Raw genomic sequence first — 55,876 nt, 5'->3', positions numbered from 1 at the left:
CTCTTGCATCCGTCGATGGACGGAAGCGTGCGATTACTCGCCGACTTCTTCCGCAACGGCGACCGGACGGTCAACCAGTTCAACGTAAGCCATCGGAGCGTTGTCGCCAGCGCGGAAGCCGCACTTCAGCAGACGCAGGTAGCCGCCCGGACGGTTGGCGTAGCGCGGGCCCAGGATGGTGAACAGGACGCCTACGGCTTCCTTGTCACGCAGGCGGGCGAACGCCAGACGACGGTTGGCAACCGAATCAACCTTGGCCAGGGTGATCAGCGGCTCGGCAACGCGGCGCAGTTCCTTGGCCTTCGGCAGGGTGGTCTTGATCAGCTGGTGCTTGAACAGCGACGCAGCCATGTTCTTGAACATTGCTTCGCGGTGGGCGCTGGTACGGTTGAACTTGCGGCCCGACTTCATGTGACGCATGGGTATATTCCTTGGTTAATGGTGAGACGTTGGACTTCGTTGTCGCCATCCTGGCGTTGAAAGTGGACTGCGGGTGGTCCTGGTCGCCCGTCCTGGACGACCGGCATTGCGGCGTTGTTTAACCGTCAATGCGGGTACTGCTGAAACAATATTCCCCCGCATGGTCGCCCATGCGGGGGAACAGGTATTGCTTATCAGCCGAGCATGCCGTGAGCGGCGACACCGGCCGGCGGCCAGTTCTCCAGCTTCATGCCGAGCGACAGACCGCGCTGGGCCAGCACTTCCTTGATCTCGGTCAGCGACTTCTTGCCGAGGTTCGGGGTCTTGAGCAGTTCAACTTCGGTCTTCTGGATCAGATCGCCGATGTAATAGATGCTCTCAGCCTTGAGGCAGTTGGCCGAACGCACGGTCAGCTCCAGGTCGTCGATCGGGCGCAGCAGCACCGGATCCACGCCGTTGTTGGCCGGCTTGGCTGCACCGCGGTCGCGGTGGGTGAAATCACCGAACACCGACAGCTGATCACTGAGGATGTCGGCCGCAGTGCGGACAGCTTCCTCGGCATCGATCGTGCCGTTGGTTTCGATATCAATGACCAGCTTGTCCAGATCGGTACGCTGTTCGACGCGAGCGGCTTCCACCGCATAAGCGACGCGGCGGACCGGCGAGAACGAAGCGTCCAGCACCAGACGACCAATCGCACGCGATTCTTCGTCCGGACGACGACGTGCGGCAGCCGGCTGGTAGCCGAAGCCACGCTCGACCTTCAGACGCATGTTGATCGCAGTGTCCTTGGTCAGGTTGCAGATCACATGGTCGCCGTTGATCACTTCGACGTTGTGGTCAACCTTGATGTCGGCAGCGGTGACAACACCCGGACCCTGCTTGGACAGGGAAACGGTGGCGCTGTCGCCGGTGTGCATACGGATCGCCACGTCTTTCAGGTTCAGCAGGACGTCAAGCACGTCTTCCTGCAGGCCTTCCAGAGTGGTGTACTCGTGCAACACGCCGTCGATCTCGACTTCGGTAATGGCGAAGCCCGGGATGGACGACAGCAGCACGCGACGCAGGGCGTTGCCCAGCGTATGCCCGTAACCACGCTCCAAGGGTTCGATCACGACCTTGGCGCGGGTCTCGGTAAGGCGTTCGATCTGCGGACCGCGAGGACGCAGAACCTGGTTTGCGGTAACCGTCATGTTGCGGGTTCTCCTGCGAACCTCCGGTGCAACCCGGAGGTTCTCCATTGTGAATTACTTCGAATACAACTCGACGATCAGCGCTTCGTTGATATCCGCAGGCAGGTCCGCACGATCCGGCACAGCCTTGAAGACGCCGCTGAACTTCTTCGAATCGACTTCGACCCACGACGGGCTGAGGTCGTGCTGCTCGGCAACGACCAGGGCTTCCTGGACGCGCAGCTGCTTGGCAGCCTTTTCAGACAGCGCAATCGCGTCGCCGGCCTTGATCTGGTACGAAGCCAGGTTGACCGACTTGCCATTGACCGTGACGCCGCGGTGCGAGACCAGCTGACGAGCAGCCGGACGGGTCACTGCGAAGCCCATGCGGTAGACGACGTTGTCCAGACGGGTTTCCAACAACTGCAGCAGGTTCTCGCCGGTGTTGCCCTTCTTGGTCGAGGCCTTCTTGTAGTAGTTGCGGAACTGACGCTCCAGCAGACCGTAGATACGCTTGACCTTCTGCTTTTCGCGCAGCTGGGTAGCGTAGTCGGACAGCTTGCCCTTACGGGCAGTGGCGCCGTGCTGGCCGGGCTTTTGCTCCAGCTTGCACTTGGAATCCAACGCGCGGGCCGGGCTCTTCAGGGAGAGGTCGGCGCCTTCGCGGCGGGCGAGCTTACAGGTAGGACCGATATAACGAGCCATTTCTTATCGCTCCTTTAGACGCGACGCTTCTTCGGCGGACGGCACCCGTTGTGCGGGATTGGCGTCACGTCGATGATGTTGGTGATCTTATAGCCGACGTTGTTCAACGAACGTACGGCCGACTCACGGCCCGGACCCGGACCCTTGATGCGGACTTCCAGCGACTTCAGGCCGTAATCCAGCGCAGCCTTGCCAGCCTTTTCGGCGGCAACCTGAGCGGCGAACGGAGTCGACTTACGCGAACCACGGAAGCCAGCGCCACCGGAGGTCGCCCAGGACAGTGCATTGCCCTGACGGTCGGTGATGGTCACGATGGTGTTGTTGAACGAAGCGTGGACGTGGGCAACGCCATCAGTGATGACGCGCTTGATCTTCTTCTTGGTTTTTGCAGCAGCGGGCTTAGCCATTATCTAGGTCCCTTACTTCTTCAGAGCCTTGCGCGGACCCTTACGGGTACGTGCATTGGTCTTGGTGCGCTGACCACGCAGCGGGAGACCACGACGGTGACGCAGGCCGCGGTAGCAGCCCAGGTCCATCAGGCGCTTGATGGCAATGCCGATTTCGCGACGCAGATCGCCTTCAACGATGTACTTGCCCACTTCCAGGCGCAGACGATCGATTTCCGGTTCCGACAGATCGCGGATCTTGGTGGTCGAAGCAACGCCTGCGACTTCGCAGACCTTCTTCGAACGGGTACGGCCGATGCCGTAAATGCTTTGCAACCCGACCCAGACGTGCTTCTGGGCTGGCAGGTTGACGCCTGCAATACGCGCCATGACGCGGTTCTCCAGCTGAGTGATGGCCGACTGCGCACCAAAAGGCGCGCCAATCCGGCAGGATGGATCAAAAAAGTGAACTAGCGATACTAACAAGGCTTCGGTTTGCTTGGAAGTCGTGGAACATAACGTTCCACAGACCCGGCGTGGGGAGTGTGCCCATGCTCCGGCGCCGGATGTGCCTGGCAAGGAGAGTCATCTCCGAGCCGCCCGCGCTACTCCCGCGCGGAACAACCACATCACACCCCCACCCGAAACCGCTGCAGGGGCCGCCCTTCTGTTTGGAAAGCCGCCCGGTTGACCAGGGCGGGTTTCGCGTAATTAAGCAACAAGTATAACCGGTGAATCAGCCGCGTGCAAAGCCGCCGCGGTTGCCACCCTTCAGGTTGGCCTTCTTCAACAGGCTCTCGTACTGGTGCGACATCAGATGTGCCTGGACCTGCGCAATGAAGTCCATCACCACCACCACCACGATCAGCAGCGAGGTGCCGCCGAAGTAGAAGGAGGCATTGAGCTGGGTACGCATGATTTCCGGCAGCAGACAGACGATCACCAGGTACAGCGAACCAGCAGCGGTCAGACGGGTCAGCACGGCATCGATGTAATCAGCAGTTGCCTTGCCCGGACGGATGCCTGGAATCAGCGCGCCCGACTTCTTCAGGTTGTCAGCGGTTTCCTGCGAATTGAACACCAGCGCGGTGTAGAAGAACGCAAAACCACTGATCAGCGCAGCGAACACGATCATGTGCAGCGGCTCGCCCGGGCCCAGCGCATTTGCCACCTTCTGCAGCCACGTGGCCGAGCTGGCCTGGCCGGACCACATCGCCAGCGTTGCCGGGAAGGCAAGGATGCTGGAAGCAAAGATGGCCGGGATCACACCCGCCATGTTGAGCTTCAACGGCAGGAACGAGGTCTGGTTCATGTAAGCATTACGACCACCCTGACGGCGGGCGTAATTGACCGTGATGCGGCGCTGACCGCGCTCGACGAACACCACGAAGTAGGTGAAAGCCAGCACCACCAGCACGATGATCAGCAACGAGATGAAGCTCATGTTGCCGTCACGGTAGGCTTCGACGGTATGGATCACGGCAGCCGGCAGGCCAGCCACGATACCGGCGAAGATGATCAGCGATACACCGTTGCCGATGCCCCGCTCCGTCACCTGCTCACCCACCCACATCAGGAAGATGGTGCCTGCGGTGAGCGCGATGATCGCGGTCAACACGAAGCCCATGCCCGGCGCATAAACCACCGGTGCACCGCCCGGCGACACCTGGTTCTGCAGTGCCAGCGCAATACTGCCGCCCTGCACCACCGCCAGGAGCACCGCGCCAATGCGCGAATACTGCGTGATCTTGCGACGGCCAGACTCACCTTCCTTCTGCATGGCCTTCAGGGCCGGGAAGATGTGGACCGCCAGCTGCATCACGATGGATGCCGAGATATACGGCATCACATTCAACGCGAAGATACTGAAACGGTGCAGGGCGCCGCCCGAGAACATGTTGAACATGTCCACGATACCGCCGCCCTGCGCCTGCATCAGCGCAAGCATGGCATCGGGATTGACGCCCGGCACCGGCACATAACAGCCGATGCGATAGACGAGCAATGCCCCAAGTACGAACAGGAGGCGCTGGCGAAGTTCCGTGAACTTACCTGCCCCTGCCGCGAGTTTACCGATGCCAGCTTGCGCCATGTTCCAGTTACTCCTGTACGCTGCCGCCGGCAGCTTCAATCGCGGCCTTGGCGCCAGCAGTGGCGGAAACACCCTTCAGGGTGAACGCCTTGCTCAGCTCGCCCTTCAGGACGATCTTGACCTTCTTTGCTGCCGTCGGGATCAGCTTGGCAGCACGCAGTGCGGCCACGTCGATCTCACCAGCTTCCAGGCGATCAAGGTGGTAGGACAGCACTTCAGCAGTGTCCTTGGCCTTGTGCGAGAAGAAGCCGATCTTCGGCAGACGACGCTGCATCGGGGTCTGGCCGCCTTCGAAGCCAGCCTTGATCTTGCCGCCGCCCTTGCGAGCGAACGAACCCTTGTGGCCGCGGCCGCAGGTCTTGCCCAGGCCGGAGCCGATACCGCGGCCGACGCGGGTGCGCTCGGTGCGGGCGCCCGGTGCCGGGCTCAGTTCATTGAGACGCATAGTCATGGTCGATTACTCCTCAACCTGGACGAGGTACTGAACCTTGTTGATCAGACCGCGAACCTGCGGGCTGTCCTTCAGTTCACGCACATCATTGAGCTTGTTCAGGCCCAGGGCACGCACCGACAGGCGGTGACGCGACTGGGTGCCACGCAGGCCACGCACCAGGCGGACCTTCACGGTCTTGACGGTTTCATTAGCCATGGTTCAGATCCTCCAACTTCTTGCCGCGCTTGGCAGCAATACGGGCCGGGGACTGTGCGCCGGCCAGACCCTTCAGGGTGGCACGGACCAGGTTGATCGGGTTACGCGAACCGGTTGCCTTGGCCAGGACGTTCTTCACGCCAACGGCTTCCAGCACGGCGCGCATGGCACCACCGGCGATGACGCCAGTACCTTCCGAAGCCGGCTGCATGAACACGCGAGCAGCGCCGTGACCATCCTTGATGGTGTGCCACAACGTGCCGTTGTTCAGATCAACGCTGACCTGGTTCTTGCGGGCCTGCTCCATCGACTTCTGGATGGCGACCGGCACTTCGCGCGCCTTGCCATAACCGAAGCCGACCTTGCCTTCGCCATCACCGACCACGGTCAGTGCGGTGAAGGTGAACTGGCGACCACCCTTGACGGTCTTGCTGACGCGGTTGACCGCGACCAGCTTCTCGATCATGCCGTCGTCGATTTTCTCTTCGCGGTTACGGTCGCGATCGCGACCCCGCTGCTGACGCTCTTCTGCCATTTCGATTCCTTGATTGATTGGGTATGTACGGCTCGATGCCGCTTATGGTTGTGAGTTGAAGCGATGTTTCGCCAGACGCTGCAGAAGAACGAAAGGCGCCCGGTACAAACCCGTACCGGCAGGCAGGCGGAAAGGGGCCAAAGGCCCCTTTCCTGTATTGCTTAGAACTGCAGGCCGCCTTCGCGGGCAGCATCAGCAAGAGCCTTGATGCGACCGTGGTAGCGGTAGCCCGAGCGGTCGAAAGCGACCTTCTCGATACCAGCAGCCTTGGCGCGCTCTGCAATCAGCTTGCCAACCTTGGTGGCGGCTTCCATGTTCTTGCCGCTCTTCAGGCCTTCCTTGACGTCGGCCTGTGCGGTGTTGGCAGCAGCCAGCACCAGCGAGCCGTCGGCGGTGAAGATCTGTGCGTACAGGTGCTGACCGGTGCGCAGGACCGACAGGCGCGCAACACCCAGGGTACGGATGTGCGAACGGGTCGACTTGGCGCGACGCAGACGGGCGATGTTCTTGTTCATTTTCTTTATCCTCGAAAGCTGAAAACCTAAGAATTAGGCCTTCTTGGCTTCCTTGCGAATGATGACTTCACCGGCGTACTTCACACCCTTGCCCTTATAGGGCTCCGGCGGACGGAAACCACGGATCTTGGCGGCGACTTCACCGACAACCTGCTTGTCCACGCCCTGCACGACGATTTCCGTCTGCGTCGGGGTCGACAGGGTGATGCCTTCCGGCGCCACGAACAGGACAGGGTGGGAGAAGCCCAGCGACAGGTTCAGGTCCTTGCCCTGCATGGCAGCGCGGTAACCCACGCCGACCAGCTCCAGCTTGCGCTCGAAGCCTTCGGACACGCCCTGCACCATGTTGGCCAGGATCGCACGCACGGTGCCAGCCAGTGCGTCGAAGGACAGGTCCTTCGGGCTCAGCGTGGCAACGCCGTTGTCGAGAGTGATTTCAACGCCAGCGGTCTTGTTCAGCGACAGGGTGCCCTTCGGGCCCTTCACGCTCACAACTTCCGGCTGGATGGTCAGTTCAACGCCCTTGGGCAGGTTGATCGGCTTCTTGGCTACGCGGGACATAGTGGACTCCTTCCCTTAGGCCACGAAGCACAGGACTTCGCCGCCGACGCCCAACTGGCGCGCCTGCGCATCAGTCATGATGCCCTTGGAGGTGGAAATGATGGCGATACCCAGGCCGTTCAGGACCTTCGGCAGTTCAGACTTGCCACGGTACTGGCGCAGACCCGAACGCGAGAAGCGCTTCAGGGTCGCGATGACCGGCTTGCCTTCGAAATACTTCAGGACGATTTCAAGCTCGGCCTTGTTGTTTTCGATGTTGTTGACGCGCAGGTCGCTGATGTAACCCTCGTCCTTCAGGACCTGGGCAATAGCCACCTTGACCTTGGACGACGGGGCTTTCACCGTCTGCTTGCCAACCGCGGCCGCATTTTTAATGCGGACCAGCAGGTCGGCGATGGGATCAGTCATGCTCATGTAGATACCTTTGAGTGCACCGATATCCGCTTTCGCGAAAATCTTGTGTTTTCCTGGGATGGGCCAGGGCCCTTGACGCACTTGCCACCCTTTTCGGGCAGGCAAGAAGCGGGATTGTACAACAAAAAGTCCGACTTGCGTCGGACTATTTGCTTTACCTTCAGGTTGCCCTGCCGGTGACCTGGCCGGGCCTTGCGGCCCGGCAGGGTTATTGCTTACCAGCTTGCCTTGCGCAGGCCCGGCACGTCACCGCGCATGGTGGCTTCGCGCAGCTTGTTACGGCCGAGGCCGAACTTGCTGTACACGCCACGCGGACGGCCCGACAGCTCGCAACGGTTGCGATGGCGGCTCGGCGACGAATCGCGCGGCAGCTTCGACAACTTGATCACGGCTTCAGCCTTCTCTTCGTAGCTCGCGTCCACCGAGGACACGATCTTCTTCAGAGCTGCACGCTTGTCGGCGTACTTCAGAGCCAGCTTCTTCCGCTTGATGTCGCGGTTGACCATTGAGGTCTTTGCCATTTCTGTATCCTCGACGAATCAGTTACGGAACGGGAACTTGAACGCTGCGAGCAGCGCCTTCGCTTCCGCGTCGGTCTTGGCGGTGGTGGTGATGGCGATATCCATACCGCGGATCGCGTCGACGGCGTCGAAGTCGATTTCCGGGAAGATGATCTGTTCCTTCACACCCATGTTGTAGTTGCCACGACCGTCGAACGAACGACCCGACACGCCGCGGAAGTCACGCACGCGCGGCAGCGAGATGTTGATCAGGCGATCCAGGAACTCAAACATGGTGTCACGACGCAGCGTGACCTTGCAGCCGATCGGCCAACCGTCACGGATCTTGAACGAAGCCACCGAGACGCGCGACTTGGTGACCACCGGCTTCTGGCCGGTGATCTTGGTCATGTCGGCAACGGCGTTCTCAAGAACCTTCTTGTTGGTCGCAGCTTCGCCCACACCCATGTTCAGGGTGACCTTGACCAGGCGCGGCACTTCCATCGGATTGGTGTAACCGAACTGCTTGGTCAGCGCCGGTACCACTTCTTCCTTGTAAAACTTTTCGAGACGTGAATTCATCGGTCAGTCCTTAGGCGTCGAGCGCCTCACCGCTGGAGCGGAACACACGCAGTTTGCGTCCATCCTCCAGCACCTTGAAGCCAACGCGTTCGCCCTTGCCCGAAGCCGGGTTCAGCACATTCACGTTGGAGATATGGATCGACGCTTCACGCTCGACCACGCCGCCGGCAACGCCTGCCTGCGGGTTCGGCTTGGTGTGGCGCTTGACGATGTTCACGTTGGCGACGATCACACGATCGCCGTCGACGCGGACGACTTCGCCCTGCTTGCCCTTGTCCTTGCCGGTGTTGACGACGACTTGGTCGCCCTTCTTGATACGGTTAGCCATGATTATCTCCTGGCGCTCACAGAACTTCGGGAGCGAGCGAGACGATCTTCATGAACTTCTCGGAACGAAGTTCACGGGTCACCGGTCCGAAGATGCGGGTGCCGATCGGCTCTTGCTTGTTGTTGAGCAGGACCGCAGCGTTGCCGTCGAAACGGATCAGCGAGCCATCGGCGCGACGCACACCCTTGCGGGTACGCACCACGACGGCGTCATACACTTCACCCTTCTTGACTTTGCCGCGCGGGATTGCGTCCTTCACGGTGACCTTGATGATGTCGCCGATGTGGGCATAACGGCGCTTGGAACCACCAAGCACCTTGATGCACATCAGTTCCTTGGCACCGGAATTGTCCGCAGCATCAAGGTAGCTCTGCATCTGGATCATGAGTCAGATCTCCTTATTCAGCCGCACGCGTGATGACTTCCACCACACGCCAGTTCTTGGTCTTGGACATCGGAGCAATCTCGGTCACACGAACGACATCACCTTCTTTACAGGCGTTGTCGGCGTCGTGTGCGTGCAGCTTGGACGAGCGCTTGATGTACTTGCCGTACAACGGGTGCTTGACCTGGCGCTCCACCAACACGGTGACCGTCTTGTCCATCTTGTTGCTGACGACACGGCCTTCGACCGTGCGCAGCGTCTTCTTTTCAGTATTTTCGCTCATAGCAGCCATCCTTACTTCGTGCTGCCGATCAGGTGCTTGACGCGAGCAATCTCGCGACGCACCCGGCGGGTTTCGTGGGTCTTCGGCAGCTGGCCGGTGACCTGCTGCATACGGAGCGAGAACTGCTCCTTACGCAGGTCGGTCAGGTGGGCCTTGAGTTCGTCAGCCGACTTCTCGCGGAGTTGTTTGATGTCCATCAGCGCACCGTCCGGGTTACGAAAGTGGTGGTCACCGAGAGCTTGGCAGCGGCCAGGCGGAACGCCTCGCGTGCCACTTCCTCGGTCACACCCTCGACTTCATAAATCATGCGGCCCGGCTGGATCTGAGCGACCCAGTATTCCACGCCACCCTTACCAGCACCCATTCGGACTTCGATGGGCTTCTTGGTGATCGGCTTGTCGGGGAACACACGGATCCACATCTTGCCGCCGCGCTTGACGTAGCGGCTGATCGAGCGGCGAGCCGCTTCGATCTGACGCGCAGTCAGCTGACCGTGGGCAGTTGCCTTCAGACCGTACTCGCCGAAGCTGACGGCATTCGCGCTCCAGCTCAGACCGTCATTGCGGCCTTTGAACATCTTGCGGTATTTGGTTCGCTTGGGTTGCAACATTGCCGTTACCTCGCTTCACGAGCCGGGCGCGACGGACGGTCACCGCGGTCGCCGCGATCGTTACGATCGTTGCGCGGGCTGTCGTCCTGCTTTTCCTGGCCAACCTGGGAGAAATCAAAGACTTCACCCTTGTAGATCCAAACCTTGATGCCGATGATGCCGTAGGTGGTGCTGGCTTCAGCGAAACCGTAGTCGATATCTGCACGCAGGGTGTGCAACGGCACGCGGCCTTCGCGGTACCACTCCGAACGGGCGATTTCAGCGCCGTTCAAGCGGCCGCCGACGTTGACCTTGATGCCCAGGGCACCCAGGCGCATCGCGTTGCCGACCGAGCGCTTCATTGCACGGCGGAACATGATGCGGCGCTCCAGCTGCTGCGCGATCGACTCGGCAACCAGCTGTGCGTCCAACTCCGGCTTGCGCACTTCGGTGACGTTGATGTGCGCCGGGACGCCCATCATTTCGCTCACTTCCTTACGCAGCTTTTCGATGTCCTCACCACGCTTGCCGATCACCACGCCCGGACGGGCGGTGTGGATCGTCACGCGAGCCGTCTTTGCCGGACGCTCGATGAGGATCTTGGAGATGCCAGCCTGAGCAAGCTTCTTGCGCAGCATCTCGCGAACTTTCAGGTCGGCTGCCAGGTAACCAGCAAACTCGGCCTTGTTGGCGTACCACTTGGAGTTCCAGTCCTTGGAAATACCGAGGCGGATACCAACCGGATGAACTTTATGACCCATGGTCTTTATCCTTTCCGCTTACTTGCCGGCGCCCACAACCACAGTGATGTGGCTGGTGCGCTTGAGGATGCGGGTACCGCGGCCTTTCGCCCGCGCCATGAAACGCTTCAGGGTCGGACCTTCATCAACCATGATGGTCTGGACCTTCAGCTCGTCGACGTCAGCGCCCTGGTTGTTTTCGGCATTTGCGATAGCCGACTCCACCACCTTCTTGATCAGGTGGGCAGCCTTCTTATCCGAAAACTTCAGCAGGTTGACCGCACGCTCGGCCGGCAGACCGCGCACCTGGTCAGCGACCAGACGGGCTTTCTGCGCAGAGATGCGCGCGGAGCGCAGGATTGCTTTCGCTTCCATTGTCATCTCTCCTTACTTGCCCGACTTCTTGTCGCCACCGTGACCCTTGAAGGTCCGGGTGACGGCAAATTCGCCGAGCTTGTGGCCGACCATGTTCTCGTTAACGAGCACTGGAACGTGGTTCTTACCGTTATGAACGGCGATGGTGACGCCTACCATTTCCGGCAGGATCATCGAACGGCGCGACCAGGTCTTGATCGGCTTCTTGCTACCCGCAGCGGCCTCCACCTTCTTGACGAGGTGGTGATCGACGAACGGGCCCTTCTTAAGTGAACGTGCCATGGTCGATTAGCCCCTACGATCGCGGACGATGAACTGCTGAGTGCGCTTGTTATGACGCGTCTTGTAACCCTTGGTCGGAACACCCCACGGGGTGACCGGATGCGGATTACCCTGGCCGGCCTTGGCTTCACCACCACCGTGCGGGTGATCCACCGGGTTCATGGCTGCACCGCGGACGGTCGGCTTGACGCCGCGCCAGCGCTTGGCACCAGCCTTGCCCAGCTTTTCCAGGTTGTGCTCATCGTTACCGACTTCACCGATGGTGGCGCGGCATTCGATCGGCACCTTACGCATTTCACCCGAGCGCAGACGCAGGGTGGCGTAGATACCTTCACGAGCGACCAGCTGCACGCCTGCACCAGCAGCACGAGCGATCTGAGCGCCCTTGCCCGGCTTCAGCTCGATCCCGTGGACGGTGGTACCGACCGGGATGTTGCGCAGCGGCAAGGTGTTACCGGTCTTGATCGGGGCATGAGCGCCCGAGATGACCTGGTCACCAGCCTTCAGACCCTTCGGGGCGATGATGTAGCGACGCTCGCCGTCGACGTAGCACAGCAGGGCGATATGGGCAGTGCGGTTCGGATCGTATTCGATACGTTCCACGCGTGCCGGAATGCCTTCCTTGTTGCGCTTGAAGTCGATCAGACGGTAGTGCTGCTTGTGACCACCACCCACGTGACGGGTGGTGATGCGGCCGTGGTGGTTACGACCGCCGGACTTGCTCTGCGGCTCCAGCAACGCAGCATGCGGCGCGCCTTTGTGCAGATCAGGAGTGACCACGCGCACGGCCGAACGACGGCCGGGAGAAGTGGGTTTGAATTTCATCAATGGCATGGGATGTACCTCAGGCCTTGGCCGTTACATCGATGGACTGGCCATCGGCGAGACGCACATACGCCTTGCGCCAATCGCCGCGGCGGCCTGCACGGTTACGGAAGGACTTGTTCTTGCCCTTCACGTTCAGCACATTGACCGACTCGACCTTGACGTCGAACAGCTGCTCAACCGCGGCCTTTACATCGGCCTTGGTGGCTTCGTTCGAAACTTCGAAGACGTATTGGTTGGAGATTTCCTGCAGGCGCGCGGTCTTTTCAGAGACTCGCGGTGCACGCAGCACGCTGAAGATTTTTTCGTTGGCGCTCATGCCAGCCACTCCTCGACCTTCTTGACCGCGTCAGCGGTGATGACGACCGTGTCGGCACCGACCAGCGAAACCGGGTCCAGACCCTGCACGTCACGCACTTCCACGTAGGGAATGTTGCGAGCCGACAGGTACAGGTGCTCGGAAGCTTCTTCGGTGACGATCAGCGGGCGCTTGCCCACTTCCAGGCCAGCCAGCTTGGTGATCAGAGCCTTGGTGCTGGTCGCTTCGACATCGAACGACTCAACGATGGTCAGGCGGCCCTGGCGGTTCAGCTCGGACAGGATGGCGCACATGGCGGCGCGATACTGCTTGCGATTGACCTTCTGTTCGAAGCTACGCGGCTTGGCCGCGAAGGTGACACCACCGCCGACGAAGATCGGAGCGGTCAGGGCACCGTGACGAGCGCCACCACCCTTCTGCTTCTTCGACTTCTTGGTGGTACCAGCCACTTCAGAACGCGTCTTCTGTGCCTTGGTGCCCGAACGTGCGGCATTGCGGTAAGCAACGACGACCTGGTGAACCAGATCTTCGCTGAAATCGCGACCGAACACGGCTTCGGAGACCGAGACCTTGTTGTTGCTACCCGTGATAACGAGTTCCATCGTCATCTCTCCTTATGCCTTGCTAGCCGGACGCACGATCACGTCACCACCGGCTGCGCCAGGCACGGCGCCGCGGATGGCAATCAGACCACGCTCGACATCGACCTTGACCACTTCCAGGTTCTGCGTGCTCTGCTGCACCGAACCCATGTGGCCGGACATCTTCTTGCCCGGGAAAACGCGACCCGGGGTCTGGCGCTGGCCCAAGGAACCCGGCGCGCGATGCGACAGCGAGTTACCGTGGGTTGCATCGCCCATACGGAAGTTGTAGCGCTTGATGGTGCCCTGGAAGCCCTTACCCTTGGTGACGCCCTGGACGTCAACCGTCTGGCCGACTTCAAAGATGTCTGCCTTGATTTCGCCACCGACGGCGAAATCGCCGATCTGTGCGTCTTCAACGCGGAATTCCCACAGGCCACGGCCGGCTTCAACCTTCGCCTTGGCGAGGTGACCAGCTTCCGGCTTGTTGACCAGTGCAGCGCGACGCGCGCCGACAGTCACCTGCACTGCGCTGTAGCCGTCGGTTTCAACGGTCTTGATCTGCGCGATGCGGTTCGGGGTGGCTTCAATCAGGGTCACTGGGATGGACTGGCCATCTTCAGTGAAAACGCGGCTCATGCCAGCCTTGCGGCCCACGAAGCCCAACGAATATTTCTTCGTCATGGTCGTAGTCCTCAGGTCAGCTTGATCTGAACGTCGACGCCGGCAGCCAGTTCGAGCTTCATCAGCGCGTCCACGGTCTTGTCGTTGGGGTCGACGATATCGAGCACGCGCTTGTGCGTGCGGGTCTCGTACTGGTCACGCGCGTCTTTGTCGACGTGCGGGGAGACGAGGATGGTGTAACGCTCGATCTTGGTGGGCAGAGGGATCGGGCCACGCACTTGCGCGCCGGTCCGCTTTGCCGTTTCAACGATCTCGCTGGCCGAACGGTCGATCAAACGATGATCAAACGCCTTCAACCGAATTCGGATCTTTTGGTCCGCCATGACGGTATTCCTATGGGTCTAAAGAGCGACAGGTTCGGCCCCTATGTGTGCCGAACCCCATGAAAACGACGTTTAGCGCCGAAGCACTGCCCGTCGCGCGAATCCTTTCATAACAGCAGGGCGGCCCGGTTTCCCGGCCCGCCCCAGACTCGTTCAAACGCACAAAAAACACCCCGTTGAACGGAGTGCCTCCCATGCGACCTGTCCTTGTCTGGCGAATACGAGGCGCGTCCTGCTCCTCTTTTCGCTGGTTGCGGAATTCTCGTAAACGAGCCCTTCCGCGAGTGGTCGTGCATTCTGTCAGTATTCTTTTCCTATTGCAACTCACCCCTCTACCGAGGTATGGGGTACTTCAGCTGACAGCCGGATTTGCGGGGTTTCCCGCGTATAAGCGGGTTTTGGCCTTGGCACCTGCGCGGCTGATCTGCGCGGATGCTGGCATCCCGGCTAACTGCGGGATGAATGGCCAGATGGCAGGCGCGGGAGCGGGAAGGCCGGGGAATTCGCGTAACGGTACTGCGCCAAGCGCCCTACCCCGCCCCAGGCGCAACAACTGCGTCGGCCAGAGCCAGGCAAGCCCTGAACAGGCCCGAATGTGAATACGCCGCCCCGCCACTTCCGCCGGGAGCGGCATTATCCACGCCGGCGAAGCGGAAGTACAAATCCATCCTGGCCGCAATCTCAGCCTATTCAGATTCTCCAAACTTCCCGCGAAAAGCTGCCCTCACCCCACCCCCTCTCCCGTAAACGGGAGAGGGGCTCGCAATGCGTCGGTCGCTAGCGAACTGCGGGCTGACGGTGTACTAGCCCCTCTCCCGCGCGCGGGAGAGGGGTTGGGGTGAGGGGAAGCTTTTGACTTTTAGCTTTTGACTTTTAGCTTTTGGCATTTGACTCCCGGCTTCTGGCTTCTTCAGCCAATTGAAGCCGCGAGCCTTCAAAACTCATGACCCTTGAAGCTTTTGGCGCCAAAACCTCCCAGCCCCCTGAAGCGCCAGGTTCTCCAAACCACAAGCGTCAAACACGCACGCCACACGAAGCCCCAGCCCCTCACCACCCCACCCACAAAACAAAAAAAAGGGCGGCCCGGAGGCCGCCCTTCTTCAACACCTTGCTTCGCGAGGAAGCACAGCGCTATTAGGCGATGATCTTTGCAACCACGCCGGCGCCGACGGTACGGCCACCTTCGCGGATTGCGAAGCGCAGGCCTTCGTCCATTGCCACCGGGTTGATCAGGGTGACCGACATCTTGACGTTGTCACCCGGCATCACCATCTCGACGCCTTCCGGCAGTTCGCAAGCGCCGGTGATGTCGGTGGTACGGAAGTAGAACTGCGGACGGTAGCCCTTGAAGAACGGGGTATGACGGCCACCCTCGTCCTTCGACAGCACGTACACCTCAGCTTCGAACTGGGTGTGCGGCTTGATCGAGCCCGGCTTGGCCAGAACCTGGCCACGCTCAACGTCGTCACGCTTGGTGCCGCGCAGCAGCAGACCGGCGTTGTCGCCTGCCTGACCCTGGTCGAGCAGCTTGCGGAACATTTCCACACCGGTGACGGTGGTCTTCTGGACCGGACGGATACCGACGATTTCGATTTCTTCGCCGACCTTGATCACGCCGCGCTCGATACGACCGGTCACCACGGTGCCGCGGCCCGAGATCGAGAACACGTCTTCCACCGGCATCAGGAACGGCTTGTCGACGTCACGCTCCGGGGTCGGGATCCAGCTGTCCAGTGCATCGACCAGCTTCAGGATGGCCGGCACGCCGATGTCGCTCTGGTCGCCTTCCAGCGCCATACGAGCCGAACCGTGCACGATCGGGGTGTCGTCGCCCGGGAAGTCGTACTTGCTCAGCAGCTCGCGGACTTCCATTTCGACCAGTTCCAGCAGCTCGGCATCGTCAACCATGTCGGCCTTGTTCAGGAACACGACGATGTACGGCACGCCGACCTGACGCGACAGCAGGATGTGCTCGCGGGTCTGCGGCATCGGGCCGTCAGCAGCCGAGCAGACCAGGATCGCGCCGTCCATCTGGGCAGCACCGGTGATCATGTTCTTGACGTAGTCAGCATGGCCCGGGCAATCGACGTGGGCGTAGTGACGGTTGGCGGATTCGTACTCAACGTGCGCGGTCGAGATCGTGATGCCACGAGCCTTCTCTTCCGGCGCGGCGTCGATGGCCGAGTAATCCTTGAATTCGCCACCGAAGCGCTCAGCACCGATCTTGGTCAGTGCAGCGGTCAGCGTGGTCTTGCCATGATCGACGTGGCCGATGGTGCCGACGTTGACGTGCGGCTTGGTACGTTCGAACTTACCCTTGGACATATGTAATTCCTTGATTAGCTAAAACTTGGAGGGAGAGGCTGAGTCTAAGACTCAGCCCTTCTTGATAACGGTTTCGGCGATGTTGTTCGGCGCCGGCTCGTAATGGTCGAATTCCATCGTGAAGGTTGCGCGACCCTGGGTCTGCGAACGCAGCGCGGTGGCGTAACCGAACATTTCGCCCAGCGGGATCATCGCATTGATGATGCTGGCCGAACCGTCACCGGTGGTGCCCGAGCCCTGCAGAACGCCACGACGACGGCTGACGTCGCCCATCACGTCACCCTGGTATTCCTCCGGGGTCACGATCTCGACCTTCATGATCGGCTCCAGCAGCACCGGCTTGGCCTTGGCGAAGCCCTGCTTGAAGGCCATCGACGAAGCGAGCTTGAACGCCATTTCCGAGGAGTCAACGTCATGGTACGAGCCGAACACCAGCTTGACCTTGACGTCCACCACCGGGAAGCCAGCCAGCGGACCGCTGGTGATGGTTTCGCGCAAGCCCTTTTCCACGGAAGGAATGAATTCCTTCGGGATCACGCCGCCGGTGATGTCGTTGATGAACAGGAAGTCGTCCTTGATGGAACCGGCCAGCTTCGGATCGGCACGATCTTCAGCGGTGATCGGCGACAGCTCGATCACGACGTGACCGTACTGACCCTTACCACCGGACTGCTTGGCGTGCTTGTAATCCGACTTGACGTCAGCCAGCTGGATGGTTTCGCGGTACGCAACCTGCGGCTTGCCGACGTTGGCTTCAACGTTGAACTCGCGCTTCATGCGGTCAACGATGATGTCCAGGTGCAGCTCGCCCATGCCGGAGATGATGGTCTGGCCGGATTCTTCGTCGGTCTTGACGCGGAACGACGGATCTTCCTGTGCCAGACGGCCCAGTGCCAGACCCATCTTTTCCTGGTCCGACTTGGTCTTCGGCTCGACAGCCATCGAGATCACCGGCTCCGGGAACACCATGCGCTCGAGCACGATCGGCGACTCAAGCGAGCACAGCGTGTCACCAGTGGTGGTGTCCTTCAGGCCCACAGCAGCCGCGATGTCACCCGCCAACACTTCCTTGATTTCTTCGCGGTTGTTGGAGTGCATCTGCAGGATGCGGCCGATGCGCTCCTTCTTGTTCTTCACCGAGTTCAGAACGGTGTCGCCACCGCTCAAGGTGCCCGAGTAGACGCGGAAGAAGGTCAGCGCGCCGACGAACGGATCGGTGATGATCTTGAACGCCAGCGACGAGAACGGCGCCTTGTCGTCCGACTTGCGGGTCATCTCGATGGTGTCGTCGTCAACGTCGGTGCCCTTCACGTCCGGCACGTCGATCGGCGACGGCAGCAGCTGGATCACGCCGTCAAGCATGGCCTGCACGCCCTTGTTCTTGAACGCGGAACCGCAGAACATCGGCACGATCTCAACGGCCAGCGTACGGGTACGCAGCGCCTGGATGATCTCGGCCTCGGCCAGCTCTTCGCCGCCCAGGTACTTCTCCATCAGCTCTTCGCTGGCTTCAGCCGCGGTTTCGATCATGAAGGTGCGGGCTTCTTCAGCCGCTGCCTGCAGATCAGCCGGGATTTCGCCGTACTCGAACTTCATGCCCTGCGAAGCCTCATCCCAATGGATGGCCTTCATCTTGAGCAGATCGACCACGCCCTTGAAGCCTTCTTCAGCACCGATCGGCAGCTGCATCGGCACGGCGACGGCGCCGAGCTTTGCCTTCAGCTGATCACGGACCTTCAGGAAGTTGGCACCGGTACGGTCCATCTTGTTGACGAACGCGATGCGCGGCACCTGGTAACGATTGGCCTGGCGCCACACGGTCTCGGACTGCGGCTGCACGCCACCAACGGCGCACAGCACGAACACCGCACCGTCGAGCACGCGCAGGGAGCGTTCGACTTCGATGGTGAAGTCAACGTGCCCGGGGGTGTCGATGATGTTGAAACGGTGCTCCGGCAGGGACTTGTCCATGCCCTTCCAGAACGCGGTGGTAGCAGCGGACTGGATCGTGATGCCACGTTCCTGCTCCTGCTCCATCCAGTCCATGGTGGCGGCGCCGTCATGCACTTCACCGAGCTTGTGGCTCTTGCCGGTGTAGAACAGGATGCGCTCGGACGTGGTGGTCTTGCCGGCATCGATGTGAGCCATGATGCCGAAGTTACGGTAACGCTCGATAGGAGTGGTGCGGGCCACGGGAGCCTCTCAATTTCTTGGAATTCGGATGGCCGAACGCCGCCTTGCGGCGGCCTTCGGATTTAAGCAGCGCTCAAAGCGCTACAAACAGCACCTATGTGGGTGCCAGGGGCCCTGTTTCCAAGGCCCCAACAACTCACCAGCGGTAGTGAGCGAAGGCCTTGTTCGCTTCCGCCATACGGTGGGTCTCTTCACGCTTCTTGATGGCGCCGCCACGGTTTTCCGAGGCGTCCAGCAGTTCAGCGGCCAGCTTGCGCGGCATGGTGTTCTCGCCACGCTTACGTGCCGAGTCGATCAGCCAACGCATGGCCAGGGCCATCTTGCGCGATGCACGCACTTCGACCGGCACCTGATAGGTGGCACCACCGACGCGACGCGACTTCACTTCCACGCCCGGAGCAACGTTGTCCAGTGCCTTCTGCACCAGCTCGATTGCGTTCGGGTTCTTTTCGCCGATCACGTCCATGGCGCCATAGACGATCTTTTCAGCAACGGACTTCTTGCCGCTCAACATGACCATGTTGATGAAGCGGGCAATGGTTTCGCTCTTGTGCTTCGGATCCGGCAGGACCGAACGCTGGGGAGTATTACCTTTACGTGACATGTCTTATTCCTCAGGCCTTCGGACGCTTTGCGCCGTACTTGGAACGCGCCTGACGACGCTTGGCAACGCCGGCGGCATCGAGCGAGCCACGGACGGTGTGGTAACGCACACCCGGCAGATCCTTGACGCGACCGCCACGGATCAGGACCACGGAGTGCTCCTGCAGGTTGTGGCCTTCACCACCGATGTAGGAAATCACTTCTTCCTGGTTGGTCAGGCGAACCTTTGCAACCTTGCGCAGAGCCGAGTTCGGCTTCTTCGGAGTGGTGGTGTAAACGCGCGTGCAGACGCCACGGCGCTGCGGGCACTTGTCGAGTGCCGGCGAGGCACTCTTATAGGTGGTAGCTTGACGCGGCTTGCGTACCAGCTGGTTGATCGTCGCCATCAGTAGGTTCTTCTGATTGGGGCCGCAAAAACGGCCAGGATGCGGAAATTGTAAAGCAGGCCAAAATTTTGGCCTGCTGAGACAGACGATTGTAGCAACTTGTCAAGAGCCCAGTCAAACAAGCCCATGCCAAGCCAGCCCTGATCCAGAGCTGTTACAGGGGGATCTCCATATACCCCGTTCAGGTCGAACTGCCGACCCGCAAGCGGGTCGGCCGATCAAACTACTTACTCTTCACCAGCAGCCTGTTCAGCTTCCGGTGCAACAACTTCGGGTTCCGCGACCACGACCGGACCGGCCAGGGTTGCGATTTCCGAATCGGTCAGGCCCGACGCGTTACGGCGGCGCTGCGCATGATACGCAAGACCGGTACCGGCCGGAATCAGGCGACCGACGATCACGTTTTCCTTCAGGCCGCGCAGGCCATCGGAGGTACCGCGCACGGCAGCCTCGGTCAGCACGCGGGTGGTTTCCTGGAAGGAAGCCGCCGAGATGAACGATTCGGTTGCCAGCGATGCCTTGGTGATACCCAGCAGCACCGGCTCGAAACGGGCCGGCAGCTCGTTGCGGGCAGCCAGCTTCACGTTCTCTTCGATCACGCGCTGGCGCTCGGCCTGCTCGCCATTGAGGAACTTGCTGCTGCCCTGGTCAACGATTTCCACCTTGCGCAGCATCTGACGCGAGATCACTTCAATGTGCTTGTCGTTGATCTTCACGCCCTGCAGGCGGTAAACGTCCTGGATTTCCTTGACCAGGTAACGGGCCAGTTCTTCCACACCCTTCAGGCGCAGGATGTCCTGCGGGCTCGGCTCGCCGTCCACCACGGTTTCACCGCGGGTCACGTGTTCACCTTCGAACACGATGATCTGACGGTACTTCGGAATCAGCTCTTCGTGCTCCGAACCATCGGTGTCCTTGATGATCAGGCGCTGCTTGCCCTTGGTGTCCTTGCCGAAGCTGATGATACCCGAACGCTCGGCCAGGATCGCCGGGTCCTTCGGCTTGCGGGCTTCGAACAAGTCGGCAACGCGCGGCAGACCACCGGTGATGTCGCGGGTCTTCGAGGCTTCCTGCGGGATCTTGGCAACCACGTCGCCCACGCCTACCGGCGCGCCATCCTGCAGGTTGACGATCGAGCGCGGCGGCAGCAGGTACTGCGCCGGCAGGTCGGTGCCCGGGATGGTCAGGTCATTGCCCTTGCCATCGACGATGCGGACCAGCGGACGCAGATCCTTGGCCTGCGAGCCACGACGCTTCGGATCGGTGATTTCGCGCGAGGCCAGACCGGTCAATTCGTCGGTCTTCTCGATCACGGTCACGCCATCGATGAAGTCGATGAAGCGCACGAAACCAGCCACTTCCGACACGATCGGGTGGTTATGCGGATCCCAGTTGGCCACGGTCTGGCCAGCCTTGATTTCCGCACCGTCCTTGACGCCAATGCTGGCACCGTACGGCAGCTTGTAGCGCTCACGCTCACGACCATGCGGGTCGAGCACGGAGATTTCACCCGAACGCGAGACCGCAACCAGCGAACCGCTGGCCTGCTCGACGTGCTTCAGGTTGGAGAACTTCACCGAACCGGTGGTCTTGACGGTGATGTTGTCGACCGCAGCCGCACGCGATGCCGCACCACCGATGTGGAACGTACGCATGGTCAGCTGGGTACCCGGCTCACCGATCGACTGTGCGGCGATGACGCCGACCGCTTCACCGATGTTGACGATATGGCCGCGGGCCAGATCGCGGCCGTAGCACAGGCCACAGACGCCGAAGGAGGAGGCGCAGGTGATCGTCGAGCGGACCTTGATGGTCTGCACGCCGGCTTCTTCCAGCTTGTTCACCCACTGCTCGTCGAGCACGGTGTTGCGGGTCACGATCGGATCTTCGTCGTTGCCCGGCAGGAACACATCCTCGGCCACAACGCGACCCAGCACGCGGTCCTTCAACGGCTCAACCACGTCGCCGCCTTCCACGATCGGGGTCATGGTCAGGCCTTCGGAGGTACCGCAATCCACCTCGGTGATCACCACGTCCTGCGCCACGTCGACCAGACGACGGGTCAGGTAACCCGAGTTCGCCGTCTTCAACGCGGTATCGGCCAGACCCTTACGGGCACCGTGGGTGGAGTTGAAGTACTCCTGCACGTTCAGGCCTTCACGGAAGTTCGCCTTGATGGGCGTCTCGATGATCGAGCCGTCCGGACGCGCCATCAGGCCACGCATACCGGCCAGCTGACGGATCTGCGCCTGGCTACCACGGGCACCGGAGTCGGCCATGATGTACAGCGAGTTCATCGACTTCTGGTCGACCAGCTCACCGTCGCTACCGACGACCTTTTCGGTACCAATGGTTTCCATCATCGCCTTGGCGATGCGCTCATTGGTGCGCGACCAGATGTCGACCACCTTGTTGTAGCGCTCGCCAGCGGTGACCAGACCGGACTGGTACTGCTCCTGGATTTCCAGCACTTCGGCTTCGGCTTCGCCGAGGATGCCCTTCTTCTCGTCCGGGATCAGCATGTCGTCGATGCCGATCGACACGCCAGCGCGGGTTGCGTAGGCATAGCCGGTGTACATCAGCTTGTCGGCGAACACCACGGTGTCCTTCAGACCCAGCAGACGGTAGCTCTGGTTGATCAGGCGCGAGATGTTCTTCTTGGTCATCTCGGTGTTGCACAGCTCGAACGGCAGGCCTTCCGGCATGATCTCGCTCAGCAGCGCACGGCCGACGGTGGTGTCGACGATCGAGGTCTTCTTGACCTTGTTGCCGTCTTCGTCACGCTCGACCTGCACGATGCGCACCTTGACGCGGGCGTGCAGTTCAACCAGACGGTTGTCGTAGGCACGCTTCACTTCGTCGGTGTTCGCGAACACCATGCCCTCGCCCTGCTTGTTCACCAGCGAGCGCGCCATGTAGTACAGGCCCAACACGACGTCCTGCGACGGCACGATGATCGGCTCGCCGTTGGCCGGCGACAGGATGTTGTTGGTGGACATCATCAGCGCACGCGCTTCCAGCTGGGCTTCCAGCGAGAGCGGCACGTGGACGGCCATCTGGTCACCGTCGAAGTCGGCGTTGAATGCGGTACAGACCAGCGGATGCAGCTGGATGGCCTTGCCTTCGATCAACAGCGGTTCGAACGCCTGGATGCCCAGACGGTGCAGGGTCGGCGCACGGTTCAGCAGCACCGGATGTTCACGGATGACTTCTTCCAGGACGTCCCAGACTTCGCCTTCTTCGCGCTCGACCAGCTTCTTGGCTGCCTTGATGGTGGTGGCCAGGCCACGACGCTGCAGCTTGGCGAACACGAACGGCTTGAACAGCTCAAGCGCCATCTTCTTCGGCAGGCCGCACTGGTGCAGCTTCAGGTACGGACCCACGGTGATCACCGAACGGCCCGAGTAATCGACGCGCTTGCCCAGCAGGTTCTGACGGAAACGACCCTGCTTGCCCTTGATCATGTCGGCCAGCGACTTGAGCGGGCGCTTGTTGGTGCCGGTGATGGCACGGCCGCGACGGCCGTTGTCCAACAGGGCGTCAACCGATTCCTGCAGCATGCGCTTTTCGTTGCGCACGATGATGTCCGGAGCGTTGAGCTCCAGCAGGCGACGCAGACGGTTGTTACGGTTGATGACGCGGCGGTACAGATCGTTCAGATCCGAGGTCGCGAAGCGGCCACCGTCCAGCGGCACCAGCGGGCGCAGATCCGGCGGCAGCACCGGCAGCACGGTCATCACCATCCACTCCGGGCGGTTGCCCGACTCGAGGAAGGCTTCGACCAGCTTGATGCGCTTGGTCAGACGCTTGAGCTTGGTTTCCGAACCGGTTGCGGCGATTTCTTCGCGCAGGCGGACCATCTCGGCCTGCAGGTCGATGGTGCGCAGCAGCTCGTAGACGGCCTCGGCGCCCATGGCGGCGTCGAAGTCATCGCCGTGTTCCTGGCGAGCCTGCAGGTACTGTTCTTCGGTCAGCAGCTGGCGGCGCTCCAGGGCGGTCAGGCCCGGCTCGGTCACCACGTAGGCTTCGAAGTACAGCACGCGCTCGATGTCACGCAGGGTCATGTCCAGCATCAGGCCAATGCGCGACGGCAGCGACTTGAGGAACCAGATGTGCGCGACCGGCGATGCCAGGTCGATGTGGCCCATGCGCTCGCGGCGCACCTTGGCCAGGGTGACTTCGGTGCCGCACTTTTCGCAGACGACGCCGCGGTGCTTCATGCGCTTGTACTTGCCGCACAGGCACTCGTAGTCCTTGACCGGTCCGAAGATGGCGGCGCAGAACAGGCCGTCACGCTCCGGCTTGAAGGTACGGTAGTTGATGGTTTCCGGCTTCTTCACTTCGCCGAAGGACCACGAACGGATCAGGTCCGGCGAGGCCAGCGCGATCTTGATCGCGTCGAAGTCCAGCGTCTGGCGCTGCTGGTTGAAGAGGTTGAGCAGGTCTTTCATGGTGTTCTCCGAAAGGAGGAAATCTGTGTCGATGGGCTGTCAGTCAGTGCTGGCGGCGCGGCTGCATCACTGCAGCAGCGCCTGCGCAATCAACCGCCTTCCAGTTCCATGTTGATGGCCAGCGAGCGGATTTCCTTCACCAAAACGTTGAAGGATTCCGGCATGCCCGCAACCATCTCGTGCTCACCGTCGACGATGTTCTTGTACATCTGGTTACGGCCCTGTACGTCATCGGACTTCACCGTCAGCATTTCCTGCAGGGTGTAGGCCGCGCCGTAGGCTTCCAGTGCCCAGACTTCCATTTCACCGAAGCGCTGACCACCGAACTGCGCCTTGCCGCCCAGCGGCTGCTGGGTAACGAGCGAGTACGGACCAGTCGAACGGGCATGCATCTTGTCGTCGACCAAGTGGTTCAACTTCAGGTAATGCATGTAGCCGACCGTGGTCTTGCGGTCGAAGGCTTCGCCGGTGCGGCCGTCATACAGCTGCATCTGCGTCTTGCTGGCGTTGAAGCCCAGACGAGCGGTTTCCGCTGCTTCATCCGGGTAGGCCAGATTCAGCATTTCGCGGATTTCATCTTCCGCCGCACCGTCGAACACCGGGGTTGCCATCGGCACGCCGTCGGTCAGGTTCTTGGCCAGGTTGATCAGCTCTTCATCGCTGAACTGGGTCAGGTCAACGCGCTGCTCGGACACGGCCGAGTCGTGGTTGTAGATCTTGCCCAGGAATTCACGCAGTTCACTGACCGCACGCTGCTGTTCCAGCATGCCCTGGATGCGCTTGCCCAGACCCTTTGCGGCCCAGCCCAAATGCACTTCCAGAATCTGGCCGATGTTCATACGCGACGGCACGCCCAGCGGGTTCAAGCAGATGTCCACGGTGTTGCCGTCAGCCATGTACGGCATGTCTTCGACCGGCACCACGTTGGAGACCACACCCTTGTTACCGTGGCGGCCTGCCATCTTGTCACCCGGCTGGATGCGACGCTTCACGGCCAGGAACACCTTGACCATCTTCAGCACGCCCGGTGCCAGATCGTCACCCTGGGTGATCTTGCCGCGCTTGTCAGCGAAGCGACGCTCGAATTCCTTCTCGTGTGCCTGGATCTGCATCTGGGCACGCTCGATGGCTTCGGAGGCGTCCTCGTCCTTCATGCGCAGGGTGAACCAGTCGGACTTCTTCAGGCCGTCCAGCAGTGCGTCGGAAACAACGTCACCCTTCTTCAGGTTGGCGCCGCCGTTGGCAACCTTACCCACGATCTGCGAACGCAGACGTGCATAGATGGCGCCTTCCAGGATGCGGAACTGGTCGTCGAAGTCCTTCTTGACGCGCTTGATCTCGTTCTCTTCGATCTGGCGTGCGCGCTTGTCCTTCTCGATGCCGTCGCGGGTGAAGACCTGCACGTCGATGACGGTGCCGTCCATGCCCGGCGGAACGCGCAGCGAGCTGTCCTTAACGTCGGAAGCCTTCTCGCCGAAGATCGCGCGCAACAGCTTCTCTTCCGGAGTCAGCTGGCTCTCGCCCTTCGGCGTGACCTTGCCAACCATGATGTCGCCGGCGCGCACTTCGGCACCGATGTACACCACGCCGGATTCGTCCAGACGGTTCAGCGCCTGCTCGGACACGTTCGGGATGTCGGCGGAAATTTCCTCCGGCCCCAGCTTGGTGTCACGTGCAACGCAGGTCAGTTCTTCGATGTGGATCGTGGTGTAACGATCTTCCTCGACCACACGCTCGGACAGCAGGATGGAGTCTTCGAAGTTGTAGCCGTTCCACGGCATGAAGGCGATCAGCATGTTCTGACCCAGCGCCAGTTCACCGATATCGGTGGACGGACCATCGGCCAGCACGTCGCCGCGCGCGATCACGTCACCCACGTTCACCAGCGGACGCTGGTTGATACAGGTGTTCTGGTTCGAACGGGTGTACTTGATCAGGTTGTAGATATCCACGCCGGCATCTGCCGGATCGGTGATCTCGTTCTCGTTGGCCTTGACCACGATGCGGCCGGCGTCGATCTGCACGATCTGGCCGCCACGCAGGGCGTTCACGGTCACACCCGAGTCACGCGCAACAGCGCGTTCGATACCGGTACCCACCAACGGCTTCTGCGCACGCAGGGTCGGCACGGCCTGACGCTGCATGTTGGCGCCCATCAGTGCGCGGTTTGCGTCATCGTGTTCCAGGAACGGAACCAGCGCTGCTGCGACCGACACGGTCTGCATCGGCGAGACGTCCATGAAGTGGACTTCTGCCGGCGGCTTGAGCAGCGACTCGCCCTGGAAGCGGCACGGCACGAACTGCTCGGTGAGCAGGTTCTTGGAATCGACCAGCGCGTTGGCCTGGGCGATCACGTACTCGTTTTCTTCGATGGCAGACAGGAACTCGATCTCGTCGGAGACCTTGCCGTCATGCACCTTGCGGTACGGGGTTTCCAGGAAGCCGTACTTGTTGGTGCGTGCGAACACGGCCAGCGAGTTGATCAGGCCGATGTTCGGGCCTTCCGGCGTTTCGATGGTGCAGACGCGGCCGTAATGGGTCGGGTGCACGTCGCGCACTTCGAAGCCAGCGCGTTCGCGGGTCAGGCCGCCCGGGCCCAGCGCCGAGACGCGACGCTTGTGCGTCACTTCCGACAGCGGGTTGTTCTGATCCATGAACTGCGACAGCTGCGAGGAGCCGAAGAATTCCTTGATCGCGGCAGCAACCGGCTTGGCGTTGATCAGTTCCTGCGGGGTCAAGCCTTCCGACTCGGCCATCGACAGGCGCTCCTTGACCGCGCGCTCGACGCGGACCAGGCCCACGCGGAACACGTTCTCGGCCATTTCACCGACCGAACGCACGCGACGGTTGCCCAGGTGATCGATGTCATCGACCACGCCGCGACCGTTGCGGATCTCGGTCAGCACCTTGATCACGTCGAGGATGTCGGAGCCTTCGCCGTGTGCGGCGACCAGGCGCTTGGATTCCTCGTCGTTACGCTCGCCGAAGTACTTGCGGTCGTACAGCACCGACTCACCGGTGACTTCCTTGCGGCCGACACGACGGTTGAACTTCATGCGGCCAACCGTGGACAGGTCGTAGCGCTCGAAGGTGAAGAACAGGTTGTGGAACAGGTTCTGTGCGGCGTCCTTGGTCGGCGGCTCGCCCGGACGCATCATGCGATAGATTTCGACCAGCGCTTCGAGCTGGGTCTTGGTGCCATCGATGCGCAGGGTGTTGGACAGGTACGGGCCACGATCCAGATCGTTCACCCACAGCGTGCCCACTGCATCAACGCCCGCCTTGCGGAAGTTCTGCAGCTGCTCGTCGCTGATTTCGTCGTTGGCCTGGGCCAGCAGCTCACCGGTGTTGGCATCAACCACGTCGTGCGACAGGATGCGGCCGACCAGGTAGTCGTCCGGCACGGCCAGCGCTGCGATGCCAGAAGCCTGCAGCTGCTTGATGTGGCGGGCGGTGATGCGCTTGCCGGCTTCCACGATGACCTTGTCGCCATCGGCCAGGTCGAAGCCCAGCGTTTCACCACGCAGACGCTCCGGCACCAGCTCCAGCTGCACGCCTTCGTCCGGGTTGATGTGGAAGGTGTTGACCTCGAAGAACTCGGCCAGCATCTCTTCGTTGTTGTAACCCAGCGCACGCAGCAGCACCGACACCGGCAACTTGCGGCGGCGATCGATACGGGTGAACAGTGCGTCCTTCGGGTCGAACTCGAAGTCCAGCCAGGAACCGCGGTACGGAATGATGCGGGCGCTGTACAGCAGCTTGCCCGAGCTGTGGGTCTTGCCACGGTCGTGGTCGAAGAACACGCCCGGCGAACGGTGCAGCTGCGACACGATGACGCGCTCGGTACCGTTGACGATGAAGGTGCCGTTGTCGGTCATCAACGGGATTTCGCCCAGATAGACCTCCTGCTCCTTCACGTACTTGATCGCCTTGGTGGACGACTCGCGGTCGTAGATGACCAGGCGCACGGTGACGCGCAGCGGCGCGCCGTAGCTCATGCCACGCTGACGGCACTCGCGCTCGTCAAACACCGGGTCGCCGAGCTTGTAGCCGACGTATTCCAGGGCAGCATTGCCGCTGTAGCTGGAAATCGGGAACACCGACTTCAGCGCAGCATGCAGGCCGTGGTCGGAGCGCTTGGCCGGATCGATGTTTTCCTGCAGGAATTCGCGGTACGAATCAACCTGGATGGCGAGCAGGAACGGCACTTCGAGGATCGAGCGCTGCTTGCCGAAATCTTTGCGGATGCGCTTTTTTTCGGTGTACGAATAGGACGTCATGAGGTCTTCCACCTTGTTGTGCGAGCCGTGCGTCCACGACCCGTAAGGAAACTTGAAATTGTCAGTTGGAAGTCGCTGGTATTGCCGGCACCAGCACGCCTTCTATTGCTACTTCCAACTGCCAACTCGCTTGTATCGGCTGCGGTTCACTCCATCGTCTGGAGCGCAGCGCCTGACACTTGCCACGTTGGTCTTTCTATTGCCTGCCGGGTTGCGCCCGGCCCTACCCCGTTGCCACCGGACACGTCCGGCAATACAACGGTTTGAAACGACCAAAGGCCGGGGGCTTTACGCCCCCAGCCTCAGCTGCATCGCCGCGAATCGATGACGATGCAAGGAACTGATTACTTCAGCTCGACGGTCGCGCCGGCAGCTTCCAGGTCCTTCTTGAACTTCTCGGCCTCGTCCTTCGACGCGCCTTCCTTCACGACGCCGCCGGCTTCTGCCAGGTCCTTCGCTTCCTTCAGGCCCAGGCCGGTGATGGCGCGGACAGCCTTAATCACTTCGACCTTCTTCGCGCCGGCATCCTTCAGGATGACGTTGAACTCGGTCTGCTCTTCAACAACAGCAGCCGGGCCAGCAGCAGCAACTGCAACCGGGGCAGCAGCCGAGACGCCGAACTTCTCTTCGATGGCCTTGACCAGCTCCATCACTTCCATCAGGGACTTTTCGGCGATCGCGTCGACGATCTGATCGTTGGTAAGGGACATTTTGATTACCTTTTAAAAATATTCTGGATTGAGGTTCCGTGCGGAACCACGTGGACGTCGAGCTTAGACAGCTTCGGCTTCAGCGGCCGGCGCTGCAGCTTCCGCTGCGCCGCCTTCCTGCTTTTCACCGATTGCCTTGACGGCGCGGGCGAACATGGTGACCGGCTCGGTCAGGACGCGGGCCAACATGGCCAGTGCCTGATCACGGGTCGGCAACGATGCCAGCACGTCGACGTGGCTGGCCGGGAAGATTTCCCCGCCGATTGCCACGACCTTCGCCTTCAGCTTGTCGTTACCCTTGGCTGCATCCTTGATCAGGCGACCGGCTGCGCCGGGCTCCTCAAGCGAAAACGCATACAGCAGCGGACCAACCATCTGGTCTTTTGCAACTGCGAAATCGGTGCCTTCAACGGCGCGCGAGGCCAGCGTGTTCTTGACAACTTTCAAGAAAACGCCGGTTTCGCGGGCCTGCTTACGCATCGCGGTCATCTGAGCGACCGTGGTGCCAGCGTATTCGGCTGCGATCAAGGAGTGGGCCTTGGCGGCGATGTCTGCCAGCTCGGCGACTACTTCTTGCTTCTGGGACAGATTGAGAGCCATTGCACTCCTCCGTTTAAGCGGGAATCGGTGATTCGGGATCAACGCAAGCGGGTTTCCACGCTGGCAAATCTCGAACTTCCAATCTCCACTTCAAACATATTCCGCTTACGGCTCCTAGCCGTGTGCGGTCCTGGGCGGCATCCGTCCTGGACGCCGGGAACATCAGGTGATGTTCCGGTGGTGGCCGTTCTAGAGCTGGAGAGCAAACCCGGGTGAACCCGGACGTACGTGAACCAGAAAAATCCAGAAGGGCGGCACCATCTACGCAGGGTGATTCGAGAACGAATCGATTAAGCGATCTCGCTGTGCCGGCGGCGACTCCTTGCCAAATCGAGCTTCCGTGCCCGTCGCCGGTATGCGCTGACCGCGCCTGCGGTCTTTGACGGCTCCACGCAGGTGAACCTGCGCGACGCCTTCAAAATGACGGCCTCGGCACCAAAGGTACCGAGGCCGCTTTAAACAATTACTTCAGGCTCAGCGAGGACTGATCAACAGTCACGCCCGGGCCCATCGTCGAGCTGACCGACACCTTCTGCAGGTACAGGCCCTTCGAGGTAGCCGGCTTGGCCTTGATCAGGTCCAGCAGCAGTGCCTGCAGGTTCGACTGCAGCGCGCCGTTTTCAAAGCTGGCCTTGCCGATGGTGCAGTGGATGATGCCGGCCTTGTCAGTGCGGTAACGCACCTGACCCGACTTGGCATTCTTGACGGCTTCGCCCGGGTTGGCCGAAACGGTGCCGACCTTCGGGTTCGGCATCAAGCCACGCGGGCCCAGCAGGGTGCCCAGCTTACCGACAACGCGCATTGCGTCCGGGGTAGCAATGACGACGTCATAGTTCAGATCGCCGGCCTGCATCTTCTCAGCCAGGTCGTCCATGCCGACGGCTTCGGCGCCAGCGGCCAGGGCTTCGTCAGCCTTGGCACCGGCCGGAGCGAACACGGCAACGCGGACCGACTTGCCGGTACCGGCCGGCAGCACGGTGGAACCGCGCACCTGCTGGTCGGACTTCTTGGCGTCAACGCCAAGACGCACAGCAACGTCGATCGACTCGACGAACTTGGCCTTGGTGACGGTCTTCAGGATGTTGATTGCGTCCTCGAAGGCATATGCCTTACCCGGGACAACGGCGGCCTTGATGGCCTTCTCACGCTTGGTCTGTGCCATCAGATTAACCCTCTACCACCAGGCCCATGGAACGGGCAGAGCCCGCGATCGTACGCACGGCGGCGTCCAGGCTTGCAGCCGTCAGATCCGGCTCCTTCGCCTTGCAGATTTCTTCCAGCTGCGCGCGCGTCACCTTGCCCACCTTGTCGGTGTTCGGCTTCTTCGAGCCCGAAGAAATGCCAGCGGCCTTCTTCAGCAGCGTGGTCGCCGGGGTGCTCTTGGTGATGAAGGTGAACGTACGGTCCGAATAGGCCGTGATGATCACCGGCACCGGCAGACCCGGTTCCAGCTTCTGCGTGGCAGCGTTGAACGCCTTGCAGAATTCCATGATGTTCAGGCCACGCTGACCCAGCGCAGGACCGACCGGCGGCGAGGGATTGGCCTGACCGGCCTTTACCTGCAGCTTGATATAACCGACAACTTTCTTTGCCATTGAAGTGCTCTCCGGGTGCTAGCGCCTTGCGACAACAGGCTCCCCATCGGACCGGGAATCACGCGTCCCGGCATCGCGTTATGAAATGGTTGAATCGCACCAAAGGCCACCTTGCGGCAGCCTTTGATTTGCTCCCACATTGGGGAGCCGAAAATTGTAGCAGTTTTTTGCGACGCCACCTGAACAGGCGGCGTGCGGGGTCAGATGGCTTTTTCCACCTGGCCGAATTCAAGCTCAACCGGCGTGGCGCGACCAAAGATCAGCACCGAGACGCGCAGACGGCTCTTTTCGTAATTCACTTCTTCGACGACGCCGTTGAAATCGTTGAACGGGCCTTCGGTGACACGGACCATCTGGCCCGGCTCGAACAGCACCTTCGGACGCGGCTTCTCGACACCTTCCTGAACGCGATTCAGGATGGCAGCAGCTTCACTGTCCTGGATCGGCAGCGGACGATCAGCGGTACCGCCAATGAAACCCATAACCTTCGGGGTTTCCTTGACCAAGTGCCAGCTTTCATTATCAATGCGCGGGATACCGGCTTCTTCGTGGGTCTCGATCTGTACCAGCACGTAGCCCGGGAAGAACTTGCGTTCGGAGCGGCGCTTCTGGCCTGCGCGCATTTCCACCACTTCTTCCGTGGGGACCAGCACATCACCGAAAAGCTCCTGCATCTCGTCACGCGCGATGCGATCACGCAGCGCCTGCGCAACCGACTTCTCAAAACCTGAATAGGCGTGAACGACGTACCAACGCTTCACAGATATCTCCTTAACGACCCAAGAACCACTGGGTCAGCTTCTGGATCACGAAATCGAAACCACCCAGCAGAAGGCTCAGCACGATGACCACCACTACCACCACCCACGTCATGCGGATAGCTTCCTGGCGGGTCGGCCACACGACCTTGCGCAGCTCGAAACGGGATTCAGAAAGGAATTCGATTGTCTGGCGGCCCTTCGTGGTCAGCATGAACACTGCACCACCGGCGACCAGACCCAAAACCACTGCCAGCGCACGCCACTGACCTGCCCACGCGCCCAACTGGGCTTGACGCGGCTGATCGGCGAACCAGAACCAGACAAACAGACCCGCCAGCACCAACAGCGCAGCGCCGACGTACTTGACGATATCGCCACCGGAGGCGGCGGACTTGGAATGTTCGATCTTGCTGTTCATCCGACTCTTGTAGCTGGTGCGACCAAGGTCACTGGATAGAGAATTGCAAGTGGCACGCCAGGAGGGACTCGAACCCCCAACCTGCGGTTTTGGAGACCGCTGCTCTGCCAATTGAGCTACTGGCGTATGACTTGACTATTACACATCACCTTAGACGGCGAAGGCGGACCGAGTTACCCGGCCCGCCATCCGCGCAACCAACAGCAGTTACTGCTGGCGCTACAGGCTTATTAAGCGATGATCTTTGCAACCACGCCGGCGCCGACGGTACGACCACCTTCGCGAATTGCGAAGCGCAGGCCTTCGTCCATTGCCACCGGGTTGATCAGGGTGACCGACATCTTGACGTTGTCACCCGGCATCACCATCTCGACGCCTTCCGGCAGTTCGCAAGCGCCGGTGATGTCGGTGGTACGGAAGTAGAACTGCGGACGGTAGCCCTTGAAGAACGGGGTATGACGGCCACCCTCGTCCTTCGACAGCACGTACACCTCAGCTTCGAACTGGGTGTGCGGCTTGATCGAGCCCGGCTTGGCCAGAACCTGGCCACGCTCAACGTCGTCACGCTTGGTGCCGCGCAGCAGCAGACCGGCGTTGTCGCCTGCCTGACCCTGGTCGAGCAGCTTGCGGAACATTTCCACACCGGTGACGGTGGTCTTCTGGACCGGACGGATACCGACGATTTCGATTTCTTCGCCGACCTTGATCACGCCGCGCTCGATACGACCGGTCACCACGGTGCCGCGGCCCGAGATCGAGAACACGTCTTCCACCGGCATCAGGAACGGCTTGTCGACGTCACGCTCCGGGGTCGGGATCCAGCTGTCCAGTGCATCGACCAGCTTCAGGATGGCCGGCACGCCGATGTCGCTCTGGTCGCCTTCCAGCGCCATACGAGCCGAACCGTGCACGATCGGGGTGTCGTCGCCCGGGAAGTCGTACTTGCTCAGCAGCTCGCGGACTTCCATTTCGACCAGTTCCAGCAGCTCGGCATCGTCAACCATGTCGGCCTTGTTCAGGAACACGACGATGTACGGCACGCCGACCTGACGCGACAGCAGGATGTGCTCGCGGGTCTGCGGCATCGGGCCGTCAGCAGCCGAGCAGACCAGGATCGCGCCGTCCATCTGGGCAGCACCGGTGATCATGTTCTTGACGTAGTCAGCATGGCCCGGGCAATCCACGTGGGCGTAGTGACGCGAAGCGGATTCGTACTCAACGTGTGCAGTCGAGATCGTGATGCCACGTGCCTTTTCTTCCGGCGCGGCGTCGATCGAGGAGTAATCCTTGAACTCGCCACCGAAGCGCTCAGCACCGATCTTGGTCAGTGCGGCGGTCAGCGTGGTCTTGCCATGATCGACGTGGCCGATGGTGCCGACGTTGACGTGCGGCTTGGTACGCTCGAACTTACCCTTTGACATGGCTGCTTCTTCTCGGTAACGAATTGGTTGTGCACTATCGGCAAGATGGTGCTCACGAAAGGAATCGAACCTTCGACCTCCTCCTTACCAAGGAGGTGCTCTACCGACTGAGCTACGTGAGCGAGTTGTCTATTATGCCGTGTTTTTTCGTTTCGTTCAATGGAGCGGGAGACGGGAATCGAACCCGCACCATTAGCTTGGAAGGCTAAGGTTCTACCGTTGAACTACTCCCGCACCGGGAAAACACGTCACAACATAAAACTGGTGGAGGGAGGTGGATTCGAACCACCGAAGGCGTAAGCCAGCAGATTTACAGTCTGCCCCCGTTGGCCGCTTGGGTATCCCTCCATTCCACTCCCTTGTCGAGGACCGCGGCCTTGCCGGTCAGGGGTGGGTGAGCTCGCTATTTTGGTGATCAGCGCCGATGCTGTCAACAGAAATCTTCACATTCGGTGAAATTTCTTTTTCGGCATCGGCGGTGCCGATCACTCGCCGGGCATCTTAATCTTTTCGTCGGCAAAAATCGCCACATGCGGCACGCCATCGGCACCAATCCAACCGCGATACATGCCTTCGGTGTTGAACGGCATCGCAGCCTTGCCATCTGCAGACAGAACGATGCCACCGCCATCACCGCCGAGCTCAGGGATGCGCTTGACGATGACCTCATCGCCGGCCTGCACCGGTGTTTCCTTCAAGTACTTCATGCGTGCACATATCTCATGCGCCACCGACAGACGGATGTAGTACTCACCCCAGCCCGTGCCTGAAACCGCGCACTGATCATTGGCATAGGTACCGGCACCGATGATCGGCGAATCACCAACACGTCCATAGCGCTTGTTGGTCATGCCACCCGTGGACGTGCCCGCGGCGAGCTTGCCCTGGTTGTCCAGCGCGACCGCACCGACGGTGCCGAAATGCTTGGCGGTTTCCAGATCAGCATGCGCCTGCCCTGCCGCTTCTTCCTTCAATGCACGCTGCAGCTGCTCCCAGCGCTTCTCGGTGCGGAAGTAGGACGGATCCACCAGTTCAATCTTCTGTTCGGCGGCAAACATCTCCGCGCCCTGCCCCACCATCATCACATGCGGCGAATGCTCCATCACCGCACGCGACAACAGGATCGGGTTCTTGACGGTATGCACGCCGGCGACGGCACCGGCGCGCAGCGTGGCGCCATCCATCAACGAGGCATCCAACTCATTCTTGCCGTCATGGGTGAACACCGCGCCACGGCCTGCATTGAAGGTCGGATCGTTCTCCAGCACGGTTATCGCGGCGGTCACCGCATCCAGGGCGGGCTTGCCGGCTGCCAGGGCCTGATGCCCTTGGCGCAGCGCTTCGGTCAACGCCGCGCGCGCCGCACGCTCTTCGGCGGCACTGAAGTCCTTGCGCTCCACACCTGCGCCACCGTGGATGACCAGCAAGGGAGAGACCTCCGCTGCAGCTGCAGCCCCCGAGGACAGCGACGCCAGGCCCAGCAGTACCGCAGAAGTCAGCTTCATCTTTCTTTGCTCCCGAATGGAAGCTCGATTCTAGGCAGGTGCCAGCCAGTCTGAACAGTCACCGCAGCATCGGCTGCGGCTTTTCCGACACCCGCCAGGCAACGGCGGCCGGCCCGGCCGGGTTGCTACGCTGCTCGCGCGCATTAAAAAGGGGCCGAAGCCCCTTTTTCTTGCTGATCTAGAGCGCTCAGTTGGGATGGAGCTGCAACTCACCGTCCACGACACTGGCCACCGCAGTGAATGCCGCGTTGTCGACCTTGAAGCCATCCAGGTGCAGGCGACTGCCTGCACCCACACCGGTCACCGGAATCGAGCTGAACTCCAGCGGTTCGCCATTGCTCAGGCGGTCGGCCGTGCGTCGCGGCATCACCAGCCACGCATAGCCATCAATCAGCGAGTACACCCGGCCACGCCCATCTGCCTCGACGCACAGCGCGGTGTCCTCATCCACACCGATGCCGACGATATCGTCCTGACCCTTGTCCTGCGCGGCACGGGCGACGAAGACAATCAGTCGGCCCAAGCGGTCGCGCTTGGCGAAATGGGTGTCGGTAACCACGTTCGACAGGTAGGGCATGGTCAGGAAATCCTTGTCCATGGTTACCTCGCTGCCCATCGGATCGCTCAAGGCGGCCGGCGAGTTGACGCTGCCGCCGTCCAAGGCGCCGTAGGCATAGCCGCCAAGGATGGCCAGACCGGCACTGGTGCCACCGATCGGCTTGCCAGCGCGGACATGCTCGTTGAGCAGCGTGTTGAGCTGGGTGCCCTTCCAGAAGCGGATATAGCGCGATTGGTCGCCGCCAGCGATGAAAATGGCATCGGCGCCACGCACCACCCGCAATACGGCAGGGTCGTCGGCTGCCTTGCGGCTGTCGAACACCAGCGTCTGCACCGCGGTGACGCCACCGATGTCGTGGTAAAGCTCCTTCTGCATGTTGTCGTCGCCGGAGGCGCGCAGGATCACCACGCGGCCATGCCCTGCCCGCTCAACCCACCAGTGAAAGGCTTCCGGAACCCAATCGCCGCCGCCCATCAACATCATGGCCGCCTCGGTCTTGCCCGGGCGCGGCGCATCCAGGTCGCCCACTTCGTAGTAGCGGTAGCCAGCAGCACTGATGCCGCGCGAATCCTCGGCGTGGACCACGCCAGCCGCAGCAATCGCCGCGAGAACCAGGACCACTCGCCCCAGCCAGGAACTCTTACGTTTCATAGCGCCCTCTACCGATGCATGTAACCGCTTACAGCTGTAATGCCAGACTTTCTGGCAGTGGTCAAGCGTGTAAAAAAGGTGTTAGATGCAGTGACCCCATTCACATTACAGACAGGGTTGGCCGGCATTTCCCGACATGCCGACAGGACAAATTCGGACACTTTTCATCAGAGAGCTGATTCATGCGTAAGCACGCAATGGTGTGTTCAATCCAACTGGCCCTGCTGTCGATGGCCGCCCCCGCCCTGGCGCAGACCGCCACCCAAGGCCAACCGCAACAACTCGATACCGTGCAGGTCACCGGCTCGCGCATCCCGCGCGCCCAGGTGGAAGGCCCGGCGCCGGTCACCGTGGTGACCGCTGAAGAAATCAAGGCCGCTGGCTTCACCAGCGTGCCAGACGTACTCCGCGCCATGACCCAGAACGGCGGCGAGACGCAGAGCCAGCAGTCGTCGAGCGGCGCGGACTTCTCGCCGGGCGCGCAGCAGGTTGACCTGCGCGGGCTCGGCCCCAACCACACCCTGGTCCTGGTCAACGGTCGCCGCATCGCCGACTTCCCGATGCCGTTCAAGGGCCGCAGCAACTTCACCGACATCTCCAATATTCCGTTGGGCATGATCGAACGCATCGAAGTGCTGACCGGCAGCGCTTCGGCCATTTACGGCTCGGACGCGATTTCCGGCGTGGTCAACTTCATCCTCAAGAAGCATGCCGATGGCACCACCGTCGATGCACGCATGGGCATCACCAGCGAAGGCGGTGGTGAGTCGTTCGACATCAGCTTGGTGAGCGGTTTCGAGAAAGGGCGCTTCAGCGGTATCTACAGCCTGGAAATGCAATCGCAAACGCCGCTATGGGCCTATGAACGCGACATCCAGGACTCCACCAAGGATGGTCCGACGGCCGCGGCAAGGGCACCCCGCCGGGGCTTCCTGCGCACCGACTGGAACGACGACTACATCGATCCGGGCCAGGCAACCTGTGACGCACTGGCCGGCCAGAACGGCGGTACCACCTACTACGGCTATCGCCCCAATTACGGCAACTACTGCGGCAGCGACGAGGCCATCGGCTACGGCACCATCATCAGCAAGCGCCGCGGTGTAAACGGCTATGCGTCGATGAGCTATGCCTTTGACAACGGTAGCGAATGGTTTGCCGATGTGCAGATGGGTTACCACGACGTCTCGATGTTCCGGGACGTCACCTCGTGGAGCCACATGGCCGCCGACGGCAACGAAGAAGGCTATTTCTACAACCAGGCCACTGATCAGGTGGAATTCTGGCAGCGCCAGTTCACCCCGGAAGAAATGGGCGGACTGAGCCGCAACATGATTGAAACCACGCAGAAGACCTTTGGCGTGACCACCGGTTTCAAGGGCACCTGGGCAGACAGCTGGGATTACGAAGCAGCACTGAGCTACTCGCAGTACCGCGCCAAGATCAGCTGGCCACAGATCGTCGCCGCCAAGGCAAATGCGCTGTTCCTCGGCCCGCAGCTGGGCGAAGACGACGATGGCTTCCCGATCTACAACGCCGATCCGGAGCGTCTGTATCGCCCGCTCAGCCGCAGCGAGTACGACTCCATCGCCGCACGTTCGGTGTACAAGCCCAAATCCGAGACCGGCACCCTGTCGCTGACGGTCAGCAAGGGCGACCTGTTCAGCCTGCCCGGTGGTGACGCTGGTTTTGCCGGCACGGTCGAGTTGGGCCGCCAGTCCTACTCGCTGAATCCCGATCCTCTGGCCACCCAGTACTACTACTACAGCTGGAAAGATTCGGACGGCAAGGGCAGCCGCAATCGCTGGGCAGGTGCCGCGGAGTTGCGCATGCCACTGCACGAGAGCCTGAACTGGAGCGTGGCCGGTCGCTATGACCAGTACCGTTATTCCGGCAACAGCATCGGCAAGGCCACCTGGAGCACCGGCCTTGAGTGGCGCCCGATCGACTCGCTGCTCGTCCGCGGCTCCTACGGCACCGCTTTCCGCGCCCCTGATCTGCACTACGTATATTCCGGCATCGGCAATGACGAGACCAGCGGCGTCGACTGGTACAACTATGCTCTGGATAACGGCGACGATCCGGAAGACTACAGCGAGGGGCTGATCCGCACCCGCGAAGGCAATCGCAATCTCGACCCGGAAACCAGCACGTCGTGGACCGCCGGTTTTGTCTGGTCACCCATCAATGGCCTGGATATCTCTGCCGACTGGTTCAACATCGACATGCGCGACCAGGTCCAGGACATGAGCGTGGACCAGATCCTCCGCGACGAGGCGGCATGCCGGCTGGGTGACAAGGACATGAGTTCACCCACCTGCGTGGATGCCGTCTCCCGTGTTACCCGCAACTCCAACGGCTCTCTCTACGGCATCTACGTCAATCCAATCAACGTCGCCAAGGAATCAACCGAGGGCGTCGACGTCGGCGTGCGCTATCGCCTGCAGACCGGCATAGGCCAGTTCACCTTCAGCGGCGCACACACCTGGGTGAAGAAGCACGACTTCCAGCAGTACGCTGGCGATGAGATCAAGGATCAGTTCGCGGTCAACAGCGGCTTCGACATCCCGCGCACCAAGACCAGCGCCAGCATCAGCTGGGAGAAAGATGCCTGGGCTGCCACGGTTTACGGCCAGCGCCTGGGCAAGCTGCCCAACAGCTGGTCGTATGACCAGGTATGGGAAGACGGCGACCCGGGCCCGTACATCCGTGCCACGTATCGTTACAACGCATCGGTCCAGTATCGCTTTGACGAGCATTCGCGCCTGACCCTGTCAGTGGTGAACCTGTTCAACAAGATGCCGCCCAAGGATCCGACCTACTCGTCGTATCCGTATTACGACATCTCCTGGTTCGACAGTGTTGGCCGACAGATCAACCTGCAGTACACGCACAAGTTCGGTGGTGCCGCGCTGTAAAACCCGACCCGGGGTGCCGATTCGCAACAAGGCCCGCCATTGGCGGGCCTTGTTGTTTGCGCGGGCCTCGGCGGCACCACCAGCCGGCACTGCTTGGACTACACCGTGACAATTTTTCTCCACAGCCACTGTGTGCAATGGATGGAGAAGACTGTGGACAACTGCGTGCAGGCCTTGCGCTGCAATGCTTTCAGAATTCTGGTGAAATTTTAGCCAATGCACTACAACGAAGGCATGCGGCTTTTTTGCAGGAGCGGCGTAAGCCGCGAAGCTCATGCACCATCAGGTTGCGCAGATGCCCTGAGCTTCACCATGCAAGCTTCGCGGCTTACGCCGCTCCTACAAACGCAGCTGCCACGCCCGTCTTGTGGGAGCGGCGTGAGCCGCGAAGCCGATGCATCGGCAGATTGCGTAGATGCCCGGAGCTTCAGCCATGCCAGCTTCGCGGCTTATGCCGCTCCTACAAGCAGCCACCCGGCTTATGGTGTTCTCCACAAGCGCTGTGCGCAATGGCTGGAGAAGGTTGTGGACAACCGCGCGCAGGCCTTGCGCTGCAAGGCCTTCAAAAATATGGCGAAATATTCACCACGCTACAAATCGCAGATACAACAAGGCCCCGCAATGCGGGGCCTTGTGGCTGCAGCAACGTCGCTGGAATCAGACGTTGAAGCGGAAATGCAGCACGTCGCCTTCCTTGACGATGTAGTCCTTGCCTTCCAGACGCAGGCGGCCAGCTTCCTTGGCGCCCTGCTCACCCTTGAGGTTGATGAAGTCCTCGTAGCTGATGGTCTCGGCGCGGATGAAGCCACGTTCGAAGTCGGTATGGATCACGCCTGCCGCCTGCGGTGCGGTCGAACCGGCGCGCAGCTGCCATGCGCGGACTTCCTTCACGCCTGCGGTGAAGTAGGTCTGCAGGCCGAGCAGCTTGTAGCCGGCACGGATCACGCGGTTCAAGCCCGGCTCTTCCAGACCCAGGTCCTTGAGGAACTCGTCGCGGTCGGCGTCGTCCAGCTGCGCCATTTCTTCTTCGATGGCCGCACACACCGGCACCACTTCGGCACCTTCGGCCGCGGCGCGTGCACGCACCACGTCCAGCAGCGGATTGTTCTCGAAACCGTCTTCAGCGACGTTGGCGATGTACATCAACGGCTTCAGCGTGATCAGGAACATGTCACGGATCAGCGCCTTCTCATCGGCATCCAGGCCAGCCGAACGCGCCGACTTGCCCTGGTCCAGTGCCGCCGACAGCTTCTCCAGCACCGGCTTGCGCGCCAGCGCTTCCTTGTCGTTGGCCTTGGCCGCGCGGGTAGCGCGATCCAATGCCTTCAACACGGATTCCAGGTCGGCCAGCGCCAGCTCGGTATCGATGGTTTCGATATCGGCGATCGGGTCGACCTTGTTGGACACGTGGATGACGTTGCTGTCTTCGAAGCAGCGCACGACGTGGGCGATGGCGTCGGTCTCGCGGATGTGGGCCAGGAACTTGTTGCCCAGGCCTTCACCCTTGGACGCACCGGCAACCAGGCCGGCGATGTCGACGAACTCCATCGTGGTCGGGATCACCCGCTCCGGCTTGACGATCGCCGCCAGCGCATCAAGCCGCGGGTCCGGCACCGGCACCACGCCGGTGTTCGGCTCGATCGTGCAGAACGGGAAGTTGGCCGCAGCGATACCCGCCTTGGTCAGCGCATTGAACAGGGTCGACTTGCCGACATTGGGCAGACCGACGATGCCGCATTTGATACCCATGCTTGAACTCCCGTGAATGGAAAATCGGGAATGAGGAACCGGAAGGGCTTGCTGCCATTCCATTCCGCATTCCCCATTTCCTGCTCACTTGGTGGTGTGCAGACGCTTCATTGCTTCGCTGTAATCGCCGGCTACCGCCAACGGCATCACGTCGATGGCCGCATCGATGGCCTGTGCCATCAGCACCGCGTCGTCCGGCGACGGACGGCCCAATACCCAGCCCACCACGCGGTCCTTGTGACCGGGATGGCCGATGCCAAGACGCAGACGGTGGAACTTGCCATGACCGAGCAGGCGGATGGTGTCACGCAGGCCATTCTGGCCGCCATGACCGCCGTCAAACTTGAGCCGGGCCACGCCGGGCGGCATGTCCAGTTCGTCGTGGGCAAGCAGGGTTTCTTCCGGCTCGATCTTCCAGAACCGCTGCGCGGCGGTGACCGATTTGCCAGACAGGTTCATGTAGGTCGCCGGCTTCAACAGCCATACCGGTTGCCCGGCAATCTCGACCTTGGCGACTTCGCCAAACAGTTTGCTTTCCAGCGCCCAGCGCGCGCCCTGCCGCTCTGCCAGGGCCTCAACGAAATGAAACCCAGCGTTATGCCGGGTTCGGGCGTGTTCGGATCCGGGGTTGCCCAGACCAACGATCAATCGCAAGCCAGTCATCTTTCTGATGCAGCGTTGGGGGGGGGGGGGGGGGGGGGGGGCGGCCGCGCCGCCCGCAGCCCCGGGGGGGGCGGGGGGCGGGGCGGGTGGGGGGGGGGGGGGGGGGGGGGGGGGGGGGGGGCCCCCCCCCAACCAAAAACCCCACCCCCTCTCATTTTTCTCCCCCGGGGGGCCCCCCCCCGGGGCGGGGGGCCCCAACCAGCCGATTACTCGGCAGCTTCTTCAGCAGCAGCGGTCTTGGCGATGACGACTGCGTCGTCGTGGCCCTTGCCCAGCTTCAGAGCCGGGATTTCCACGCCAGCCGGCAGCTTCAGGCCCGACAGGTAGATCACGTCGCCAGCCTTCAGCTCGCCCAGGTCGACTTCGATCGACTCCGGCAGGTCCTTCGGCAAGCAGGCGATAGCCACTTCCTTCAGTTCGTGGGTGACCAGCACGTCGGCAGCCTTGCCAGCCGGCGAGGTGTCTTCGTTGATGAAGGTCAGCGGCACCGAAGCGTGCAGCACTTCATTTTCGTTCACGCGCTGGAAATCCAGGTGCATGACCAGCTGCTTGTACGGGTGACGCTGCATGTCACGCAGCAGCACCTTGTGGATGGTGCCGTCGAGGTTCAGGTCGATGATCGACGAGTAGAACCAATCGTTGAACTGGGCCAGCCAGATTTCGTTGTGGTTGAACTGGACCTTCACCGGCTCCTTATCACCACCGTAAACGATGCCCGGGACCACGCCTTCGTGACGCAGGCGGCGGCTCGCACCCTGACCTTGCACGTCACGACGGGCGACTTTGATTTCGTGGGACTTTGCCATTGTTGACTACTCTAGGTTGTTGCATCGCCTCGCGGCGTTGCGTAAAGACTCTTCCGCGACCAGAAGAGCCCGTGATGATCCCCGGCAAGCCGGGGACCGGATGCATCAATCCACGTACATCGAGCTGACCGACTCACCGAAGGCGATGCGACGCATCGTCTCGGCCAGCATTTCGGCCACGCTGATCTGGCGGATCTTGGGACAGACGCGGGCCACTTCGGAAAGCGGAATCGTGTCGGTCACCACCAGCTCGTCGAGCTGGGAGTTGTTCAAATTGTCCACCGCCGGGCCCGAGAGCACGGCGTGGGTGCAGTACGCGGCAACCTTGAGTGCACCACGCGCCTTGAGGGCAGCAGCAGCAGCACACAGGGTGCCGGCGGTGTCGACGATGTCGTCGACCATCACGCAGGTCTTGCCTTCCACGTCACCGATGATGTTCATCACGGTGGCGACGTTGGCGCGCGGACGACGCTTGTCGATGATGGCCAGGTCGGCATCATCCAGGCGCTTGGCCACGGCGCGGGCGCGTACCACACCGCCTACGTCCGGGCTGACCACGATCAGGTTGTCGGTGCCGTAGACGCGCCAGATGTCAGCCAGCAACAGCGGCGACGCATAGACGTTATCGACCGGCATGTCGAAGAAACCCTGGATCTGATCGGCGTGCAGGTCGACCGTGAGAATCTGGTCGGTGTGCACGGCCGAGAACATCTTTGCAGCAACCTTGGCGGTGATCGGCACGCGCGAGGAGCGCATGCGGCGATCCTGGCGGGCGTAACCGAAGTACGGCACCACCGCAGTGACGGAAGCAGCGCTCGCGCGCTTGAGCGCGTCGATGATCACCAGCAGTTCCATCAGGTTCTCGGCGCTTGGAGCGCCGGTGGACTGAACCACGAAAACATCCTGCTTACGCACGTTTTCCTGGATCTCGACCTGCACTTCGCCGTCGGAGAACTTGGAAACCAGCGCCTTGCCCGGTCTTACCCCGAGTTCCTTGCAGATGCTCTGCGCAAGGTGTTTGTTGGCATTGCCGGAAAAGACCAGCAGGTTCGGGGAATCTTGCATGACAGCTCTCTCGGGCGGGGGCGAGTAGCAAAAGAAACGTGATTACTGCAGTGATGGCGCGGGTTTGTTGCGCGCACATCCAATGCGCTTGCAGCGTTGGGAGTGTGTGGCAGGGGCGGTAGGATTCGAACCTACGAATGCCAGGATCAAAACCTGGTGCCTTGGGCCTCTTGGCGACGCCCCTGCATCAAACAATTCCCGTCGTTTCCAGCGCATCGAGCAGTGGCGAGCGATCAACACCCGCAGCTACCCAAGCTCGCAGTTGCGGCGGCAACTCCGCCAAGGCCTGCTTTGCAGCAGCGCGCGTGGCGAACTCGACGAAACAACCGCTTCCCGACCCCGTGAGCCGTGCCCGACCAATACCTGACAAGGCCTGGAACGTCGCCTCGATGGCGGGCTCCTGGCGCCGTAGTACCGGCTCGAACGCATTTCCGAGGACGGTCCCGGAAGCGAAGTCCGCTATTTTCACGGGCTTGGCATCCCGCGTCAAATGCTGCGAACGGAAAAGTTCAGCCGTGGGCACGTGAACCCCCGGATCCACCAGCAAATACCATGCTTCCGGCAATTCGACCGGGGTCAGCAATTCGCCCACGCCTTCGGCCCAGGCGCTGCGCCCGCGCACAAATACCGGCACATCGGCGCCCAGTCGCACGCCAAGCGCCGCCAGCGCATCCTCATCCAGGCCGGTGCCCCACAGTGCATTCAGCGCCACCAGCACGGTTGCCGCATCGGAGGAGCCGCCACCAAAGCCGCCACCGGCCGGGATCCGCTTTTCAACCCGGATGTCGACACCTTTGTCGCAATTGCTGGCGTTTTTCAGCGCGATGGCGGCACGAACCACCAGATCATCGGCCTCGGCAACGCCTGCCACGGACGGGCCATCGCGGCGCACCTGGCCGTCTTCACGCAGGCGCAGGCCAATGCGGTCGCCCCAATCCAGCAGGCGGAACACCGTCTGCAGCGCGTGGTAACCGTCAGCGCGACGGCCGGTGATATGCAGGAACAGATTCAGCTTGGCCGGGGCCGGCCAATACGACCAGCCCGCAGCATCGTCAACGGTACTCATGCTGCGTCCGTACCCCATTCATCCACAATCAGACGAACCTTGGCGTCGCCATTGACTGCCTCGATCCGGCGCGGCAACGACGGGCGCCCCGCCTCGGCCGGGTACCAATCCAGATAATCCACCTGCCAGCCCTGCTGGCGCAGCACCCGCGGTCGGCCTTCGGCGTCGAAACCGAGGTATTCCGGGCGTGCGCCTGCACTTGGCAAGCCACGCACCCACTCGGCCAGTTGGGCGACCGGAATCTCCCAACCAGTGGCCTGCAACAGCAGCTGACCGGCGTCATCGGCCGTGCGCGGGCCGCCTTCCAGCCCTTCCAGGCGCACCACCTGCCCTGGCGCACCACCACTGAGCTGCCAGCTCTGGCGGGTGACCGGCGCGGCCAGGCTGACCTGATAGGCCGGCCCCTGCTGCAACCAGTCGATCCGGCCGTTGCCGCCGTTACGCCCCTTGCTGATCGCCACCCGGCCCTGGAATGACCAGTTCGGCTGCGCCTGCAAGGCGGCCTGCCGTTGCTGCTCCGCCGCCTGCGCCTGCGCCGACACCTGCGAAACCTCAGCCGCGACCGGTGTCGCCTGACGCTTGGGCACCGAACCACAGGCCGCGAGCGTACCTACCATCAGCAGCGCCAACGGCGCCCGCCACATCATTGCGTTCATGCACCCAACTTTTCGATCGCACGCTGCAGCGCGCGGTTATCCGGATCCAGCTTGCGGGCCTCATCGAAGAAGCGCCTGGCCTCGTCTTTCTGCCCCAGCACCCACAGCACTTCGCCAACATGCGCGGCGATTTCCGGATCTTTGTTCAAGGTCCAGGCACGGCGCAGATGCACCAGCGCCTCGTCATTACGGCCCAGCCGATACAGCACCCAGCCGTAACTGTCGACGATGGCCGCATTGTCCGGTTCGGCGACGCGCGCGCGGTCAATCAACTCCAATGCTTCCTGATAGCGCTGGGTGCGGTCGGCCAGGGTGTAGCCCAGCGCATTCAACGCAGCCACGTTCTCAGGCTCGGCAACCAGCACCTTGCGCAGATCGGCCTCCGCGCGCGGCACGTTGTCGCTACGTTCCCAGGCCAGCGCGCGGGCGTAGAGCAAGGCACTGTCGTCTGGGAATGCAGCCAGGCCGCGAGCCAATACATCCAATTCGGCCTGGGTCTGACCGTCGCGCAGCTGCAGCTCGGATTCGAGCAGATAGGCGTCGCGGCGCACGTCGTCGTCCAGCGAGGCATCGGCCTGCACCGACTGCACGTCCTTGGAAGCCCGCGCCTTGTCGCCCATCAAGTACAACGCGTTGACCGCACGCAGCTGCGCTTCACCGCGATGCTCACCACCGGGCACGCCGTGGTACCAGTCCACGGCCTCCTGGTAGCGCTTCAGGTATTCGGCGATCTTGCCCAGTAACAGGCGCTGGTCCGGATCAGGCTTGCTGGCCTTGGCCGCGATGTCCTGGTACAGCGCCAGCAACCCGGCATCGTCCTTCTGCTTGGCCAGCAACGAGGCGCGCATGCCCCAGCTCTGCAGGTTTTGCTCACCGACCGACAGCACATGCTCGGCGGCAGCGGTTTCGCCCAGGGTGTCATAGGCGATGGCCAGCGCGCCGCGCAGCTCATCGTCCTTCTCCGCCTTGGGCTCGATGCCCTTGAGCAGGGCCAACGCTTCATCCTTCTTGCCGGCCTGGTTGAGCTGGGAGGCATGCAACAGCGCCACCCGCGGCTCATCCGGGAAGCGTCGGACCACCTCGCCCACCATCCGCCGTGACAGCTCCGGCCGCTCCATGCGCAGGGCCAGCCGACCGAATTCCTGCCAGGCCTCCAGATCATTGGGAATCGCATTGGCATCCACCAGCATGCCCAGCACCTGCGCCGGCACCGCCGGGTCACGACCACCGGTGGCCAAAGCCAGCAGCGCATAGCGCCAGGCGCGCGGTTCAGGTGAACGCAGCACCGCCAACAGCTCTTTGCGGGCCAGCTTGGTGTCGCCATTGCGCATGGCCAGCGCACCGCGGGTGCCGCGCACCGCTACTGAACCAGGGTCGCGTTGTGCCCACAGGGCCAGCGCCTGCTCGGCGCGGTCGGTGTCATCGGCCAGCATGGCGATGCGGGTGGCGCGCTCGGCCAGGCCTACGTCGCCCTTGGCCTCCTGGGCGGCCTGCAGGTACCAGCGGGCGGCATCGGGCAGCTTGCCAGCCTGCAGCGAGAACTCGCCGGCCAGCACCGGGGTCAGCGGCAGGCCTTCAGCCGCCAACGGCGCCTGAACCTGCGCAACCGGGGCCGCCAGCGCCGGAAAAACCGGCAGGGAAAGCAACAGAACGGTGCATATGCGATTGAATACGGGCATCTGACGCAACCGGGCCGTAAAATGGCGGCCTTCAACAGCCAGCAGCTTATCGCAAGCAACTGAACAGATGACCCTGTGGGTGCTCGGACTGAATCACCAGACTGCGCCGGTAGAACTGCGCGAACGGGCTGCCTTTGGCGGAGACGCCTTGCCGCGCGCGATGGATTCATTGCGGCAGACCCCGCAGTTGGCCGAGGCGGTGCTGCTGTCCACCTGCAACCGCACCGAGCTGTACGCCGTTGCCGAGGACAGCAGGGCCTTGAGCCACTGGCTGGAACACCATGCCGGCAGCCTGCAGGGCTATCTCTACCAGCACAGCGACGGTGAAGCCGTGCGCCACCTGTTCCGGGTCGCCACCGGCCTGGATTCAATGGTGCTGGGCGAGCCGCAGATCCTTGGCCAGGTCAAGGATGCCTGGGCGCTGGCCCACGACAGCGGCGCAATCGGGCAACAATTGGACCGGTTGTTCCAGCAGACCTTCTCCGTGGCCAAGCGTGCCCGCACCGACACCCGCGTCGGCGCCAATCCAATCTCGGTGGCTTCCACCGCGGTGCGGCTGGCGCAGGACTCGTTTGCGCGCATGGATGAATCCACTGTGCTGCTGGTCGGCGCCGGCGAAACCATGGAACTGGTCGCCAAGCACCTGAGCGACGCCAAGGTGAAGCGACTGCTGATCGCCAACCGTACCGTCGCCAATGCGCAGGACCTGGCCAGCCGTCATGGCGGCGTGGCGCTGCCACTGACCGAACTGGAACGCCACCTGGGCGAAGCCGACGTGGTGTTCTCGGCCACCGCCGCGCGCGAACCGGTGATCCTGCACCGCCAGGTCGCCAGCGCGCTGCGCCTGCGCCGGCACAAGCCGATGCTGCTGTTCGACCTGGCCGTACCGCGCGACATCGAAGCCGAGGTTGGCAAGCTGGCCGATGCCTACCTGTACACGGTGGATGACCTGGAGCGGGCGGTGGAAGAAAACCGCCGTGGCCGCCGCGAAGCCGCCGCCGAGGCCGAATCCATCATCGACCTGCAGGTCACCCGTTATCTGGACAACCTGCGCGCCACCCGCCTGCAGGCACCGATCCGGCAGCTGCGCGCGTTTGGCGAGGCAACCCGCGCTGAATTGCTGGCCAAGGCCCGGCAGCAGCTGGCGCATGGCAAACTGCCCGACGAAGTACTGGAGCAGCTGGCGCACGGCCTGACCAACCGCCTGCTGCATCCGCCCACCGCCGCCCTGCGCCAAGCCGCGCAGGATGGCGATACCGACCTCACCCGCGCCGCCGAGCGCCTGTTCCCGGCGACGCCCGGGTATCACCACCCTGTTGCGAGGAATGATGACGCCGACCCTGCGCCGTAAGCTGCTGGCACTGGCCGAGCGCCGAGAAGAACTGGAACGCCTGCTTTCCGACCCCGATGTGGTCGCCGACAACGAGCGCTTCCGCAATTTTTCCCGTGAGTTCTCGCAACTGGAACCTATCGCCACCGCGCTGGCCAACGAAGCCCGCGCGCTCGATGATCTGGCCTCGGCCGAAGCCATGCGCAACGACCCCGAACTGCGTGAGCTGGCCGAGGAAGAAATCAGCGCCGCACAGGCCCGCCTGCAGGCATTGGACGAGGAACTGGCGCTGCTGCTGGTGCCACGTGACCCGCGCGACGAAGGCAATCTGTTCCTGGAAGTGCGCGCCGGCACCGGCGGCGACGAAGCGGCGATTTTCGCCGGCGACCTGTTCCGCATGTACGCCCGCTATGCAGAGCGCCAGGGCTGGAAAGTCGAGATCGAATCCGACAATCCCGGCGAGCACGGCGGCTACAAGGAAATCGTGGCACGCGTGGTTGGCCGTGGTGCCTATTCCAAGCTGAAGTTCGAATCCGGCACCCACCGCGTGCAGCGCGTGCCAGCCACCGAATCGCAGGGCCGTATCCACACCTCGGCAGCGACGGTGGCGATCATCCCCGAAGCCGACGACGTCGAAGACGTGGTGATCAACCCGGCTGACCTGCGCGTGGACACCTACCGTTCCTCCGGTGCCGGCGGCCAGCACGTCAACAAGACCGAGTCGGCGATCCGCATCACCCACGTCCCCACCGGCGTGGTGGTGGAATGCCAGACCGAGCGCAGCCAGCACGCCAACCGCGACAAGGCGATGAAACGCCTGAAGGCGCAGTTGCTCGATGCCGAGCGCAGCAAGCAGGCCGCAGCGCAGGCCGAGTCGCGTCGCCTGCAGGTAGGCAGTGGCGACCGCAGCCAGCGCATCCGCACCTACAGCTTCCCGCAGGGGCGCATCACCGACCACCGCGTCGAAGGCCTGACCCTGTACGACCTGCCCAACATCATCGAAGGCGGCCTGGACGACCTGATCGCCCGCCTGCAGCACGAGCACCAGGTGGATGAGCTGGCGCGCCTGGCTGAAGGGACCTAATACGCTCCCGCCCTTATGCGCAGCATAGGGGAGGGCTGGGGAGGGGTAGCTTTGGCTTTGGCTGCTGCCTCTGGAATTGGCCTTGGTCACCAGCCCAGAGCAAAATCAACAGCAACTCCTCCCCAGCCCTCCCCTACGCTGTCGCGCAAGGGAGGGAGCAAAGCAACAAAGCAAAGCCAACCAATGACCAACGAACGCGACCAGCTCCGCCATGCCGTCACCCGCCAACCCGGTGACTTCATTGCCTGGGTGATGCTGGCCGACGCCGAACTTGGCGCAGGCGACATGGCCGCAGGTGAGGCCGCCGCCGCAAGAGCACTGCAGCTGCGTCCACAACACCCCGAGGCCCTCGCCCGCCTCGGCCGTGCCCGCTGGATGCAAGGCAAGCATGACGAAGCCGCGGCACTGCTGCAGCACGCCTGCCAACTTGCTCCGCAACATCCCGGCATGGCCTTGTGGCTGGGTCATGTACTGGAGGACGCCAACCAACCCGAAGCTGCCGCCGATGCCTATCGACGCGCGCATGCCCTGGCACCGGACGAGGCCTATATGGCCGCACAGCGCCTGAACTGGCAGCGGCGGCTCTGCGACTGGCGCGACCTGGATGCGCTTTCACAGCAGGTGCGCCGCGCCGTCGCGCAGGGCAATCCTGCCGTCGAGCCCTTCGCCTTTCTCAGCGAAGACGCCAGCGCCGCCGAACAGCTTGCTTGCGCACGGCAACGTGCCAGTGTGCTGGCCGCCGCCATTCCTCGTCTGCCAGCAGCACAGGTACGCACACAGGGCGCGCTACGCGTGGGCTTCCTTTCCAATGGCTTCGGCGCGCATCCGACCGGCCTGCTGACCGTAGCGCTGTTCGAGCAGTTGCGCGCACATCCGCAACTGCAGGTACACCTGTTCGCACTCAACCGCGACGACGGCAGCGGCATTCGCCAGCGCCTGCGTGCCGCTGCAGATCAGTTGCATGAGGTCAGCGGCCAGCCGCACGTCGCAATCGCACAACGCATCCGCAGCGCCGGCATCGACCTGTTGTTCGATCTGCGTGGCTGGGGCGGCGGTGGCACGCCTGAAGTGCTGGCCATGCGCCCTGCCCCGCTGCAGCTGAACTGGCTTGCCTACCCCGGAACGTCCGGCGCGCCGTGGATCGATTACATCGTGGTCGATGCCTTCGTGCTGCCGCGGGATGCGGAGTCAGGCTTCAGCGAGAAGGTGCTGTGCCTGCCGCGCGCTTTCCAGCCCTCGGACAATACCCGCCAGATCCAGGCCCCGCCCTCGCGCAGCGACTGCGGCCTGCCGGAAACCGGCGTGGTGTTCTGCTGCTTCAACAACAGCTACAAGCTCAACCCACGCAGCGTCGAGCGCCTGTTGCAGGTGCTGCTTGGCGTGCCCGGCAGCGTGCTGTGGTTGTTGTCCGGGCCGGGCAAGGCGGATCAGCGACTGCAGGACGTTGCCCGCCTGCGCGGCCTGGACCCGGCGCGACTGGTATTCATGCGCAAGCTGCCGCATCCGCAGTACCTCGCGCGTTACCAGCATGCCGATCTATTCCTGGATACACATCCGTACAACGCCCACACCACTGCCTCCGACGCACTATGGGCCGGCTGCCCGGTACTGACCGCGCCAGGCACCACCTTTGCCGCGCGGGTAGCAGGCAGCCTCAACCATCACCTGGGCCTGGACGACATGAACGTCGCCGATGACCAGACCTTTGTCGCCACCGCAATTGCGCTGGGCAATGATGCCAACGCCCTGCAGGTTGTACGGCTGCGACTGGCCCAGGCCCGCGAACGCAGCAGCCTGTTCGACATGGCCGGCTTTGCCAGCGACCTGACCCAGCTACTGCAACAATTGGCCAGCAGGCAAGGTTGGCGCAGCGCGCACATTGGCTGACATGCGATTGGGTTAGGCTCGGCATTCCACAAGGAGTGACCATGGGCAAGCTCAAGCGCAAACAGTACGAGGCGTTGCTGGAACCGATGCAGCTGGAACTGGCCAACATGGCGCGCTGGGCCCAACACTGCGGGCAACGCGTGCTGGTGCTGTTCGAGGGCCGCGACACTGCCGGCAAGGGCGGCGTGATCCAGGACATCGCCAAGCACGTCAATCCGCGCCAGTGCCGGGTGGTCGCCCTGCCCAAGCCCAGCGAACGCGAAGACCGCCAGTGGTATTTCCAGCGTCATATCGCACACCTGCCCGCCGCCGGCGAGATCGTGCTGATGGACCGCAGCTGGTACAACCGCGCTGGCGTGGAAAAAGTGATGGGCTACTGCACCGATGCGCAGTACAAGGCCTTCCTCAAGCAGACGCCGGCGTTCGAGAAGCTGCTGGTCGACGATGGCATCCTGCTGTTCAAGTACTGGCTGTGCGTGGACCAGGAACAGCAGGAAAAGCGCTTCGCCGAGCGCCGCGACGATCCGCTCAAGGGCTGGAAGCTGTCACCGATCGATCTGAAATCGCGGCAGGAATACAACGCCTACACCCAGGCCCGCGAAGCCATGCTGGAAGCCACGCATACTGCGCACGCATCGTGGACGTTGGTGGACTTCAACGACCAGAAACGCGGCCGCCTGACCCTGATACGCGACCTGCTGGACCGCCTGCCGGATACCCACATCGACGAACCCGTAGTGGAGCTGCCACCGTTACCTGGCAAACCCAAGAAGGAAAAGTACGGCGTGGTGAAGCCGATCACGCCGTTCGCAGTGGATGAAGAAGCAGCCAAACCATAGCGTGCATCCAGCTCCTTGTAGTGCCGAGCCATGCTCGGCAGAAGCTTTCCGGCAATGCCCCAAAGGCTGCCCTCACCCCAACCCCTCTCCCGTGAACGGGAGAGGGGCTTGTAGTGCCGAGCCATGCTCGGCAGGGGCATTCCCAGCCTCCTTGTAGTGCCGAGCCATGCTCGGCAAGGGCATTCCCAGCCTTCTTGCAGGAGTTGCAATAGCGGCGTAAGCCGCGAAGCTGACAATGCGTGGAGAGCGGAAAAGCTACCCCTCCCCAACCCTCCCCTTCGCTACGCGAAAGGGAGGGAGTAGCAGCGGCGCCCCGGCCATCCAATAGATGCCGAGAACAGCCCCCTCCCTTTCGCGCAGCGAAGGGGAGGGTTGGGGAGGGATGCTCTTGGCTTTAGAGCTATCTGCTCCCGCCTCGAAACGCCTCCCCAAACAACCACCATCACCTCAACCAACCATCCTCAAACCGCCTTACCACCCGCCGCCACAATCGCCTGCTCGATCTCCTGCGCATTCACCGGCCCCAGGAACTGCCTGGCAACCTTGCCATCGGGCGCGATCAGGTAAGTCATCGGCAAGCCACGCGGTGTGGCGAAATCCTTGGGCGGACTGAAGGTGTCGATGATGGCGATCGGATACGCCACCGGGTGCTCCTTCAAGAACGCCTGCATCTCATCCAGCTCGATGTCCTCATAGGCCAGACCCACCACTTCCACATTGCCACGCATCGCGTGCAGCGCCGACAACTCCGGCATTTCCTGCAGGCAGGGCGCGCACCAGGTGGCCCAGAAATTCACCACTACCCACTGCCCACGGTGACTGGCCAGATCATAGGTTTTGCCGTCGACGGTCGGCACCTGCAGCTGCGGTACTTCCACGGTCTGCTGCACCACACCGGGCTGCGTCGCTTCTGCCGCGGCCGGTGGTGCCTCGGGCGCTGGCGCCGGTGCGGCGACCGGGGCCTGCTCAGGCTTGCACGCCACCAAGGTCAGCGCCAGCAGCGCGACCGGAACAAACTTCTTGATCATCGACTCTCTCCGCGCTCTACATAGATGTCATCCACACGGCGCTTGAGCAGTTCGCGCAACGGCAGACGTAGTTGATCCAGGGCATCGCAGGCCGCTTGCCCGAGGCTGTCCTCACGCATCGGCAGGTATTCCTCGGCGACCGGGATACGCAGCTGCGAGCTCTCGTACAAATCATGCAGGCTGATGCTGTCCAGGTCGCGCGCCAGCAACCATTCACCACGCTCATCACGGCGCAGCACGCCAATCGCTTCCATCTGCTCCAGCAACTGCTGCAACAGTGAATCGGTGAGCATGGGTTCCAGCAACAACAGCTGGTCTTCATCCAGCCCCTGCCCTTGCTGCCGCGCCTCACGGAAGCGGCCCAACAAACGCAGCAGGCCGTAAAGCTCGCAGCCCTGCGGTAGCCGCAATGCCACCGGCTGATAGCGGAATGCCGCGATCGACGAAGCCAGCGATGCGCCCAGCAGCACGGATACCCAGCTCAGGTAGATCCACAGCAACAGGATCGGCACGAAGGCCACCGTGCCATACAGCTTCTGGTAGGACTGGAAACTCCCCAGGTACAGCCCCATGCCCCACTTCACCAGCTCCAGCATCAACACCGCCAGCAGCGCGCCGGGAATGGCGTGCCGCCACTTCACCGTGTGGTGCGGCACCACCCGGTAGATCAGCACCACACAGACGAATTCGATCAGCACCGGCGTCAGCCGCAGGCCAAGATCGGCCAGCCAACGGCCCTCGGTGGTGCCGAACAAGGGCAGCGACAACACTTTGGCCGATATCGCCAGCGAAGCAGCGGCCAACAAGGCGCCCAGGGTCAGCACCGTCCAATAGACCAGGAAGCGGGTCAGCTGCGGCCGCGCCGACGCTACCCGCCAGATCCGGTTGAAGGTCTGCTCGACGCTGTTGAGGGTGATCAGCAACGACACCACCAGGGCCAGGAAACCGGCGGCGGTCAGCTGCCCGGCGCTGGCCGAGAACTGCTTCAGGTAACCCTCGGCTGCACGCGCCGCCGAAGGTACGAAGTTGGAGAACACGTAGTCGCTGAGCGCCTCGCTCCAACGGTCGAACATGGGGAAGGCCGACAGCACCCCGAACACCACGATGGCCAGCGGCACCAGCGCAAACACCGTGGTGTAGGCCAGCGAGCCAGCAGCCTGGAACAGGCGATCATCGAGGAAGCGCTTCCACAGGAAGCGCCCGAAGCTGACGTTGCGCGCCCGGTCACGCAGGCGCTCCATCCATAGGTTGAGTGAATCCAAAGGTTCCATTCGGCAAGGGTACCCGATGCAAAGCGCGGGCCGCATCGTTGATACTGCCGGCTCCTGTAAGAGTGAGTGAATGCTGCGATGGCGGAAATTCTGGTGCTTTACTACAGCCGTGGCGGCTCGGTGGCCCGGCTGGCGCGGCAGATCGCCCGCGGTATCGGCGAGGTGCCGGGCATGAGCGCCCGCCTGCGCACGGTGCCGCCGGTTGCCGCCGTCACCCAGACCAGCGCCCCGCCTGTACCCGAGGACGGTGCCCCCTACGTGGACATCGCCGATCTGGCCGAATGCGACGGCATCGTGCTGGGTAGCCCTACCCGCTTCGGCAATATGGCCGCGCCGGTCAAACACTTCATTGATGGTCTGGGCGCGGAATGGGTGAATGGCACCCTGGCTGGCAAACCTGCAGCGGTTTTCACCTCCACCGCCTCGATGCACGGCGGCCAGGAATCGACCCTGTTGTCGATGCACCTGCCGCTGCTGCACCACGGCTGCCTGATCGTCGGCATCCCCTTCACCGAGCCGGCGCTGAGCCACACCACCAGCGGTGGCACGCCGTATGGCGCCAGCCATGTGGCCGGCAGCCAGGATGATCCCCAGCCCACGGACGATGAGGCCGTGCTGGCGCGGGCACTGGGCCGGCGGGTGGCCGATATCGCCCGGCGTCTGGCGCAATGAGCGGCCGCAGCCGCGATCTGATCCTGGCCGTGGCGCTGGCGCTGCTGGCCGGGCTGTATGCGTGGTGGTTCCGCGCCGACCGCCACCTGCTGGCGGTGGCCCTGGTATTCGTGGCGCCACCGGTACTGTTGCTGCTGGGCGTACTGGCACAGCGCGCGGTGGCGCGGTTCTGGGCGGGGGTGTTGGCGCTGTTCTGGTTCAGCCACGGCGTGATGAGCGCCTGGAGCCACCGCGATACAGCCCTGTATGCGTGGATCGAGATCGTCCTGGCGCTGCTGATCGTGGCCCTGGTCAGCGTCCCCGGCATGCGCGCCCGTTTTGCCGCCAAGAAAGCCCGATAGCGCCAGCCAGTGCGGCGAACCCACCGGCACCACCGGTAGAGGGGGGGGCGCACACCGGGGGGGGGGCGGGAGACAACCCCCGGGTGTGGGGGCGGGGGGGGGGCGCGGGCGCGCGGACA

General features: G+C 62.2%; 58 protein-coding genes and 5 tRNA genes. 7 read left to right on the top strand and 56 right to left on the bottom strand.

The window, feature by feature from the left end; translation table 11 throughout:
- Positions 1–33: 33 nt before the first annotated feature.
- The 46 genes from rplQ to ACVOLV_RS07120 all read right to left on the bottom strand — a co-directional run bounded on the left by rplQ (position 34) and on the right by ACVOLV_RS07120 (position 36,703).
- On the bottom strand, positions 34–420 hold the full coding sequence (rplQ, locus tag ACVOLV_RS07345) for a 50S ribosomal protein L17 (protein WP_303749039.1): 387 nt from the start codon (positions 418–420) through the stop codon (positions 34–36).
- 194 nt (positions 421–614) lie between these two features.
- Positions 615–1,613 carry a DNA-directed RNA polymerase subunit alpha gene (locus ACVOLV_RS07340; RefSeq protein WP_062169013.1) on the bottom strand — a complete coding sequence of 333 codons (999 nt, stop codon included), beginning with the start codon at positions 1,611–1,613 and terminating at the stop codon, positions 615–617.
- Positions 1,614–1,667: 54 nt separating this feature from the next.
- Positions 1,668–2,297, bottom strand: a complete 630-nt coding sequence (gene rpsD / locus ACVOLV_RS07335; RefSeq protein ID WP_057629607.1) for a 30S ribosomal protein S4 — start codon at positions 2,295–2,297, stop codon at positions 1,668–1,670.
- A 14-nt stretch (positions 2,298–2,311) separates the two neighbouring features.
- Positions 2,312–2,704 (bottom strand): 30S ribosomal protein S11, encoded by a 393-nt coding sequence (gene rpsK, locus ACVOLV_RS07330; protein ID WP_057629606.1) that lies wholly within the window; start codon positions 2,702–2,704, stop codon positions 2,312–2,314.
- A 12-nt stretch (positions 2,705–2,716) separates the two neighbouring features.
- Complete coding sequence (gene rpsM / locus ACVOLV_RS07325) at positions 2,717–3,073, bottom strand: 30S ribosomal protein S13 (protein WP_057629605.1); 357 nt, start codon at positions 3,071–3,073, stop codon at positions 2,717–2,719.
- Positions 3,074–3,419: 346 nt separating this feature from the next.
- The gene (gene secY / locus ACVOLV_RS07320; RefSeq protein ID WP_481553798.1) at positions 3,420–4,775 is read right to left on the bottom strand and encodes a preprotein translocase subunit SecY; all 1,356 of its coding nucleotides are present in this window, start codon (positions 4,773–4,775) and stop codon (positions 3,420–3,422) included.
- A 7-nt stretch (positions 4,776–4,782) separates the two neighbouring features.
- On the bottom strand, positions 4,783–5,226 hold the full coding sequence (gene rplO, locus ACVOLV_RS07315) for a 50S ribosomal protein L15 (protein WP_303749037.1): 444 nt from the start codon (positions 5,224–5,226) through the stop codon (positions 4,783–4,785).
- A 6-nt stretch (positions 5,227–5,232) separates the two neighbouring features.
- Positions 5,233–5,424, bottom strand: coding sequence for a 50S ribosomal protein L30 (gene rpmD / locus ACVOLV_RS07310; RefSeq protein ID WP_062169020.1), 192 nt, complete (start codon positions 5,422–5,424; stop codon positions 5,233–5,235).
- Positions 5,417–5,959: a 30S ribosomal protein S5 gene (rpsE, locus tag ACVOLV_RS07305; RefSeq protein ID WP_282270259.1), complete on the bottom strand. Its 543-nt coding sequence runs from the start codon at positions 5,957–5,959 to the stop codon at positions 5,417–5,419. Before rpsE ends, rpmD begins: the two co-directional genes overlap by 8 nt.
- 161 nt (positions 5,960–6,120) lie before the next feature.
- Entirely contained in the window at positions 6,121–6,474 is a 354-nt protein-coding gene (rplR, locus tag ACVOLV_RS07300) for a 50S ribosomal protein L18 (protein WP_303749035.1), read from the bottom strand.
- A 33-nt stretch (positions 6,475–6,507) separates the two neighbouring features.
- Entirely contained in the window at positions 6,508–7,035 is a 528-nt protein-coding gene (gene rplF, locus ACVOLV_RS07295; RefSeq protein WP_481553797.1) for a 50S ribosomal protein L6, read from the bottom strand.
- Positions 7,036–7,050: 15 nt separating this feature from the next.
- Positions 7,051–7,449, bottom strand: a complete 399-nt coding sequence (rpsH, locus tag ACVOLV_RS07290) for a 30S ribosomal protein S8 (protein ID WP_481553796.1) — start codon at positions 7,447–7,449, stop codon at positions 7,051–7,053.
- A 215-nt stretch (positions 7,450–7,664) separates the two neighbouring features.
- Positions 7,665–7,970 carry a 30S ribosomal protein S14 gene (rpsN, locus tag ACVOLV_RS07285; protein ID WP_062169030.1) on the bottom strand — a complete coding sequence of 102 codons (306 nt, stop codon included), beginning with the start codon at positions 7,968–7,970 and terminating at the stop codon, positions 7,665–7,667.
- Positions 7,971–7,988: 18 nt separating this feature from the next.
- On the bottom strand, positions 7,989–8,531 hold the full coding sequence (rplE, locus tag ACVOLV_RS07280) for a 50S ribosomal protein L5 (protein WP_062169033.1): 543 nt from the start codon (positions 8,529–8,531) through the stop codon (positions 7,989–7,991).
- Between the two features lie 10 nt (positions 8,532–8,541).
- Entirely contained in the window at positions 8,542–8,859 is a 318-nt protein-coding gene (rplX, locus tag ACVOLV_RS07275) for a 50S ribosomal protein L24 (protein ID WP_017355416.1), read from the bottom strand.
- Between the two features lie 16 nt (positions 8,860–8,875).
- Positions 8,876–9,244 (bottom strand): 50S ribosomal protein L14, encoded by a 369-nt coding sequence (gene rplN / locus ACVOLV_RS07270; protein WP_019186153.1) that lies wholly within the window; start codon positions 9,242–9,244, stop codon positions 8,876–8,878.
- 13 nt (positions 9,245–9,257) lie between these two features.
- Complete coding sequence (gene rpsQ, locus ACVOLV_RS07265) at positions 9,258–9,527, bottom strand: 30S ribosomal protein S17 (RefSeq protein ID WP_282270268.1); 270 nt, start codon at positions 9,525–9,527, stop codon at positions 9,258–9,260.
- An 11-nt stretch (positions 9,528–9,538) separates the two neighbouring features.
- The gene (gene rpmC, locus ACVOLV_RS07260; protein WP_054657204.1) at positions 9,539–9,724 is read right to left on the bottom strand and encodes a 50S ribosomal protein L29; all 186 of its coding nucleotides are present in this window, start codon (positions 9,722–9,724) and stop codon (positions 9,539–9,541) included.
- Entirely contained in the window at positions 9,724–10,137 is a 414-nt protein-coding gene (gene rplP / locus ACVOLV_RS07255; protein WP_057629593.1) for a 50S ribosomal protein L16, read from the bottom strand. Before rplP ends, rpmC begins: the two co-directional genes overlap by 1 nt.
- A gap of 5 nt (positions 10,138–10,142) precedes the next feature.
- Entirely contained in the window at positions 10,143–10,877 is a 735-nt protein-coding gene (gene rpsC, locus ACVOLV_RS07250; protein WP_057629592.1) for a 30S ribosomal protein S3, read from the bottom strand.
- A gap of 18 nt (positions 10,878–10,895) precedes the next feature.
- Positions 10,896–11,231, bottom strand: coding sequence for a 50S ribosomal protein L22 (rplV, locus tag ACVOLV_RS07245; protein WP_017355410.1), 336 nt, complete (start codon positions 11,229–11,231; stop codon positions 10,896–10,898).
- 12 nt (positions 11,232–11,243) lie between these two features.
- Positions 11,244–11,513 (bottom strand): 30S ribosomal protein S19, encoded by a 270-nt coding sequence (gene rpsS / locus ACVOLV_RS07240; protein ID WP_057629591.1) that lies wholly within the window; start codon positions 11,511–11,513, stop codon positions 11,244–11,246.
- Between the two features lie 6 nt (positions 11,514–11,519).
- A complete protein-coding gene (gene rplB / locus ACVOLV_RS07235) occupies positions 11,520–12,347 on the bottom strand; it encodes a 50S ribosomal protein L2 (RefSeq protein WP_303749030.1) in 828 nt (275 codons plus the stop codon).
- Positions 12,348–12,357: 10 nt separating this feature from the next.
- Positions 12,358–12,657, bottom strand: coding sequence for a 50S ribosomal protein L23 (rplW, locus tag ACVOLV_RS07230; protein ID WP_057629589.1), 300 nt, complete (start codon positions 12,655–12,657; stop codon positions 12,358–12,360).
- Positions 12,654–13,259, bottom strand: a complete 606-nt coding sequence (rplD, locus tag ACVOLV_RS07225) for a 50S ribosomal protein L4 (protein ID WP_481553795.1) — start codon at positions 13,257–13,259, stop codon at positions 12,654–12,656. The genes rplW and rplD overlap by 4 nt, the downstream gene beginning before the upstream one ends.
- Positions 13,260–13,271: 12 nt before the next feature.
- On the bottom strand, positions 13,272–13,922 hold the full coding sequence (gene rplC / locus ACVOLV_RS07220; protein WP_057629588.1) for a 50S ribosomal protein L3: 651 nt from the start codon (positions 13,920–13,922) through the stop codon (positions 13,272–13,274).
- A gap of 11 nt (positions 13,923–13,933) precedes the next feature.
- Positions 13,934–14,245, bottom strand: a complete 312-nt coding sequence (gene rpsJ / locus ACVOLV_RS07215) for a 30S ribosomal protein S10 (RefSeq protein ID WP_010341589.1) — start codon at positions 14,243–14,245, stop codon at positions 13,934–13,936.
- Positions 14,246–15,379: 1,134 nt separating this feature from the next.
- A complete protein-coding gene (gene tuf, locus ACVOLV_RS07210) occupies positions 15,380–16,570 on the bottom strand; it encodes an elongation factor Tu (protein WP_481553794.1) in 1,191 nt (396 codons plus the stop codon).
- Positions 16,571–16,621: 51 nt separating this feature from the next.
- On the bottom strand, positions 16,622–18,763 hold the full coding sequence (gene fusA / locus ACVOLV_RS07205) for an elongation factor G (protein ID WP_481553793.1): 2,142 nt from the start codon (positions 18,761–18,763) through the stop codon (positions 16,622–16,624).
- A gap of 136 nt (positions 18,764–18,899) precedes the next feature.
- Positions 18,900–19,367: a 30S ribosomal protein S7 gene (gene rpsG / locus ACVOLV_RS07200; RefSeq protein WP_303749028.1), complete on the bottom strand. Its 468-nt coding sequence runs from the start codon at positions 19,365–19,367 to the stop codon at positions 18,900–18,902.
- A gap of 10 nt (positions 19,368–19,377) precedes the next feature.
- Complete coding sequence (gene rpsL, locus ACVOLV_RS07195; protein ID WP_004145320.1) at positions 19,378–19,752, bottom strand: 30S ribosomal protein S12; 375 nt, start codon at positions 19,750–19,752, stop codon at positions 19,378–19,380.
- 227 nt (positions 19,753–19,979) lie between these two features.
- On the bottom strand, positions 19,980–24,203 hold the full coding sequence (gene rpoC / locus ACVOLV_RS07190) for a DNA-directed RNA polymerase subunit beta' (RefSeq protein ID WP_481553792.1): 4,224 nt from the start codon (positions 24,201–24,203) through the stop codon (positions 19,980–19,982).
- An 89-nt stretch (positions 24,204–24,292) separates the two neighbouring features.
- On the bottom strand, positions 24,293–28,483 hold the full coding sequence (rpoB, locus tag ACVOLV_RS07185; RefSeq protein WP_481553791.1) for a DNA-directed RNA polymerase subunit beta: 4,191 nt from the start codon (positions 28,481–28,483) through the stop codon (positions 24,293–24,295).
- A gap of 344 nt (positions 28,484–28,827) precedes the next feature.
- The gene (gene rplL / locus ACVOLV_RS07180; protein WP_057630023.1) at positions 28,828–29,193 is read right to left on the bottom strand and encodes a 50S ribosomal protein L7/L12; all 366 of its coding nucleotides are present in this window, start codon (positions 29,191–29,193) and stop codon (positions 28,828–28,830) included.
- Between the two features lie 63 nt (positions 29,194–29,256).
- On the bottom strand, positions 29,257–29,793 hold the full coding sequence (gene rplJ / locus ACVOLV_RS07175) for a 50S ribosomal protein L10 (protein WP_057630025.1): 537 nt from the start codon (positions 29,791–29,793) through the stop codon (positions 29,257–29,259).
- A gap of 463 nt (positions 29,794–30,256) precedes the next feature.
- Complete coding sequence (gene rplA / locus ACVOLV_RS07170; protein WP_481553790.1) at positions 30,257–30,955, bottom strand: 50S ribosomal protein L1; 699 nt, start codon at positions 30,953–30,955, stop codon at positions 30,257–30,259.
- Between the two features lie 4 nt (positions 30,956–30,959).
- A complete protein-coding gene (rplK, locus tag ACVOLV_RS07165; RefSeq protein ID WP_057630030.1) occupies positions 30,960–31,388 on the bottom strand; it encodes a 50S ribosomal protein L11 in 429 nt (142 codons plus the stop codon).
- Between the two features lie 200 nt (positions 31,389–31,588).
- On the bottom strand, positions 31,589–32,149 hold the full coding sequence (gene nusG, locus ACVOLV_RS07160; protein WP_057630031.1) for a transcription termination/antitermination protein NusG: 561 nt from the start codon (positions 32,147–32,149) through the stop codon (positions 31,589–31,591).
- Positions 32,150–32,159: 10 nt separating this feature from the next.
- Complete coding sequence (gene secE / locus ACVOLV_RS07155) at positions 32,160–32,567, bottom strand: preprotein translocase subunit SecE (RefSeq protein ID WP_481553789.1); 408 nt, start codon at positions 32,565–32,567, stop codon at positions 32,160–32,162.
- Positions 32,568–32,617: 50 nt separating this feature from the next.
- Positions 32,618–32,693: transfer RNA gene (locus ACVOLV_RS07150), tRNA-Trp, on the bottom strand.
- A 104-nt stretch (positions 32,694–32,797) separates the two neighbouring features.
- A complete protein-coding gene (tuf, locus tag ACVOLV_RS07145; protein WP_481553788.1) occupies positions 32,798–33,988 on the bottom strand; it encodes an elongation factor Tu in 1,191 nt (396 codons plus the stop codon).
- Positions 33,989–34,034: 46 nt separating this feature from the next.
- A tRNA-Thr gene (locus ACVOLV_RS07140) sits at positions 34,035–34,110 on the bottom strand.
- 38 nt (positions 34,111–34,148) lie between these two features.
- Positions 34,149–34,222, bottom strand: a tRNA-Gly gene (locus ACVOLV_RS07135).
- Between the two features lie 28 nt (positions 34,223–34,250).
- Positions 34,251–34,336 (bottom strand) — tRNA-Tyr (locus ACVOLV_RS07130).
- A gap of 137 nt (positions 34,337–34,473) precedes the next feature.
- Positions 34,474–35,493 (bottom strand): isoaspartyl peptidase/L-asparaginase family protein, encoded by a 1,020-nt coding sequence (locus ACVOLV_RS07125; protein ID WP_481553787.1) that lies wholly within the window; start codon positions 35,491–35,493, stop codon positions 34,474–34,476.
- A gap of 187 nt (positions 35,494–35,680) precedes the next feature.
- Entirely contained in the window at positions 35,681–36,703 is a 1,023-nt protein-coding gene (locus ACVOLV_RS07120) for a cyanophycinase (RefSeq protein WP_481553786.1), read from the bottom strand.
- A gap of 182 nt (positions 36,704–36,885) precedes the next feature.
- On the opposite strand from ACVOLV_RS07120, the gene ACVOLV_RS07115 reads away from it, so the two are divergent.
- Positions 36,886–39,621 carry a TonB-dependent receptor plug domain-containing protein gene (locus ACVOLV_RS07115; protein ID WP_481553785.1) on the top strand — a complete coding sequence of 912 codons (2,736 nt, stop codon included), beginning with the start codon at positions 36,886–36,888 and terminating at the stop codon, positions 39,619–39,621.
- 657 nt (positions 39,622–40,278) lie between these two features.
- Here ACVOLV_RS07115 and ychF read toward each other — a convergent pair.
- From ychF to ACVOLV_RS07075, 8 genes are all read right to left on the bottom strand, one after another.
- Positions 40,279–41,370: a redox-regulated ATPase YchF gene (ychF, locus tag ACVOLV_RS07110; protein ID WP_481553784.1), complete on the bottom strand. Its 1,092-nt coding sequence runs from the start codon at positions 41,368–41,370 to the stop codon at positions 40,279–40,281.
- Between the two features lie 84 nt (positions 41,371–41,454).
- Complete coding sequence (gene pth / locus ACVOLV_RS07105) at positions 41,455–42,033, bottom strand: aminoacyl-tRNA hydrolase (protein WP_481509894.1); 579 nt, start codon at positions 42,031–42,033, stop codon at positions 41,455–41,457.
- Positions 42,034–42,239: 206 nt separating this feature from the next.
- Positions 42,240–42,839, bottom strand: coding sequence for a 50S ribosomal protein L25/general stress protein Ctc (locus ACVOLV_RS07100; RefSeq protein ID WP_481553783.1), 600 nt, complete (start codon positions 42,837–42,839; stop codon positions 42,240–42,242).
- A gap of 105 nt (positions 42,840–42,944) precedes the next feature.
- Complete coding sequence (locus tag ACVOLV_RS07095) at positions 42,945–43,904, bottom strand: ribose-phosphate diphosphokinase (protein ID WP_346498821.1); 960 nt, start codon at positions 43,902–43,904, stop codon at positions 42,945–42,947.
- Positions 43,905–44,011: 107 nt separating this feature from the next.
- Positions 44,012–44,088 (bottom strand) — tRNA-Gln (locus tag ACVOLV_RS07090).
- 3 nt (positions 44,089–44,091) lie between these two features.
- Positions 44,092–44,970, bottom strand: a complete 879-nt coding sequence (ispE, locus tag ACVOLV_RS07085) for a 4-(cytidine 5'-diphospho)-2-C-methyl-D-erythritol kinase (RefSeq protein ID WP_481553782.1) — start codon at positions 44,968–44,970, stop codon at positions 44,092–44,094.
- A complete protein-coding gene (gene lolB / locus ACVOLV_RS07080; RefSeq protein ID WP_481553781.1) occupies positions 44,967–45,626 on the bottom strand; it encodes a lipoprotein insertase outer membrane protein LolB in 660 nt (219 codons plus the stop codon). Before lolB ends, ispE begins: the two co-directional genes overlap by 4 nt.
- The gene (locus ACVOLV_RS07075; RefSeq protein WP_481553780.1) at positions 45,623–47,305 is read right to left on the bottom strand and encodes a tetratricopeptide repeat protein; all 1,683 of its coding nucleotides are present in this window, start codon (positions 47,303–47,305) and stop codon (positions 45,623–45,625) included. The genes lolB and ACVOLV_RS07075 overlap by 4 nt, the downstream gene beginning before the upstream one ends.
- A 67-nt stretch (positions 47,306–47,372) precedes the next feature.
- On the opposite strand from ACVOLV_RS07075, the gene hemA reads away from it, so the two are divergent.
- From hemA to ppk2, 4 genes are all read left to right on the top strand, one after another.
- Entirely contained in the window at positions 47,373–48,656 is a 1,284-nt protein-coding gene (gene hemA / locus ACVOLV_RS07070; RefSeq protein WP_481553779.1) for a glutamyl-tRNA reductase, read from the top strand.
- Positions 48,634–49,719 (top strand): peptide chain release factor 1, encoded by a 1,086-nt coding sequence (gene prfA, locus ACVOLV_RS07065; RefSeq protein ID WP_481553778.1) that lies wholly within the window; start codon positions 48,634–48,636, stop codon positions 49,717–49,719. The genes hemA and prfA overlap by 23 nt, the downstream gene beginning before the upstream one ends.
- A 183-nt stretch (positions 49,720–49,902) precedes the next feature.
- Positions 49,903–51,606, top strand: coding sequence for an O-linked N-acetylglucosamine transferase, SPINDLY family protein (locus ACVOLV_RS07060; protein WP_481553777.1), 1,704 nt, complete (start codon positions 49,903–49,905; stop codon positions 51,604–51,606).
- A gap of 41 nt (positions 51,607–51,647) precedes the next feature.
- Positions 51,648–52,445 carry a polyphosphate kinase 2 gene (gene ppk2, locus ACVOLV_RS07055; RefSeq protein ID WP_481553776.1) on the top strand — a complete coding sequence of 266 codons (798 nt, stop codon included), beginning with the start codon at positions 51,648–51,650 and terminating at the stop codon, positions 52,443–52,445.
- A gap of 461 nt (positions 52,446–52,906) precedes the next feature.
- On the opposite strand, the gene ACVOLV_RS07050 is transcribed toward ppk2, so the two are convergent.
- Positions 52,907–53,473, bottom strand: a complete 567-nt coding sequence (locus ACVOLV_RS07050) for a TlpA family protein disulfide reductase (protein WP_481553775.1) — start codon at positions 53,471–53,473, stop codon at positions 52,907–52,909.
- Positions 53,470–54,744, bottom strand: coding sequence for a YihY family inner membrane protein (locus ACVOLV_RS07045; RefSeq protein WP_481553774.1), 1,275 nt, complete (start codon positions 54,742–54,744; stop codon positions 53,470–53,472). Before ACVOLV_RS07045 ends, ACVOLV_RS07050 begins: the two co-directional genes overlap by 4 nt.
- Before the next feature lie 78 nt (positions 54,745–54,822).
- Here ACVOLV_RS07045 and wrbA point away from each other — a divergent pair, with 78 nt between their 5' ends.
- Both wrbA and ACVOLV_RS07035 read left to right on the top strand, forming a co-directional pair.
- Positions 54,823–55,416, top strand: a complete 594-nt coding sequence (wrbA, locus tag ACVOLV_RS07040; RefSeq protein WP_481536289.1) for an NAD(P)H:quinone oxidoreductase — start codon at positions 54,823–54,825, stop codon at positions 55,414–55,416.
- The gene (locus ACVOLV_RS07035) at positions 55,413–55,757 is read left to right on the top strand and encodes a DUF2069 domain-containing protein (RefSeq protein ID WP_481553773.1); all 345 of its coding nucleotides are present in this window, start codon (positions 55,413–55,415) and stop codon (positions 55,755–55,757) included. Before wrbA ends, ACVOLV_RS07035 begins: the two co-directional genes overlap by 4 nt.
- The last annotated feature ends 119 nt before the right edge of the window (positions 55,758–55,876 follow it).

It is taken from the genome of Stenotrophomonas sp. STEN023 (genome assembly GCF_056760135.1).
Note: the sequence above shows the minus strand (reverse complement) of the source record. Positions and strands in the feature narration are given on the sequence as shown.

Bases quoted from the DNA above. Each gene is read 5' to 3' on its own strand.
- rpsN (WP_062169030.1), bottom strand. From the start codon at position 7,970: ATGGCAAAGACCTCAATGGTCAACCGCGACATCAAGCGGAAGAAGCTG.
- ACVOLV_RS07075 (WP_481553780.1), bottom strand. From the start codon at position 47,305: ATGCCCGTATTCAATCGCATATGCACCGTTCTGTTGCTTTCCCTGCCG.
- rpsQ (WP_282270268.1), bottom strand. From the start codon at position 9,527: ATGAGCGAAAATACTGAAAAGAAGACGCTGCGCACGGTCGAAGGCCGT.
- wrbA (WP_481536289.1), top strand. From the start codon at position 54,823: ATGGCGGAAATTCTGGTGCTTTACTACAGCCGTGGCGGCTCGGTGGCC.
- ACVOLV_RS07100 (WP_481553783.1), bottom strand. From the start codon at position 42,839: ATGGCAAAGTCCCACGAAATCAAAGTCGCCCGTCGTGACGTGCAAGGT.
- secY (WP_481553798.1), bottom strand. From the start codon at position 4,775: ATGGCGCAAGCTGGCATCGGTAAACTCGCGGCAGGGGCAGGTAAGTTC.
- ACVOLV_RS07045 (WP_481553774.1), bottom strand. From the start codon at position 54,744: ATGGAACCTTTGGATTCACTCAACCTATGGATGGAGCGCCTGCGTGAC.
- rpmC (WP_054657204.1), bottom strand. From the start codon at position 9,724: ATGGACATCAAACAACTCCGCGAGAAGTCGGCTGACGAACTCAAGGCC.
- ACVOLV_RS07060 (WP_481553777.1), top strand. From the start codon at position 49,903: ATGACCAACGAACGCGACCAGCTCCGCCATGCCGTCACCCGCCAACCC.
- rplR (WP_303749035.1), bottom strand. From the start codon at position 6,474: ATGAACAAGAACATCGCCCGTCTGCGTCGCGCCAAGTCGACCCGTTCG.
- rpsG (WP_303749028.1), bottom strand. From the start codon at position 19,367: ATGTCACGTAAAGGTAATACTCCCCAGCGTTCGGTCCTGCCGGATCCG.
- rpsS (WP_057629591.1), bottom strand. From the start codon at position 11,513: ATGGCACGTTCACTTAAGAAGGGCCCGTTCGTCGATCACCACCTCGTC.
- rplL (WP_057630023.1), bottom strand. From the start codon at position 29,193: ATGTCCCTTACCAACGATCAGATCGTCGACGCGATCGCCGAAAAGTCC.
- rpoB (WP_481553791.1), bottom strand. From the start codon at position 28,483: ATGACGTCCTATTCGTACACCGAAAAAAAGCGCATCCGCAAAGATTTC.
- rplO (WP_303749037.1), bottom strand. From the start codon at position 5,226: ATGACTATGCGTCTCAATGAACTGAGCCCGGCACCGGGCGCCCGCACC.
- rpsD (WP_057629607.1), bottom strand. From the start codon at position 2,297: ATGGCTCGTTATATCGGTCCTACCTGTAAGCTCGCCCGCCGCGAAGGC.
- rpoC (WP_481553792.1), bottom strand. From the start codon at position 24,203: ATGAAAGACCTGCTCAACCTCTTCAACCAGCAGCGCCAGACGCTGGAC.
- rplX (WP_017355416.1), bottom strand. From the start codon at position 8,859: ATGGCTAACCGTATCAAGAAGGGCGACCAAGTCGTCGTCAACACCGGC.
- rpsE (WP_282270259.1), bottom strand. From the start codon at position 5,959: ATGGCAGAAGAGCGTCAGCAGCGGGGTCGCGATCGCGACCGTAACCGC.
- rpsM (WP_057629605.1), bottom strand. From the start codon at position 3,073: ATGGCGCGTATTGCAGGCGTCAACCTGCCAGCCCAGAAGCACGTCTGG.
- ACVOLV_RS07125 (WP_481553787.1), bottom strand. From the start codon at position 35,493: ATGAAGCTGACTTCTGCGGTACTGCTGGGCCTGGCGTCGCTGTCCTCG.
- rplV (WP_017355410.1), bottom strand. From the start codon at position 11,231: ATGGAAGCGAAAGCAATCCTGCGCTCCGCGCGCATCTCTGCGCAGAAA.
- rplA (WP_481553790.1), bottom strand. From the start codon at position 30,955: ATGGCACAGACCAAGCGTGAGAAGGCCATCAAGGCCGCCGTTGTCCCG.
- ppk2 (WP_481553776.1), top strand. From the start codon at position 51,648: ATGGGCAAGCTCAAGCGCAAACAGTACGAGGCGTTGCTGGAACCGATG.
- tuf (WP_481553788.1), bottom strand. From the start codon at position 33,988: ATGTCAAAGGGTAAGTTCGAGCGTACCAAGCCGCACGTCAACGTCGGC.
- rplD (WP_481553795.1), bottom strand. From the start codon at position 13,259: ATGGAACTCGTTATCACGGGTAGCAACAACAAGGTCTCGGTCTCCGAA.
- rplK (WP_057630030.1), bottom strand. From the start codon at position 31,388: ATGGCAAAGAAAGTTGTCGGTTATATCAAGCTGCAGGTAAAGGCCGGT.
- rplF (WP_481553797.1), bottom strand. From the start codon at position 7,035: ATGTCCCGCGTAGCCAAGAAGCCGATCAACCTGCCCAAGGGCGTTGAA.
- ACVOLV_RS07115 (WP_481553785.1), top strand. From the start codon at position 36,886: ATGCGTAAGCACGCAATGGTGTGTTCAATCCAACTGGCCCTGCTGTCG.
- ACVOLV_RS07035 (WP_481553773.1), top strand. From the start codon at position 55,413: ATGAGCGGCCGCAGCCGCGATCTGATCCTGGCCGTGGCGCTGGCGCTG.
- ispE (WP_481553782.1), bottom strand. From the start codon at position 44,970: ATGAGTACCGTTGACGATGCTGCGGGCTGGTCGTATTGGCCGGCCCCG.
- ACVOLV_RS07050 (WP_481553775.1), bottom strand. From the start codon at position 53,473: ATGATCAAGAAGTTTGTTCCGGTCGCGCTGCTGGCGCTGACCTTGGTG.
- rpmD (WP_062169020.1), bottom strand. From the start codon at position 5,424: ATGGCTAATGAAACCGTCAAGACCGTGAAGGTCCGCCTGGTGCGTGGC.
- rplN (WP_019186153.1), bottom strand. From the start codon at position 9,244: ATGATCCAGATGCAGAGCTACCTTGATGCTGCGGACAATTCCGGTGCC.
- rplB (WP_303749030.1), bottom strand. From the start codon at position 12,347: ATGCCATTGATGAAATTCAAACCCACTTCTCCCGGCCGTCGTTCGGCC.
- secE (WP_481553789.1), bottom strand. From the start codon at position 32,567: ATGAACAGCAAGATCGAACATTCCAAGTCCGCCGCCTCCGGTGGCGAT.
- rpsL (WP_004145320.1), bottom strand. From the start codon at position 19,752: ATGGCGACGATCAACCAGCTGGTACGCAAGCCGCGTCAAGCTACCACC.
- rplC (WP_057629588.1), bottom strand. From the start codon at position 13,922: ATGACGAAGAAATATTCGTTGGGCTTCGTGGGCCGCAAGGCTGGCATG.
- rplJ (WP_057630025.1), bottom strand. From the start codon at position 29,793: ATGGCTCTCAATCTGTCCCAGAAGCAAGAAGTAGTCGCCGAGCTGGCA.
- ACVOLV_RS07340 (WP_062169013.1), bottom strand. From the start codon at position 1,613: ATGACGGTTACCGCAAACCAGGTTCTGCGTCCTCGCGGTCCGCAGATC.
- lolB (WP_481553781.1), bottom strand. From the start codon at position 45,626: ATGAACGCAATGATGTGGCGGGCGCCGTTGGCGCTGCTGATGGTAGGT.
- pth (WP_481509894.1), bottom strand. From the start codon at position 42,033: ATGACTGGCTTGCGATTGATCGTTGGTCTGGGCAACCCCGGATCCGAA.
- hemA (WP_481553779.1), top strand. From the start codon at position 47,373: ATGACCCTGTGGGTGCTCGGACTGAATCACCAGACTGCGCCGGTAGAA.
- ACVOLV_RS07095 (WP_346498821.1), bottom strand. From the start codon at position 43,904: ATGCAAGATTCCCCGAACCTGCTGGTCTTTTCCGGCAATGCCAACAAA.
- rpsJ (WP_010341589.1), bottom strand. From the start codon at position 14,245: ATGGCGGACCAAAAGATCCGAATTCGGTTGAAGGCGTTTGATCATCGT.
- rpsC (WP_057629592.1), bottom strand. From the start codon at position 10,877: ATGGGTCATAAAGTTCATCCGGTTGGTATCCGCCTCGGTATTTCCAAG.
- rplW (WP_057629589.1), bottom strand. From the start codon at position 12,657: ATGAGCGCCAACGAAAAAATCTTCAGCGTGCTGCGTGCACCGCGAGTC.
- rplQ (WP_303749039.1), bottom strand. From the start codon at position 420: ATGCGTCACATGAAGTCGGGCCGCAAGTTCAACCGTACCAGCGCCCAC.
- rplE (WP_062169033.1), bottom strand. From the start codon at position 8,531: ATGAATTCACGTCTCGAAAAGTTTTACAAGGAAGAAGTGGTACCGGCG.
- ACVOLV_RS07120 (WP_481553786.1), bottom strand. From the start codon at position 36,703: ATGAAACGTAAGAGTTCCTGGCTGGGGCGAGTGGTCCTGGTTCTCGCG.
- tuf (WP_481553794.1), bottom strand. From the start codon at position 16,570: ATGTCCAAGGGTAAGTTCGAACGTACCAAGCCGCACGTCAACGTCGGC.
- ychF (WP_481553784.1), bottom strand. From the start codon at position 41,370: ATGGGTATCAAATGCGGCATCGTCGGTCTGCCCAATGTCGGCAAGTCG.
- rplP (WP_057629593.1), bottom strand. From the start codon at position 10,137: ATGTTGCAACCCAAGCGAACCAAATACCGCAAGATGTTCAAAGGCCGC.
- rpsH (WP_481553796.1), bottom strand. From the start codon at position 7,449: ATGAGCATGACTGATCCCATCGCCGACCTGCTGGTCCGCATTAAAAAT.
- prfA (WP_481553778.1), top strand. From the start codon at position 48,634: ATGACGCCGACCCTGCGCCGTAAGCTGCTGGCACTGGCCGAGCGCCGA.
- rpsK (WP_057629606.1), bottom strand. From the start codon at position 2,704: ATGGCTAAGCCCGCTGCTGCAAAAACCAAGAAGAAGATCAAGCGCGTC.